We start from the raw sequence: 57,671 nt of genomic DNA, 5'->3' as shown, positions 1-57,671 counted from the left end.
GCGGCGATACGGGTGATCGACAGCGACGAGGTGTTGCTGGCCAGCACCGCGTCGTCCGCCACCCGCGCTTCCAGTTCGGCGAGCAGCGCCTGCTTGGCGCCGAGGTCTTCGACGATGGCTTCGATCAGCAGGTCGCAGCCGGCCAGCTCGTCGAGGCTGTGCGCCGCGTGCAGGCGCTGCAGGGTGGCGGCCAGGGCGTCGGCGCCGAGCTTGCCCTTGGCGGCGGCGCGTTCGAGCAGCTCGCGGTTGAAGTCCAGGGCCTGCTGGATGCTCTCGGCGCGGCTGTCGTAGAGCTGCACCGGCACCCCGGCGCTGGCGAACAGCTGGGCGATGCCGCGGCCCATGGCGCCGGCACCTATCACGCCGATGCGGCGGAACGCGGGAAGGTTGCTCTCGGGCATGGGCTTGGGGCCCCTGTCTGGCTGGCTTGTCTTCACCTTAGTCGCTGTCGTCACGTCGTGGGGTTCCGTCGTGCTTCCAGGTCGCGCAACTGGCGGCGGAGCATCTTGCCCACCGAGGTCTTGGGCAGCTCGTCGAGAATCTCGACGAAGCTCGGCACCTTGTAGCCGGTGAGGTGCTCGCGGCAGTGGGCGATGATCGCGGCGGCGTCCAGGGCCGGGTCGCGCAGGCTGACGAACAGCTTCACCGACTCGCCCTTGCGCGCGTCCGGCACGCCGATGGCGATGCACTCGCGGATGCCCGGGTGGCGCATCACCGCGTCCTCCACCTCGTTGGGGAAGACGTTGAAGCCGCTGACCAGGATCATGTCCTTCTTGCGGTCGACGATCTTCAGCAGGCCGTTGGCATCCTGCAGGGCGATGTCGCCGGTGCGCAGCCAGCCGTCGGCGTCCAGCACCTGGGCGGTTTCCTCCGGGCGGCCCCAGTAGCCGAGCATCACCTGCGGGCCGCGCAGGCACAGCTCGCCGGGGACTTCCTGCGGGCACGGGTTGCCTTCGTCATCGAGGATGCGCACCTGGGTGTCGATCAGCGGCTGGCCGACGAAGCCCTCGCGGTAGGGCGTCAGCCGGGTGTTGGTGCACACCACCGGCGATGCCTCGGTGAGGCCGAAGCCCTCCAGCACCGGGGCGCCGGTGAGCGCCTGCCAGCGCCGGCCGACTTCCAGGTTGAGCGGCGCGCCGCCGCTGGTCACCCACTTCAGGTGGCTGAAGTCCAGGCTGGCGAAGGCCGGGTGGTTCATCAGCCCGACGAACAGGCTGTTCAGCCCGCTGAGCAGGCTGAAGGGGTAGCGGCGCATGGCCTCGATGATCTCGTCGAGGTTGCGCCCGTCGCGGATCACCACCGTGTGCAGCCCCATGGCCACGGAACTGAGGCAGTTCGTGGAGAAGGCCATGATGTGGTACAGCGGCAGCGGCGCGATGCGCACGTCGCTGGCCGGGTCGAGCAGGCCCGGGCGCATGAACAGCTCCAGGGTCTGGATGACGTTGGCCAGCAGGTTGTAGTGGCTGAGCATGGCGCCCTTGGAAACCCCGGTGGTGCCGCCGGTGTACTGCAGCAGCGCCAGGCGTTCCAGGCCCGGCTCGGCGTCCAGCGGCGGGGCTTCGGTGCCCAGGCGCAGGGCCTGCATGAAGCGCGTGGCGTCGGCTTCGTCGCATGTGTACTGCGGTGTTTCCATGTCCTCGACCGAGGTCAGCAGCACCTGGCGCACCGCGCTGTCGCCCTGGACCTTGCGCAGCAGCGGCAGCAGGCGGTCGAGCAGCAGTATGGCCACGGCGCCGGAGTCGCGCAGCTGGTGGCTCAGCTCGCCGGCGGTGTACTGCGGGTTGGTGTTGACCAGCACCAGCCCGGCCTTGAGCGCGCCGAAGGCGGCGATGGGGTACTGCAGGGAGTTGGGCAGCATCAGCGCCAGGCGCTCGCCGGGTTGCAGCCCGGCGCAGTGGCGCAGGTAGCGGGCGAAGGCGTCGGCCTGGCGCTCCAGCTCGGCGAAGCTCAGGCAGCTGCCGGCGCAGGAGAAGGCGGGGCGCTCGGGGTGTTCGCGGCTGGCGTCGCGCAGCAGGTCGTGGACGTTGCGGTAACCGCGCGCGGTGAATTGCGCGGCGACATGGCTTTCGGCAGTGACGGGCATCGTCGCCCTCCATCAGTGAATTGTTATTCTGCTCTGCGAAACATGATGTCGAAATCGATGGTATGCGATAGCCTTTGCCTGTGCAACGGCCCGTCGCCCTGCTGTCCGCGGCATGCCGATCTGCTATCGTTCGCCCGCGCCGGACGCCGCTCCGGCCCTTATTTCCCCATAGCCGAGGCAGCATGAGCGACGATTTCGAAGACTCCAGCGCACCCAAGGACCGCAAGTTCGTCGAGGCCCTGGCCCGCGGCCTGGACGTGCTGCGCGCCTTCACCCACGGCTCGGTGGTGCTGGGCAACCAGGAGATCGCGCGGATCACCGGCCTGCCCAAGCCGACCGTGTCGCGCATGACGTATACGCTGACCAGGCTCGGCTACCTCAGCTATTCGCAACAGCACGAGAAGTACCAGTTGGATTCCGGCGTGCTCGCCCTGGGCTACGCCTACGTGTCGAACCTGCGCGTGCGCCAGCTGGCCAAGCCGTACATGGACGCCTTCGCCCGCCGCACCAACACCACCGTGGGCCTGACCTGCCGCGACTGGCTGTCGATGATCTACGTGGAGAACTGCCGGCCGCCGGAGGCCACCTCGCTGCGTATGGACGCTGGCGTGCGCTTGCCGTTGGCTACCACTGCAGCGGGTCGTGCCTACCTGGCGGCGACTCCGGAGCAGGAGCGGGAGCATTTGCTGCAGGCCCTCGAAGCCCGTCATGAAGGCGACTGGGCGGCCATGCGTGCGTCGCTGGAGCGTTCCTTCGAGGAGTATCGCGAGCATGGTTTCTGCCTGTCCCTCGGTGATTGGGACCGTAACGTGCGTGCGGCTGGTGTGCCGCTGCGGCTGGCCGATGGGGGGCTGATGGCGCTGACTTGTGGTGCGCCGTCGTTCCAGTTGAGTGAGGAAACGCTCAAGGGGTCGCTGGCCCATGAGCTGGAGATGCTGGCGCGGGATATCGAGAGCCTGGGGGCCTGAGGCGGGTTCGCGAGCAAGCTCGCTCCTACAAGGTGTGGGTCTGGTGGTGGTGGTGCTCGGGCTTTTCCCTCACCCCAGCCCTCTCCCAGAGGGAGAGGGAGCTGTCCGTGCCGGCTGGGAGTGGGGTTTCAGCTGGGTGGGGGCGGTGCTTGTCCTGAAGAGCGCCCTCTCCCTAACCCTCTCCCTGAAGGGAGAGGGGACCGTTGGGCAGAACTGGGGATTCTGGAGTCAGTCGGCAGCGCCGTTGGTTTCCGGCTGAAACCATTCCTCCTCTCGGCACAGACTAGCCCCCTCTCCCTTCAGGGAGAGGGCTGGGGAGAGGGGACAGAGTCAAGCTACCACTCCAGAGCTGGGAGGGGCCGCAGTGCCTGCCCTGCGCCACCCCATCAATCCCGCCTGGACCTTTGAGCCAGGAGCCAGCTCAGTTTCCCCGACTGACTCCAATCTTCCCGCACACACCGAACGGTCCCCTCTCCCTCCGGGAGAGGGTTAGGGTGAGGGGGCCGCAGGCCTGCCCTACGCCACCTCCATCAACCCTGCATAAGCCTTCAGGTGATGGTCGTCATCGCCCAACTGGTGACCCAGCATCACCAGCCGCTTGGCGTGGTGCGCCAGCACGTATTCCCAGGTCATGCCGATGCCGCCGTGCAGCTGGATCGCCTGCTCGGCGATGTAGCGCCCGGCGCGGGTGACGATGAACTTGGCCGCGGCCAGGGTGCGGCTGCGCTCGGCGCTGTCCGGCTGGTCCGCCACGCACGCGGCCAGGATGGCCATGCTGGTGGCCTGCTCCAGTTCGCTGCGCATGTCCACCATGCGGTGCTGCAGCACCTGGAACTTGCCGATGGGCACGCCGAACTGCTTGCGCGTCTTCAGGTAGTCGAGGGTCAGGGCGCAGGCTTCCTGCATGCTGCCCAGGGCTTCCGCGCACTGCGCGGCGATGGCGCGGCCCTGCTGATAGCGCAGCGCCGGCAATGCTTCGCCCGGCACGCCGACGGCCTCGGCCACGGCGCCGTCGAGGAACAGCTCGCAAGCCTTCTGCCCGTCGATGGTCGGGTAGGCGCGGCGCTGCACGCCGGGCTGTTGCGGATCGACCAGGAACAGGCCGATGCCCGCCTCGTCCCGCGCGTTGCCCGCTACCCGCGCCGAAACCAGGATCGCCGCGGCGCTCTGCCCGCCGATCACCACCGCCTTGCGGCCGCTGAGCTTCCAGGCGTCTCCGGCCTTCTCCGCGCGGGTCTGCACGTCGTGCAACTGGTAATGGCTCTGCGGCTCTTCCAGGGCCACCGCCAGCTGTGCCTCGGCGCTGGCGATGCGCGGCAGCCAGCTTTCCTTCTGCGCCTGGCTGCCCAGTTGGGCGAGCAGCCCGCCGGCGTGCACCACCGATTGCAGGTAGGGCTCTAGGCACAGGCCGCGGCCCAGTTCGGTGAGCACCAGCATGCTGTCCACGCCGCCGCCGAAGCCGCCGTAGGCTTCGGGTAGCGACACCGAGGTCAGCCCCAGTTCGCCCAGCTGGCGCCAGAAGCCGGCGCTATAGCCCAGCTCGCTCTTGCCGAAGCCCTCGCGCCTGTCGAAGGCGTATTCGTCGCGCACCAGGCGTGCCGCGGTGTCCTGCAGCATCTGCTGCTCTTCGCTGAGTTTGAAGTCCATGCTCACGCCCTCACAGCTCGAGAATCATCTTCGAGACGATGTTCTTCTGGATTTCGTTGGAGCCGCCGAAGATCGACAGCTTGCGCAGGTTGAAGTACTGGCTGGCCGGCGCGCTGGCGTAGTCGGCGTGCAGCGGCTCGGCGCCCAGCTCGAATTCCTCTTCGATGAAGGGCAGCGCGTAGGGGCCGATGACCTTGCGCAGCAGGTGGCTGATGGCCTGGCGGATCTCGGTGCCCTTGATCTTGAGGATCGAGCTTTCCGCCCCCGGCACGCCGCCTTCGCGGGCGGCGGCGAGGATGCGCAGGGTGCTCATCTCGATGGCCATCAGCTGCATCTCCACCTCGGCCACCTGGGCGCGGAACAGCGGGTCTTCCAGCATCGGCCTGCCGTCGCACAGCTCGCGGCTGGCCACGCGCTTGAGGTGCGCCAGCACCGCCTTGGACGCGCCTATGCCGGCCAGGCCGGTGCGCTCGTAGGTGAGCAGGTACTTGGCGCAGGTCCAGCCTTCGTTCTCGCGGCCGACCAGGTTCTGCAGCGGCACCTTCACGTTGTCGAAGAAGACTTCGTTGACCTCGTGCTCGCCGTCCAGGGTGATGATCGGCCGCACGGTGATGCCCGGCGACTTCATGTCGATCAGCAGAAAGCTGATGCCGCGCTGCTGCTGGGCCTCCGGGTCGGTGCGCACCAGGCAGAAGATCCAGTCGGCGTGCTGGCCCAGTGTCGTCCAGGTCTTCTGGCCGTTCACCACGTAATGGTCGCCCTCGCGCACTGCGCGGGTTTTCAGCGACGCCAGGTCGGAGCCGGCGCCCGGCTCGGAGTAGCCCTGGCACCACCAGTCGGTGCCGTCGAGGATGCGCGGCAGGTAGTGGGCCTGCTGCTCGGGCGTGCCGAACTTGATGATCACCGGGGCGACCATGTTCACGCCGAAGGGGATGGTGCGCGGCGCGCCGAAGGCGGCGCATTCCTCCTCGAAGATGTGCTTCTGCACGGCGTTCCAGCCGGTGCCGCCGAATTCCACCGGCCAGTGGCTGGCGTACCAGCCCTGCTCGCTGAGGGCGCGTTGCCAGCGCTGGTGGTCCTGTTTGTTCAGGTGCTTGCCCAGGCGCACCTTGCTGGCGATGTCGGCCGGCAGCTTGTCGCGCAGGAAAGCGCGGACTTGGTCGCGGAAGGCCAGTTCGTCGGGGGTGAAGTGGATGTCCATGGCGGTTCCTTAGAGGTCGGCGAAACGGCGGCCTTCGGCCACCAGGCGTTCGAGCAGCGGTGCCGGCTCCCACCAGGCGCCGAAGTGCTGGTGGAATTCGCGGATGCGTTGCAGTACGTGGTCCAGGCCCAGCCGGTCGGCGTGGAACAGCGGGCCGCCGCGCCAGGCGGGGAAGCCGTAGCCGTTGAGGAAGATCAGGTCGACGTCGCTGGCGCGCTGGGCGATGCCCTCGTCGAGGATGCGCGCGGCCTCGTTGACCAGGGCGAAGATGCAGCGCTCGACGATGTGCTCGTTAGTCACCGGCTGGCGAACGATGCCGCGGGTGGCCGCGGCCTGCTCCAGCATGGCCGGCAGCGCCGGGTTGTCCTGCGGGGTACGCGAGCCTTGCGGGTAGAGGTAGAAGCCGGTGCCGGTCTTCTGCCCGAGCATGCCGGCGGCGAACAGGTGGTCGAGCACCGTGGGCAGCGTCTGCCCGGGCTCGAGGCCGGGGCGCTGGCGCTCGCGGATGGCGTGGCTGATGTCTAGCCCGGAGAGGTCGCGCACTGCCAGCGGGCCCATGGCCATGCCGAAGTCGCGCAGGGCAGCGTCCACCTGGGCGGGGTTTGCGCCCTCCTCCAGGAGGAACTCGGCCTGGCGGCCGTACTGGAAGATCATGCGGTTGCCGACGAAGCCGTCGCACACGCCCACCGCCACCGCGACCTTCTTCAGGCGCTTGCCCAGTTGCATGGCGCTGGCCAGCACTTCGGCGGAAGTCTCGCGGCCGCGCACCACTTCCAGCAGGCGCATGACGTTGGCCGGGCTGAAGAAGTGCAGGCCGACCACGTCCTGCGGGCGGCGGGTGAAGGCGGCGATGGCATCGAGGTCCAGCGACGAGGTGTTGCTGGCGAGGATGGCGCCGGGCTTGCACACCGCGTCCAGGCGCTCGAAGACCTGGCGCTTGACCTCCAGGCTCTCGAACACGGCTTCGATCGCCAGGTCCACGTCGGCCAGCGCGGCGTAGTCGAGCACGCCCTGGATCAGGCCCAGGCGTTTTTCCATTGCGTCGCTGGTGAGGCTGCCGCGCTCGACGCTGGCCTGGTAGGTGGCGCGAGCGCGCTGCAGGGCGCGGTCGAGGGCGGCGCCGTCGACTTCCAGCAGCTTCACCGGGATGCCGACGTTGGCGAAGCACAGGGCGATGCCCACGCCCATGGTGCCGCCGCCGATCACCGCGGCCGTGCGCACTTCGCGCACCGGGGTGTCGGCGGGCAGGCCGGCGATCTTCGCCGCTTCGCGCTCGGCGAAGAAGGCGTGGATGAGGGCGGCGCGCTGCGGCGACTCCAGGCATTCCTGGAACAGCTCGCGCTCGCGCTTCAGGCCCTCGGCCAGGGGCAGGCGGCTGGCGGCTTCCACCGCGGCCACGCAGCGCAGCGGGGAGAACAGGCCGGGCATGCGCTTCTGCACCTCGGCGTGCTTGGCGGCGATCAGCGCGGCGTCGCCTTGCACCTGGCGCTCGCCGGTGCGGCGCGGGCCGCGGCCCTCGTCCAGCAGGCGGCGGGCGTAGGCCAGGCCGGCTTCGGCCAGGTCGCCGTCGACGAGTTCGTCGAGGATGCCGTATTCCACGGCCTGCGGCGCCTTCACCGGGTTGCCGGAGACGATCATCTCCAGCGCCCGTTCCACGCCGACCAGGCGCGGCAGGCGCTGGGTGCCGCCGGCGCCGGGAAGCAGGCCGATCTTCACTTCCGGCAGGCCGACCTGGGCGTCGGCCCGGGCGATGCGGTAATGGCAGGCCAGCGCCACTTCCAGCCCGCCGCCCAGGGCGGTGCCGTGGATGACCGCCACGCTGGGCTTGGCGGAGGCCTCGATGGCTTCCACCACCTCGGGCAGCGAGGGCGCCTGCGGCGGCTTGCCGAATTCCTTGATATCCGCCCCGGCCATGAAGGTGCGCCCGGCGCACACCAGCACCACCGCGCGCACCGCGGCATCCGCCTCGGCCTCGCGGAAGGCCCGCAGCAACCCGGCGCGCACCGCCAGGCCCAGGGCGTTGACCGGGGGATTGTCGACCTTGATCAGGGCCACGTCGGCGTGACGTTCGACCTGCACTACCTCGGACATGCTCAGCGTCTCCGTTGTAATTGTGGTTTTTAACGGAATCATGTTTCGCTGTGCAGAATATAAAGATCACTGGGGGTTGTCGAGGGGGTTGTGCTCTCGTAGGAGCGAGGGGGGCGCCTAGCCCTTGCTCGCGAACGGTGCCTCCCGGCTGCTTCGGTGTCGTGGCTTGACTCCGCCCCCTCTCCCTAACCCTCTCCCTGAAGGGAGAGGGGACCGTTCGGTGTGCTTGGGCATTCCTGAGTTAGCCGGCAGCGCCAGCGGTTTCCGGCTGAAACCATCACTTCTCTCGGCACAGACTGCCCCCTCTCCCTTCAGGGAGAGGGCTGGGGAGAGGGCGCTCTTCGGACAAACACCATAGGCCCGGCCGGAAATCCGTTCGCGAGCAAGCTCGCTCCTACGAGAGCGTAGAGTGTGGTGGTCAAATAATTTCGGAGAGCGCAAAGCGCAGGACGTTGGGGCGGCGGCCGAAACGCAGACAAAAAAAGACCGCTCTCCCCTGCCTGAATCTGGAAAAGCGGTCTGTTAAGCGAAAAGAAGTCGTGGAAAGGTCGTTATAGCCCCCCGCCGTTGCAGCTTGTTTACAGGCGAAAAAAAGCCGCGCCCTTGCGGGGCGCGGCTTCTTCAAAGGTGCGGTCGGCTATCAGAAGGCCGGAACCACGGCGCCCTTGTATTTCTCCAGGATGAACTGCTTCACCTCGGGGCTGTGCAGGGCGGCGGCCAGTTTCTGCATGGCGTCGCTGTCCTTGTTGTCCGGGCGGGCTACCAGGATGTTCACGTAGGGCGAGTCGGAACCCTCGATGGCCAGGGCGTCCTTGGTCGGGTTCAGCTTGGCTTCCAGGGCGTAGTTGGTGTTGATCAGCGCCAGGTCGACCTGGCCCAGCACGCGCGGCAGGGTCGCGGCTTCCAGTTCACGCACCTTGATGTTCTTCGGGTTGTCGGTGATGTCTTTCGGGGTGGCGGTGATGCTCTTCTCGTCCTTGAGCTTGATCAGGCCGGTCTTGGCCAGCAGCAGCAGGGCGCGGCCGCCGTTGGTGGCGTCGTTGGGGATCACCACGGTGGCGCCGGAGGGCAGTTCGTCGAGCTTCTTGTACTTGCTGGAGTAGGCGCCCAGCGGCTCGATGTGCACGCCGGTGACGGCCACCAGGCTGGTGCCCTTGGACTTGTTGAACTCGTCCAGGTACGGCTGGTGCTGGAAGAAGTTGGCGTCCAGGCGCTTCTCGGCGACCTGGGTGTTGGGCTGCACGTAGTCGGTGAATTCCTTGACCTTCAGCTCCACCCCTTCCTTGGCCAGGATGGGTTTGACGAAGTTGAGGATTTCCGCGTGCGGCACCGGGGTGGCGGCCACGCTGAGGGTTTCGGCCGCGTTGGCGCCGGTGATCGACAGCGCCGCGGTGGCGGCGAAGGCGGCAAGCAGTTTCTTCATGGAGCGCTCCTTTTGGGATTTTCCTGTGGCCCGCGGGGCCTTGTGGTTATTTGCGGGAGAAGTGGACCACCAGCTTGTCGCCGACGGTTTGCAGAACCTGTACCAGCACCAGCAGCATGATCACGGTGACCACCATGACGTCGGTCTGGAAGCGCTGGTAGCCGAAGCGGATGGCCAGGTCGCCGAGGCCGCCGGCGCCGACCACGCCGGCCATCGCGGTGTAGGACACCAGGGTGATGGCGGTGACGGTGATGGCGGCGATGATGCCCGGGCGGGCCTCCGGCAGCAGGGCGTTGCAGATGATCTGACGGGTGCTGGCGCCCATCGCCTGGGTGGCCTCGATGATGCCCTTGTCCACCTCGCGCAGGGCGGTTTCCACCAGGCGCGCGAAGAACGGCGTGGCGCCCACCACCAGCGGCGGGATGGCCCCGGCGACGCCCAGCGAGGTGCCGGTGATCAGCACGGTGAAGGGGATCATCACGATCAGCAGGATGATGAACGGCAGCGAGCGCAGCACGTTGACCACAAAGGACAGCAGGGCGTAGACCGCGCGGTTCTGGAACAGCTGCCTGGGCCCGGTGAGGAACAGCAGCACGCCCAGCGGCAGGCCGAGGATGACGGTGAACAGCAGCGAGCCGCCGAGCATCCAGAAGGTGTCGATGCTGGCCTGGAGGATTTCCGACCAGTCGATATTTATAAAGAAGTCGTTCATGCGCGCAGCACCTCTACATGCACCTCGGCCGCATTCAGCTGGGCCATGGCCGCCTCCATGTCACCGCCCACCAGGGCCAGGGTCAGCTGGCCGTAGGGCTGGTCCTTGATGCGGTCGATGCGCCCGGCGAGGATGCTGTAGTCCACCCCGGTCTGCCGCGCCACCGTGCCCAGCAGCGGGGCGTAGGTGGCCTCGCCGCGGAAGGTCAGGCGCAGGATGCGCCCGGGCACGTGGGCGAAGTCGTCGTGCTGCTCGTCCTCGTCGACGCGCTCGGCCTCGAAGACGAAGCGCCGGGTGGTTTCGTGCTGCGGGTGGAGGAAGACGTCGGCCACCTCGCCCTGCTCGACGATGCTGCCGGCGTCCATCACCGCCACGCGGTCGCAGACGCGGCGGATCACGTCCATCTCGTGGGTGATGAGGACGATGGTCAGCTTCAGCTCGCGGTTGATCTCCGCCAGCAGCTGCAGGACCTGGCCGGTGGTCTGCGGGTCCAGCGCGCTGGTGGCCTCGTCGCAGAGCAGCAGCTTGGGCCCGCAGGCCAGGGCGCGGGCGATGCCGACGCGCTGCTTCTGGCCGCCGGAAAGCTGCGCCGGGTATTTGCGGGCGTGGTCCTGCAGGCCCACGCGCTTGAGCAGTTCATCCACCCGCGCGGCGATCTGCGCGGCGCTGAAGCTGCCGGCCAGCTTCATCGGCATGGCGATGTTCTCGGCCACGGTCTTGGAGGCCAGCAGGTTGAAGTGCTGGAAGATCATCCCGACGCGCTGGCGGAAGCGCCGCAGGCCGTCGGCGTCGAGGGCGGTGACGTCCTCGCCGTCGATGACGATGCGCCCGCCGCTGGGCTCTTCCAGGCGGTTGATCAGGCGCAGCAGGGTGCTCTTGCCGGCGCCGGAGTGGCCGATCAGGCCGAACACCTGGCCGGCGCCGATGCTCAGGCGCGTCGGCTGCAGGGCCGGGATGTCGCGGCCGGCGACGCGGTAGGTCTTGTGGACGTCGTGGAATTCGATCACGTGGCGAACCTTGTGGGTACGGCGAAGTGTGGGAATGGCGCGCTCTGCCGGGGTGTCCTGGCAAACGAGCGTAGGCGCTCGGCAAAAACCGCGCATTTTACCCTGCTTTCCTATAGCCGATTAATCCTTGTTCGGATAAGGGCCGAGCAAAATGGAATAAGACGGGCGGACGCGGCTTTCAGGGCTCGCACTTGACCGGGGCGGCGGCCTTGGGCTGGCCGATGTCCTTGACGTCGGCGGCCAGCGCTGGGGCGCGCGGCATCAGCGAGCGGGCGCGGGCCAGGGCGTTGCTGGCGCCGTTGACGTCGCCGGCCTGCAGGGCCTCGCGGCTGCGTTGCAGGTAGGCGTCGGCCAGGCGCTGGCGGCGTTCGGCCAGCTGCGCGGCGTCCTCGTGCTCCTGGCCCAGCTGCAGTTGCGCGGCTTCCAGCTGGCCGGCGGCCAGGCGGGCCTCGAAGCCGGAGCCGCTCGGCGCCTGGCCGGACAGGCTCTGGCACGCGCCCAGCAGCAGGGCGAGGGAGAGGACGGAAAGCAGACGGAGGGCAAGGAACTTCATGCCAGTCATTCTCGATTGATCAAAAAATCGACAAATTCTACACCGTCCGCCGCGGCAGGACAAAACTCAGCAGGAACAGCGCTGCGGCACTGACCACGATGGACGGCCCGGCCGGGGTGTCCTTGAACCACGACAGCGTGAGCCCGGCGCACACCGCCACCAGGCCCACCAGGGTGGCGCCGAAGGCCATCTGCTCGGGGCTGCGGGCGTGGCGCTGGGCGGCGGCGGCGGGGATGATCAGCAGCGAGGTGATCAGCAGCACGCCGACGATCTTCATGGCCACGGCGATGACGATGGCGATCAGCAGCATCAGCGCCAGGCGGATGGCGGTGACCGGCAGGCCCTCGACCCGTGCCAGCTCCTCGTGCACGGTGATCGCCAGCAGCGGCCGCCACAGCCAGCAGATCAGCCCCAGCACCAGGGCGCTGCCGGCGACTATCCACATGAGGTCGGTCTGGCTCACCGCCAGCAGGTCGCCGAACAGGTAGGCCATCAGGTCCACCCGCACTTCCTTCATGAAGCTCAGGGTCACCAGGCCCAGGGACAGCGTGCTGTGGGCGAGGATGCCCAGCAGGGTGTCGGCCGCCAGCGGCTGGCGCTGCTGCAGGGTCACCAGCAGCACGGCCAGCAGCACGCAGCCGACGGTCACCGCGAGGGTCGGGCTGACGTCCAGCAGGAAGCCCAGGGCCACGCCGAGCAGCGCGGCGTGGGACAGGGTGTCGCCGAAATAGGCCATGCGCCGCCAGACCACGAAGGAGCCCAGGGGGCCGGCGACCAGCGCCAGGGACAGCCCGGCCAGCAGCGCGTAGAGAAGGAAATCAGCCATGGTTGCAGTCGGGGCCGTGCTTGTGGACCGGGGTCAGTTTGCCGTGGATCGCCAGGCCGGCGCCGCCCTGCGGCACCACTTCGCCGTGCAGGTCGTGGGCATGGTCGTGGTGGTGGTGGTAGACCGCCAGGCTGCGGGCGTCCTGGCCGAACAGCTCGACGAAGGCCGGGTCGCCGCTGACCTGCTCGGGGTGCCCGTGGCAGCACACGTGGCGGTTCAGGCAGACCACCTGGTCGGTGGTGCTCATCACCAGGTGCAGGTCGTGGGAGACCATCAGCACGCCGCAGCCCAGGCGGTCGCGCAGGCGGGTGATCAGGCGGTACAGCTCGGCCTGGCCGGCGACGTCGACGCCCTGCACGGGCTCGTCGAGCACCAGCAGCTGCGGCTTGCGCAGCAGCGCGCGGGCCAGCAGCACGCGCTGCAGTTCGCCGCCGGAGACGGTCTGCAACGGGCTGTCCAGCACCTGCGCGGCGCCCACTTCCTTGAGCGCGGCCAGGGCCTGCTCGCGGCCCACGCCGGGCACCAGGCGCAGGAAGCGCAGCACCGAGAGCGGCAGGGTCGGGTCGACGTGGAGCTTCTGCGGCATGTAGCCGATGGTCAGCTTCGGCTGGCGCCACACTGTGCCGCTGTCGGGCCTGAGCAGGCCGAGCACGCTGCGCACCAGGGTGGTCTTGCCGGCGCCGTTGGGGCCGATCAGGGTGACGATCTCGCCGGCGCCGATGCTCAGGCTGACGTTCTGCAGCACCGCCTGCCCGGCATAGCGCACGCCCACCCCTTCGAGGCGGACCAGGGGCTGGCTCATCAGGCCTCCCGCTGCTTGGGCGCGCAGGCGGCGCAGAGGCCGACCACTTCGACGGTCTGCGTCTCGACGCTGAAGCCGACGCCTTCGGCGCCGGCGACTATGGCCTGGCTGATGGCCGGCTGCTCCAGCTCGATGGCGGTGTGGCAGGCGCGGCAGATGAGGAACTGGCCCTCGTGGGCGTGCTCGGGGTTGTTGCAGCCGACGAAGGCGTTGAGCGAGGCGATGCGGTGCACCAGGCCGTTTTCCAGGAGGAAGTCCAGCGCCCGGTAGACGGTGGGCGGCGCGGCGCGGCGGCCGTCTTCTTCGCTGAGCACGGCGAGGATGTCGTAGGCGCCCAGCGGCCTGTGGCTCTGCCAGACCAGTTCCAGCACGCGCCGGCGCAGCTCGGTCAGGCGCACGCCCTGGCGCGCGCAGAGCGCGTCGGCCTCGGCCAGGGCGCCGGCCACGCAGGTGGCGTGGTCGTGCGGGCGGCAGGCCAGCGGGGTGTTGGGCATCAACTTGTACATTGCGGCGACGACGCTCGGGTACGGAGACGTTATTATATTACCCTTTACCTCCCTTCCCGTGTGAGTCCGCCGTGTCCCTGCGCCCATCCGCCCTGCTCCTCGCCTGTTGCACCCTGTTCCTGAGCCTTGGCGCCAGCGCCGAGGTCAAGGTGCTGACCAGCATCAAGCCGCTGCAACTGATCGCCGCCGCCGTCCAGGACGGCGAGGGCAGCCCCGACGTGCTGCTGCCGCCCGGCGCCTCGCCGCACAGCTACGCCCTGCGCCCCTCGGACGTGCGCCGCCTGCGCGAGGCCCAGTTGTTCTACTGGGTGGGCCCGGACATGGAAGTGTTCCTCGACAAGCCGCTGCAGGCCCGCCAGGCGCCCAGCGTGGCGGTGCAGGAGCTGCCGGGCATGCACCTGCGCAAGTTCGTCAACTTCGAGACCATGAGCCACGCCGACTACGAGGACCACGACCACGATCACCGCCCCGGCACCCTGGACGCGCACCTCTGGCTGCTGCCGGCCAACGCCCAGGCCATCGCCGCGCGCATGGCCGAGGACCTGGCCATCGCCGACCCGCTCAACGCCGGGCGCTACCAGGCCAACCTCAAGGCCTTCGACGAGCGCATGGAACAGCTCGACGCGCGCCTGAAGCAGCGCCTGGCGCCGCTGGTCGGCAAGCCCTACTTCGTCTTCCACGAGGCCTTCGACTATTTCGAGGAAGCCTACGGCCTGCGCCACGCCGGGGTCTTCGCCCTGTCCGCGGACGTGCAGCCGGGGGCGAAGCACGTCGCCGCGATGCGCGCGCAACTGCAGAAGGCCGGCCCGTCCTGCATCTTCAGCGAACCGCCGATCCGCCCGCGCCTGGCCGATACCCTCAGCGCCGGCCTGCCGGTGCAGCTGGCCGAGCTGGATGACCTCGGTATGGCGGTCAAGGTCGACGCCAATGGCTACGAGAAGCTGCTGGGTAACCTGGCCGACGAGTTCGCCGGGTGCCTGGAGAAGCTCTGAGGCGGCGCTCTCGTAGGATGGGTTGAGCGAAGCGATACCCATCGGGCCATGCCATGGTGATGGGTATCGCAAGCTCAACCCATCCTACGGTCTTTGGTGGGGTGAGAGGGAATGGTGCCTGCCGGGGGGCCATGGTGCTGGGATGGGTACCGCTCCCTCTCCCCAGCCCTCTCCCTGAAGGGAGAGGGGGCTAGTTCGTGCCGAGAATAGAACAGGCATCAGCCTGAAAATTTCGGCGTTGCCGGCTAACTCCTATATCTCCGACTCTGCCCAACGGTCCCCTCTCCCTTCAGGGAGAGGGTTAGGGAGAGGGCGCTCTTGCGCTCTTGGGCTCTTAGGCTCTTGCCCCCACCCCAACCCCTCCCTCCCGCCCCCGCTCACCTACACTTTCCCCCTGCGTCCCATCGCCTCATAGGCAAATACCTCTTCCGGGTACTAGAGTCTCCGGCTGGACTAAATACACAATATGTAGTTTCGTGTATTTACTGGATAACTAGATATTGCGGTCTGCCCCAAGCCGGCCGCGCACCAACGGGAGGATCTTCAGCGGATGGCCAAGACCGATGCTCGCCCGCAGGGCACAGACCAGGCGGCACTCGAACTGCAGCCGGCGTCCCAGGACATCTGGGACAGCAAGTACCGGCTCAAGCAGAAGGACGGCACGCCCATCGACGCCAGCGTCGACGAGACCTGGCAGCGGGTGGCCCGCGCCCTGGCCGACGTCGAGCCGGACGCGGCGACCCGCGAGCACTGGTACGAGCGCTTCCTCTGGGCCCTGCGCCATGGCGCCATCCCGGCCGGGCGGATCATCTCCAACGCCGGCGCCCAGGGGCACAAGCCGGCCACCTCGACCATCAACTGCACCGTCTCCGGGATCATCCACGACTCCATGGACGACATCCTGCAGAAGGTCCACGAGGCCGGCCTGACGCTCAAGGCCGGCTGCGGCATCGGCTACGAGTTCAGCACCCTGCGCCCGCGCGGCGCCTACGTGTCCGGCGCCGGCGCGCACACCAGCGGGCCGCTGTCGTTCATGGATATCTTCGACAAGATGTGCTTCACCGTCAGCTCCGCCGGCGGCCGCCGCGGCGCGCAGATGGGCACCTTCGACGTCGCCCACCCGGACGTGCGCGAGTTCATTCGCGCCAAGCGCGAGGACGGCCGGCTGCGCCAGTTCAACCTCAGCCTGCTGATCACCGACGACTTCATGCAGGCGGTGCAGGCCGACGCCGACTGGCCGCTGCTGTTCCCGGTGCACCACAAGGAGCGCGACGAGGTCGACCTGGACGACCCGGCCCAGGTGCTCTGGCGCGACTGGCCGATCCACGACGAATACCTGGTCGGCGAGGACGGCCGCGTCGCCTGCAAGGTCTACGGGCGCGTCAAGGCGCGGCACCTGTGGGACATGATCATGGTCTCCACCTACGACTACGCCGAGCCGGGCTTCATCCTCATCGACCGCGTCAACGAGCTGAACAACAACTGGTGGTGCGAGGCCATCCGCGCCACCAACCCCTGCGGCGAGCAGCCGCTGCCGCCCTATGGCTCCTGCCTGCTGGGCTCGGTGAACCTCACCGGCTTCGTCGTCGACCCCTTCGGCGAGGAGCCGCACTTCGACTGGGAGCGCTACCGCGAGGTGGTGCGGGTGTTCACCCGCATGCTCGACAACGTGGTGGAGGTCAACGGCCTGCCGCTGGCGCAGCAGCGCGAGGAAATCCTCGGCAAGCGCCGCCACGGCATGGGCTTCCTTGGCCTGGGCTCGACGCTGACCATGCTCAAGCTGCGCTACGGCAGCCCCGAGGCCTGCGTGTTCACCGAGGAAGTGGCGCGCGAAATGGCCCTGGTGGGCTGGGAAGTGGCCCTCGACCTGGCCCTGGAGAAAGGCCCGGCGCCGGTGCTGGCGCAGGACTACGAAGTGACCGCGGAAATGCTGCGCAAGCGCCCGGAAATGGCCGCCGACGGCCTGAAAGTGGGCGACCGCGTGCCCGGGCGCGTCCTCCACGCCAAGTATTCGCGCTACATGCAGCGCATCGCCGAGCACGCGCCGCAGCTGGTCGAGGCCCTGGCCCGCCACGGCGCGCGCTTCACCCACCACAGCTCCATCGCGCCCACCGGCACCATCAGCCTGAGCCTGGCCAACAACGCCTCCAACGGCATCGAGCCGAGCTTCGCCCACCACTACTCGCGCAACCTGATCCGCGCCGGGCGCAAGACCAAGGAGAAGATCTCGGTGTTCAGCTACGAACTGCTGGCCTACCGCGCCAAGGTCGACGCCAAGGCCGTGCCCGACGCCGAGGACGGCAAGCACCGCCTGCCGGAGTACTTCGTCACCGCCGACGACATCACCCCGCAGCAGCACGTGGACATCCAGGCGGCGGCGCAGCGCTGGATCGACTCGTCGATCTCCAAGACCGCCAACGTGCCCACCGACTACCCCTTCGAGGACTTCAAGGACATCTACCTCTATGCCTGGCGCCAGGGCCTGAAGGGCTGCACCACCTTCCGCTTCAACCCGGCCGCCTTCCAGGGCGTGCTGGTCAAGGACTCGGACCTGGAGAAGACCCTCTACCGCTTCGAGCTGGAAGACGGCAGCACGGTGGAACTCAAGGGCAACGAGGAAGTGGAGTACGACGGCGAGACCCACACCGCCGCCAACCTGTTCGATGCCTTGAAAGAAGGCTACTACGGCAAGTTCTGAAGCCGCGGAGGAATCCCATGCCAGTGAAAATCAACCAGAAGATCCGCAGCTTCGAAGTGGTCGACGTCGCCGAGGAAAAGGCCCGCGCCGAGGCTGCCGCGGCGGCGGCCGTGGTGAAGATGGACGAAACCCTGCAGCGCCCGGAGATCCTGGTGGGCGCCACCTACAAGATCAAGTCGCCGCTGTTCGAGCACGCGCTCTACGTGACCATCAACGACATGGTGCTCAACCCCGACACGCCCTACGAGCAGCGCCGGCCCTTCGAGATATTCATCAACTCGAAGAACATGGACCACTTCCAGTGGATAGTCGCCCTCACCCGCATCATGTCGGCAGTGTTCCGCAAGGGCGGCGACTGCACCTTCCTGGTGGAGGAAATGAAGGCGGTGTTCGACCCGCGCGGCGGCTATCTCAAGCGCGGCGGCATCTACATGCCCTCCATCGTCGCCGAGATAGGCGCGGTGGTGGAGCGCCACCTGGTAGCCATCGGCCTGATGCAGGGCCCGCAGATCGACGAGGAACAACGTCTGTACCTGGCGGAAAAACGCGCGGCCTACGAAGCGGCCCAGGGCACCAACAAGGCCGAACCCGGCGAAGGCTTCCCCGCCGGCGCCCAGCTGTGCGGCAAGTGCAGCACCATGGCGGTGGTGCAGATGGACGGCTGCGCGACCTGTCTGAATTGCGGGTATTCGAAATGTGGGTGAGCCGGCGCTACGCGACGCATGCGTCGCGCCGGCGAACGACCGGCCAAGGATGGCCGGGCCGGGGTTGAACTTGGGCAGAGGAGTATCGACAGGGATGTCTGCTCAAGATCGGATCTTCACTCCATAAGAGCATGCGTCGCGCCGGCGAACGACCGGCCAAGGATGGTCGGGCCGGGGCTGAACTTGGGCAGCGGAGCAACGACAGGGATGTCTGCTCAAGATTGGATCTTCACTCCATAAGAGCATGCGTCGCACCAGTACACCCCTGTAGGAGCGAGCTTGCTCGCGAACCAAGCCCTGCAGAGAAGCCATTCGCGAGCAAGCTCGCTCCTACGAAAAGCCGTGCCATCCTGCAGAACCGTGGGGCGTCATCCCGCGATCGCGCGCAGGGCGCGCTCCTACAAGTGGGCATCGAGGCCCCTGGGACGCACGGACGTAGGAGCGGACTCCGTCCGCGATAGCGTACATACGCCGACCCTGCCGGCGGAAATCGCGGATAAATCCGCTCCTACACAAAACCGTACCGTCCGGCGGCGGCCCTACAACGCAAACGGCAAATGAATGTCCACCTTCTGCCGCTTCGCCAGGCGCCGTTCGAACTCGCCCGGGTCGTGGATCAGCACGTCCTGCCCGGCGAAGGCCTCGGCGGCGATCAGGCGCGACAGCCAGAAGCGCACGCAGGCCACGCGCAGCATTTCCGGCCACAGCTCGGCTTCCAGGGCGGTGAATGGCCGGCGGCTGGCGTAGGCGGCCAGCAGCGCGCGGGCGCGGGGGCCGTCGAGTTCGCCGTCTTCGTGAGAGCACCAGTCGTTCAGGGTGATCGCCAGGTCGTAGAGCATCCAGCCCGAACAGGCGTTGTAGAAGTCGATCACCCCGGCCAGGTGCGGGCCGTCGAACAGCACGTTGTCGCGGAACAGGTCGGCGTGCAGGTTGGCGCGCGGCAGCTCGGGCTGTTCGGCGAGCAGTCGGGCGATTTCCTCCAGGGCGTTTTCCAGCAGTTCGCGCGGGGCCGGGGCCAGGTGCGAGGCGAGGTTCTCGCCCTGGTGCAGCATCCAGCTCAGGCCGCGGTCGCTGGGGCGTTCGATGATGCGCCCACGGGTGGCCAGGTGCAGGCGCGCCAGCAGGGCGCCGACCTCGCCGCAATGGTGGGCGTTGGGCTGGCGCTCGTGGCGGCCGGGCAGGCGCGGCTGCAGCAGCGCCGGCTTGCCCTCCAGCTGGCGCAGGGCCTCGCCGGTTTCGGTGCGCAGGGCGTAGGGCACCGGCAGGTCGGCCTCGTGGAGCACGTCGAGCAGTTCGACGAAGAACGGCAGGTCCTGCACCGGGCCGCGCTCGACCAGGGTCAGGACGAATTCGCCGCGCTCCAGGCTGACGAAGAAGTTGCTGTTCTCCGAGCCCTCGGGGATGCCGCGGAACTCGTGCAGGCGCCCCAGTCCGTAGGGAGCGAGGAAGCTTTCCAGGGTGGAACGCTCAAGAGGGGTGAATACCGACATGCTCAGGCCTCGTGAGCGCCATGGGGTTGAAGGTTTACCAGCTGAAGATCTGCCACTGCGGGATCAGCTTGTCCGGCTGGTCGGAACGGATGAAATTGCCATCGCTGCCGTCCTGGCGCACCAGGAAGTACGGCTTGCCATGCTTGGGCGTGACCTTGATGGCGTAGAGGAAGCCGTTGACCCGGTATTCCTGGATGGTCTTGTCGCCCTCCTGGCGGATGGTCACATCCGGTTCGGGCGTCGGCGCTTCCTCGTCCACCGCCATGGCGACCAGGGGGGATACGGCCAGCAGGGCGGCGAGCAACCAGCGTTTGCGACTGCGCATGATAACCTTGTTCCTTTGTCGATTCGGCTGGGGTCATTCTAGCCCCTGGCCTCCGGAAAAGGTTGATTCCACTCATGAGTCAAGCACCCCTCGTCCTCGTGGACGGCTCTTCCTACCTGTACCGCGCCTTCCATGCCCTGCCGCCGCTGACCACCTCCACCGGCATGCCCACGGGCGCGGTGAAGGGGGTGCTGAACATGCTCAAGAGCCTGCGCAAGCAGTACCCGGACAGCCCCTTCGCGGTGGTCTTCGACGCCAAGGGCCCGACCTTCCGCGACGAGCTGTTCGCCGAGTACAAGTCGCACCGTCCGCCGATGCCGGACGAGCTGCGGGTGCAGATCGAGCCGCTGCACGCGGCGGTGCGCGCGCTGGGCCTGCCGCTGCTGTGCGTGGAAGGGGTGGAGGCCGACGACGTGATCGGCACCCTGGCCCGCAGCAGCGCCGCGGCGCAGCGCCCGGTGGTGATCTCCACCGGCGACAAGGACATGGCCCAATTGGTCGACGGGCACATTACGCTGGTCAACACCATGACCGGTAGCACGCTGGACGTGGATGGCGTTAAAGAGAAATTCGGCGTCGGTCCTGAGCTGATCATCGACTACCTGGCGCTGATGGGCGACAAGGTCGACAACATCCCCGGCGTGCCCGGGGTCGGCGAGAAGACCGCGCTGGGCCTGCTCACCGGCGTCGGCGGCGGCCTCGACGTGCTCTACGCCAGCCTGAACAAGGTGCCCGAGCTGCCGATCCGCGGCGCCAAGGGCCTGCCGGCCAAGCTCGAGGAAAACCGCGAGCAGGCCTACCTGTCCTACCAGCTGGCCACCATCAAGACCGACGTGGCGCTGGACATCGAGCTGGACGCGCTGCATCCGGGCGAGCCGGACCGCGACGCGCTGATCGAGCTGTACCGCCAGCTGGAGTTCAAGAACTGGCTGGACGATCTGCTGCGCGAGGCCAAGGAAGCCGGCGAAAGCCCCGCCGAGAGCGCCCCGGCCCAGAACTCGCGCTACGAAACCGTGCTGGAGCAGGCCGCCTTCGATGCCTGGCTGCAGAAGCTGCAAGCCGCCGAGCTGATCGCCTTTGACACCGAGACCACCAGCATCGACGCCCAGCAGGCGCAGGTGGTGGGCGTGTCCTTCGCCGTCGAGCCGGGCGAGGCCGCCTACGTGCCCCTGGCCCACAGCTACATGGGCGTGCCCCAGCAGCTGGACCGCGACGCCGTGCTCAAGGCCCTCAAGCCGCTGCTGGAAGACCCGAACAAGGCCAAGGTCGGCCAGCACGCCAAGTACGACATCAACGTCCTGGCCAACGCCAGCACGCCCATCGAGGTGCGCGGCGTGGCCTTCGACACCATGCTCGAATCCTACGTGCTCAACTCCACCGCCACCCGCCACGACATGGACAGCCTGGCGCTGAAGTACCTGGGCCACAGCACCATCCGCTTCGAGGACATCGCCGGCAAGGGCGCCAAGCAGCTGACCTTCGACCAGATCGCCCTGGAGCAGGCCGGCCCCTACGCCGCCGAGGACGCCGACGTGACCCTGCGTCTGCACCAGGCCCTGTGGGAGAAGCTGCAGGCCATCCCGTCGCTGGCCAAGGTCCTCACCGACATCGAGATGCCGCTGGTGCCGGTGCTGGCGCGCATCGAGCGCAACGGCGCGCTGGTCGACGCCAACCTCCTGGGGCTGCAGAGCCGCGAACTGGGAGAGAAAATGGTCGAACTGGAGCGCAAGTCCTTCGAACTGGCCGGCCAGGAGTTCAACCTCGGCTCGCCCAAGCAGCTCGGCGCCATCCTCTACGAGAAGCTCGGCCTGCCGGTGCTCGCCAAGACCGCCACCGGCCAGCCGTCCACCGCCGAGAACGTCCTCGCCGACCTGGCCGAGCAGGACTACGAGCTGCCCAAGGTGATCATGCAGTACCGCTCCCTGAGCAAGCTCAAGAGCACCTACACCGACAAGCTGCCGGAGCAGATCAACCCGCGCACCGGGCGCATCCACACCAGCTACCACCAGGCGGTGGCGGCCACCGGGCGGCTCTCCTCCACCGACCCGAACCTGCAGAACATCCCGATCCGCACCGCCGAGGGCCGGCGCATCCGCCAGGCCTTCGTCGCCCCCGCGGGCTGCCGGCTGCTGTCGGCCGACTATTCGCAGATAGAACTGCGCATCATGGCCCACCTGGCCCAGGACGAAGGCCTGCTGGACGCCTTCCGCCACGACCGCGACGTGCACCGCGCCACCGCCGCCGAGGTCTTCGGCCTGCCGCTGGACGAGGTCACGCCCGAGCAGCGCCGCCGCGCCAAGGCCATCAACTTCGGGCTGATCTACGGCATGAGCGCCTTCGGCCTGGCCAAGCAGATCGGCGTCGAGCGCAAGGAGGCCCAGGCCTACATCGACCGCTACTTCGCCCGCTACCCCGGGGTGCTGGCCTACATGGAGCGCACCCGCGCCCAGGCCGCCGAGCAGGGCTACGTCGAGACGCTCTATGGCCGCCGCCTGTACCTGCCGGAAATCGGCTCGAAGAACGCCGCCATGCGCAAGGCCGCCGAGCGCACCGCGATCAACGCGCCCATGCAGGGCACCGCGGCGGACATCATGAAGCTCGCCATGGTCGCCGTGGACGACTGGCTGCAGGCCAGCGGCATCGACGCCCGGGTCATCCTCCAGGTACACGACGAACTGGTGCTGGAAGTGCGCGAGGACCTGGTCGAGGAGGTGTCGGCGAAACTGCGCGACCTGATGGGCAAGGCGGCGCAGCTGGCGGTACCGCTCATCGTCGAAACCGGCAGCGGTTCGAACTGGGACGAAGCCCACTGACGAACGGTCGCAGGGCCCGGGTGACGGGCTCTGCGGGGCGCCTCAGGAAACCCTGAAAAGGGCCTCGGGAAAATTTTTTCAGCCACCACTGAACTTTCCCGCCGCAGCCCGGGTCAGAACTCGTGAATGGCTGGAGAAGCCCTTCGATGCTCCTTTGCAGTGTTTAGTGTTGGCAGAATCCTGGACCCCGCCCTAGCGGTCCGGACTTAAACCCCGAACTTCCCCCTCCCCATACGAAGCTCGGGGTTTTTTTTTGCCCGCGAAAAAGTGCCGGCGGCCGGCCGGCACCCTCTACGCCAGGCCTTCAGGCCTGTTCGGCCTCCTCCCCGTCCTCTTCCAGCAGGCCCAGCCAGGCCGCCAGGACCTGTTGCGCCTCCTCCACTCCCTCGCGCTTGGGCGCCGAGAACAATTGCACGCTGGCGACGTCGCCCCAGCCCTGCTGGATTTCGCGGCGCACCTTGAGCAACGCGTTCTTCGCCGCGCCGAAGGCCAGCTTGTCGGCCTTGGTCAGCAGCACGTGGATCGGCAGCCGGCTGGCCTGGGCCCAGTCGAGCATCAGGCGGTCGAATTCGGTCAGTGGGTGGCGGATGTCCATCATCAGCACCACCCCGGCCAGCGACTCGCGGCTGCTCAGGTAGGCTTCCAGGTGCTGCTGCCAGTGCAGCTTCAGCGGGATCGGCACCTTGGCGTAGCCGTAGCCGGGCAGGTCGACCAGGCGGCGCTCGTCGTCCAGGCGGAAGAAGTTCAGCAACTGGGTGCGCCCGGGGGTTTTCGAGGTGCGCGCCAGATTGGCATGGGTGAGTGCATTTAGCGCGCTAGACTTACCAGCGTTGGAACGGCCGGCGAAGGCGACTTCGCGGCCGCTGTCTTCCGGGCACTGCTCGACCTTGGCCGCGCTGATGAGGAAGGTTGCCTGCTGGCAAAGGCTGAGGATGGGGTTCTTGGCAGGGCTCTTGGGGGGCATGGGGGCTTCCGCGGCGGGGTGCGACTCGGTGTCGCGGGGGCCGGTCTCGTTTTCGAACAGGCAGGCGAAGTATATAATGCCGCGGATTTTGTGTGCGCTTTATCCCCCAGGGTCGGGCGCCACGGGAACGCGATAATCAACCGGCCGCGCAATAGAACGCGGACGTTCCCTCCCGATGAGGACGATCATGAAGAAACTGCTGTTCGCAGCCGTAGCCGCCGCGATGGCTAGCAGCGTGCAGGCCGCCCAGGACCCGGAAGCGGTATTCAACCGGGCCTGTGGCGCCTGTCATGCTGGCCAGTTGCCGATGGCCCCGAAGAAGGGCGACGCCGCAGCCTGGAAACCGCGCCTGGACAAAGGCATGGATACGCTGGTGCAGCACGTCACCAACGGTTTCAACGCCATGCCCCCGCGTGGCCTGTGCACCGACTGCAACACCGAGGACTACAAGGCAATCATCCAGTGGATGTCCAAGTAACCCGGGCTTTTCTCTTTCACCTATTAGCCGTAATGGATTAGCTGATGAACAAAATAATCGTGAGTCTGCTCTTGACCCTGGGACTGACCGCCATGGCCCACGCCGAAGTCGGCGATGCCAAGGCCGGCCAGGCGAAGGCCGCCGTGTGCGGCGCCTGCCATGGTGCCGATGGCAACAGCATGGCGCCGAACTTCCCGAAACTGGCGGGCCAGGGCGACAAATACCTGCTCAAGCAGATGCATGACATCAAGGACGGCAAGCGCACCGTTCTGGAGATGACCGGCCTGCTGACCAACCTCAGCGACCAGGACCTGGCCGACATCGCCGCCTACTTCTCCAGCCAGAAGATGAGCGTCGGCGCCGCCGATCCCAAGCTGGTCTCCGCCGGCGAGGCCCTGTACCGCGGCGGCAAGCTCGCCGAGGGCATGCCCGCCTGCACCGGCTGCCACTCGCCCGACGGCGTGGGTAACGAGCCGGCCGCCTTCCCGCACCTGGGTGGCCAGCACGCGGCCTACGTGGCCAAGCAGCTGACCGCCTTCCGCGAAGGCGAGCGCACCAACGACGGCGACAGCATGATCATGCGCAGCATCGCCGCCAAGCTGTCCAACAAGGACATCGCCGCCGTCTCCAGCTACATCGAAGGCCTGCACTGAGGCCTTCGCCCCGCGGCACGGCTTGAAAAAAAAGGGTGGCTTCGGCCACCCTTTTTCGTATCCGCCGCCACTACAATGCCTGGAACCGCCGCCGGCCTCCCCAGTCCAATCACCGCCGCGCCGCGGCGCCCCCGATCCAGCCAAGGAGTGAACCATGCGTAACCTGATTTTCACCGCCGTACTGGCCTTCGCCGGCCTGTTCGGTCTCAGCGCGCAAGCCGCCGAGTTCGAATCCGGCAAGCAGTACACCGAGCTGAGCACCCCTGTTCCGGTGTCCCAGCCCGGCAAGATCGAGGTGGTGGAGCTGTTCTGGTACGGCTGCCCGCATTGCTACGCCTTCGAACCGACCATCAACCCGTGGATCGGGAAACTGCCGGCCGACGTGCATTTCGTCCGCATCCCGGCCATGTTCGGCGGCATCTGGAACGTCCACGGCCAGCTGTTCCTGACCCTGGAAGCCATGGGCGTGGAGCACAAGGTGCACACCGCCGTGTTCGAGGCCATCCACAAGGAAGGCAAGAAACTGGCCACCCCGGAAGAGATGGCCGACTTCCTCGCCCCGCTGGGCGTGGACAAGGACAAGTTCCTCAGCACCTTCGACTCGTTCGCCATCAAGGGCCAGATCGAGAAGGACAAGAAACTGGCCATGGCCTACCAGATCAGCGGCGTACCGACCATGGTGGTCAACGGCAAGTACCGCTTCGACATCGGCTCGGCCGGTGGCCCGGAGAAGGCCCTGGAGCTGGCCGACTTCCTGATCGCCAAGGAACGCGACGCCGCCAAGGCCGCCCAGTGAGGTAACCCAGCCATGCTGAGCAGGCTCCGCCAGCAGCGGGTGGTCGCATCCCGCCCCGCGCAGGTCAACCCGCAGGCCGCGGAATCCGGCTATCCCGCCGATGGCCGCCTGCGCCTGCTCAGCTTCAACATCCAGGTGGGCATCAGCACCGAACGCTACCGCCACTACCTGACCCGCGGCTGGCAGCACCTGCTGCCCGCCGCCGGGCGCGCCGGCAACCTGCAGCGCATCGGCGACCTGCTGTCCGGTTATGACCTGGTGGCCCTGCAGGAGGCCGACGGCGGCAGCTTGCGCTCCGGCTACGTCAACCAGGTCGAGCACCTGGCCCAGCTCGGCGCCTTCCCCTACTGGTACCAGCAGCTCAACCGCAACCTCGGGCGCATCGCCCAGCACAGCAACGGCCTGCTCAGCCGCCTGCGCCCGACCCTGCTGGAAGACCACCCGCTCCCCGGCCCGCCCGGCCGCGGGGCGATCCTCATGCGCTTCGGCGAGGGCGACAACGCCCTGGCCGTGGTGATGATGCACCTGGCCCTGGGCCCGCGCACCCGCACCCGCCAGCTCGCCTACATCCGCGAGCTGCTGCAGAACTACCGCCACCAGGTGCTGATGGGCGACATGAACACCCACGCCAGCGACCTGCTGGAGACTTCGCCGCTGCGCGATCTCGGGCTGATCGCCCCGCAGGTCCAGGCGACCTTTCCCAGCTGGCGCCCGCAGCGCTGCCTGGACCACATCCTGCTCAGCCCCGGGCTGACCCTGGAGCGGGTCAGCGTGCTGCCGGAGCCGATCTCCGACCACCTGCCGGTGTCCGTGGAGATCCGCCTGCCCGACGGCTGCCGACAAGATTCCGCGCTTTCTCTCAAGGACGCTCGATGAGCCGCGACGACAACCAGCGCTGGAAGGAAAAGTACCTCGCCAACATCGACCAGCAGGAGCGCCTGGAGCGCCGCTGGGAGGTGCGCGTCGACCTGCTGCGCCGCGGCCTGGTGCGCAGCAGCCTGGCTGCCGAGGGCAGCGACAAGGCGGTCGACCAGTGCATGCAGGAGCTGCGCGAGCTGCTGCGCCGCAACGATATTGACGCGGGCCTGGCGCGGCTGATCCCGCGCCTGGAAAAGACCGTGCTGGACTCCGAACAGCGCCGCCAGCAGCGTATCCGCCAGAACATCACGGCGCTGCAGCAGATCGCCCAGCAGCTGCTGAACCTCGACCTGCCGCGGGACGTGCGCCTGCCGCTGAAACTGTTCGCCCGCGACCTGGAGGCGCGCGCCAGCCAGTCCCGCGAGCTGCCGGTGCTGCTCGGCGAGCTGGGCAACCTGCAGCGGCGCGTGCTGGAACAGCTTTCCGACGCCGAGGCGCCGCGTCCCGGCCTGCTGCAGCGCCTGTTCGGCGGCCGCGAAGACGGCGAGGACGGCCCCGCCCAGCCCGCGCCCGCCAGCAACGGCGCGCCGGCCAGCGAGACGCCGGCGGCGCCGGCCAGGGCCGAGGCCGCCGCGGTCGCCGAGGCTGGCGTAGCCGTCGCGGACGAAGAACCCCCGGCCATCCCGCAGCAGGCCGCCGCCGTGGCGGTGCAAGCCGATCCCGAACCGCTGCCGTCACCCGCGCCGTCCGCCGCCCTGCTGGACAGCCTGCCGCTGCCCGCCGACCTCATCCCCAGCGCGCCGCGCCCGGTGCTGCTGGACGGCGAGGGCGAGCAGCACTACGCCCTGCCGCCGATGCCCGAGCCCGGCTACAGCGCGGTGGCGCCGCACATCGAAGCCAGCCTGCTGAACCTGCTCGACCAACTGCAGCTGCCGGCTACCTACCGCCCACAGGCCCAGGCCCTGCGCGAGCGCATCAACGGCAGCCTGAACTGGTACGAACTGGTGCCGGTGCTGGACGACCTGGCGGTGCTGGTGCTGGCCCTCAACGACAGCGGCCAGGCGGCCTTCGAAGGCTACCTGCACCAGCTCAACGACCGCCTGAGCACCTTCCTCGACAGCCTCGGCGCGGTGCAGCAGGGCCAGGACGCCGTGTCCGACAGCGCGCGGCGCCTGGACGATGAACTGCGCGACCAGGTCAGCGGCCTGCAGAACAGTGTGCAGCAGGCCACCGACCTGGACAGCCTCCGGCGCTCGGTGGATGAGCGCCTGGAAGGCCTGCTCGGCAGCATCGAGCGGCACCGACAGGAACGCGAGGCCCGCGAGCGCGAGGCCGGGGAGCGCCTGCAGGCGCTGGTGGCGCGGGTTTCCTCGATGGAGGAAGAGGCGCGCAGCTTCCAGGCCAGCATCGAGGACCAGCGGCAGAAGGCCCTGACCGACCCCCTCACCGGCCTGCCCAACCGCGCCGCCCTGAGCGAGCGCCTGGAACTGGAAGTGGCGCGGGTGCAGCGCTTCGGCGGCGAACTGCTGCTGGCGGTGCTGGACGTCGACCACTTCAAGCGCATCAACGACGACTACGGCCACCTGGCCGGCGACAAGGTGCTGAAGATCATCGCCGGCGAGCTGGCCAAGCGCCTGCGCAAGACCGACTTCATCGCCCGCTTCGGCGGCGAGGAATTCGTCGTGCTGCTGCCCTCCACGCCCCTGGACGGCGGGCAGCAACTGCTGGAAGCCCTGCGCACGTCGGTGGAACGCATCCCCTTCCACTTCAAGGGCGAACCGCTGGTCATCACCTGCTCCGCGGGCCTCACCCAGTTCCGCGCCGGCGAGCGCAACGAAGCGGCCTTCGAGCGCGCCGACCAGGCCCTGTACCGCGCCAAGCGCGGCGGCCGCAACCGCCTGGAGATGGGTTGAGGCGCTGCCCGTGGGCGCTCCTGCACCCGCCGGCAAACACACCCCCCGTAGGATGGCGTTGAGCGAAGCGATACCCATCGCCACGGCGGCATGGGTTTCGCAGGCTCAACCCATCCTACGAAAAGCGCCCCGGTGCGGTGGGCAGTCGCTCCTGCGTCGCCCCAACCTCCCATCACCCGAACTTGACGAATGAAAGCTCTTGGGTTTTGATTCGAACCTGTAAATTTCGAATCGAAACATAAGCCTTCATGTCGAAACGCAACACGCCCCAGCGCCGCCACGAGATCCTCGCCCTGCTCAACCAGCAGGGCGAGGTCAGCGTCGACGACCTCGCCCGGCGTTTCGCCACTTCCGAGGTGACCATCCGCAAGGACCTGGCCGCCCTGGAGAGCAACGGCCTGCTGCTGCGCCGCTACGGCGGCGCGGTGCCCATGCCGCAGGAGCTGCTGGCCGAGCCGAGCCCGCCGCTGTCGCCCTACAAGCAGGCCATCGCCCGCGCCGCGGCGGCCTGCATCCGCGAGCACGCGCGGATCATCATCGACAGCGGCAGCACCACCGCCGCGCTGATCCCCGAGCTCGGGCACAAGCCCGGCCTGGTGGTGATGACCAACTCGCTGAACGTCGCCAACGCCCTGCGCGAGCTGGAGCGCGAGCCGGTGCTGCTGATGACCGGCGGCACCTGGGACCCGCACTCGGAGTCGTTCCAGGGCCAGGTGGCCGAGCAGGTGCTGCGCTCCTACGATTTCGACCAGCTGTTCATCGGCGCCGCCGGCCTCGACCCCGCGCGCGGCACCACCACCTTCAACGAACTGCTCGGGCTGAGCCGGGTGATGGCCGAGGTCGCCCGCGAGGTGATCGTCATGGCCGAGGCCGACAAGCTCGGGCGGCGCATGCCCAACCTGGAACTGCCGTGGAGCAGCATCCAGACCCTGATCACCGACGAGCGCCTCAGCGACGAGGCCTGTGCCCAGATCGAGGCGCGCGGCGTGAAAGTCATACGCGCGCGCTGCACGAACTAAGGAGAACGCCCCATGTGTGGAATCGTTGGCGCCATTGCCGAACGTAACGTCACCCCGATCCTGATCGAGGGCCTCAAGCGCCTCGAATACCGCGGCTACGACAGCGCCGGCCTGGCCCTGGTGGACGCCGCCGGCGAACTGCAGCGCCGCCGCCGCGTCGGCAAGGTGGCGAGCCTGGAGCAGGCCCTGGCCGAACAGCCACTGGCCGGCCTCCTGGGCATCGCCCATACCCGCTGGGCCACCCACGGCGCGCCCAGCGAGGCCAACGCCCACCCGCACTTCTCCCACGACCGCCTGGCAGTGGTGCACAACGGCATCATCGAGAACCACGAGGAGCTGCGCGAATACCTCAAGGGCGAGGGCTACGTGTTCAGCTCGCAGACCGACACCGAGGTCATCGTCCACCTGCTGCACCTGCGCCTGCGCGAGCTGGGCGACCTGAGCACCGCGCTCAAGGCCACGGTCCGGGAGCTGCACGGCGCCTACGGCCTGGCGGCGATCAGCCTGGACCAGCCGGACCGCATCGTCGCCGCCCGCAGCGGCAGCCCGCTGGTGGTCGGCCTGGGCCTGGGCGAGAACTTCCTCGCCTCCGACCAGTTGGCCCTGCGCCAGGTCACCGACCGCTTCATCTACCTGGAAGAAGGCGACATCGTCGAGCTGCGCCGCGATAGCGTGCAGCTGTGGGATGCCGAAGGCCGCCCGGTGAAGCGCGAGGCGGTGCAGTACCACGAGGGCGCCGAGGCCGCCGACAAGGGCGAGTACCGCCACTTCATGCTCAAGGAGATCCACGAGCAGCCCAAGGTGGTGCAGCGCACCCTGGAAGGCCGCCTGGGCTCCGGCCAGGTGCTGGTGGAGAGCTTCGGGCCGAACGCCGCCGAGCTGTTCGCCAAGGTGCGCAACGTGCAGATCGTCGCCTGCGGCACCAGCTACCACGCCGGCCTGGTGGCGCGTTACTGGCTGGAAGAGCTGACCGGCATCCCCTGTCAGGTCGAGGTGGCCAGCGAGTTCCGCTACCGCAAGGTGGCGGTGCAGCCCGACGCCCTGTTCGTCACCATCTCGCAGTCCGGCGAGACCGCCGACACCCTGGCCGCGCTGCGCAACGCCAAGCAGCTGGGCTTCCTCTCCAGCCTGGCGATCTGCAACGTCGCCACCAGCTCGCTGGTGCGCGAGTCGGACATGACCCTGCTGACCCTGGCCGGCCCGGAGATCGGCGTGGCCTCGACCAAGGCCTTCACCACCCAGCTGGTGGCCCTGCTGCTGCTGACCCTGGCCATCGGCCGGGTGCAGAACCGCCTGGGCGAGGGTGTCGAGGCCGAGCTGGTGGAAGCCCTGCGCCGCCTGCCGACGCGCCTGGAAGAGGCCCTGGCGATGGACAAGGTGGTGGAGAAGGTCGGCGAACTGTTCGCCGAGAAGCATCACACCCTGTTCCTCGGCCGCGGCGCGCAGTACCCGGTGGCCATGGAGGGCGCGCTGAAGCTCAAGGAAATCTCCTACATCCACGCCGAGGCCTACCCGGCCGGCGAGCTCAAGCACGGCCCGCTGGCCCTGGTGGACGCCGACATGCCGGTGGTCACGGTGGCGCCGAACAACGAGCTGCTGGAGAAGCTCAAGTCCAACCTGCAGGAAGTCCGCGCCCGCGGCGGCGAGCTGATCGTCTTCGCCGAGGCCAACAGCGGCCTCGGCAACGGCCCGGGCACCCACGTGGTGAGCATGCCGCCGATCCACGACTGCCTGGCGCCGATCCTCTACACCGTGCCGCTGCAGCTGCTGTCCTACCACGTGGCCGTGCTCAAGGGCACCGACGTCGACCAGCCGCGCAACCTGGCCAAGTCGGTTACGGTGGAATAAGCCGCGCGGTTGGAATGTGGGGCGGTGTGGGATGCAAATAAAGGTTCATCCGTATAAATAAAGTATCATCCGTATAAATAAAGTTTCATCCGTATAAATAAAGTTTCATTCTGAGCCTGCATCCGCTATGTTGAGGTCATCGACACAGCGGGGGCAGGCTTTCTCATGTCTGGAACATTCAAGGGGCTGACCCAGGCCCAGATCGATAGAAGGCTCAAGGACGGGCGTGGCCAAGGCCAGGGATCAGACTACAAGCCGTTCATCTACACCAGGGACGTGTCCTCGCTGGGTCGCTCCCACCGCCTGCCTGGCAGCAAGACCCGGCGTTTACACCATCTTCTATCCGATCTTGAACTGGCCATCTTCCTGACCTTGGATCGGTCTCCCCATGTCACCGATATCCGTGAACAGTTTCCGATGCGGGTCGAAGATACGGTGCGCATCGCCGAGGAGCTTGGCCTGCCCCACGGTTGTTACAAGGGTACCCCGCAGGTACTGACCAGCGACTTTCTGGTGGATTTCGAAGATCCTCAGCGCCCGAGCATCGCGATTCAGGCCAAGTACAGTACCGACCTGCAGAAGCCTGAAGTTATCGAGAGGCTTGAGCTTGAAAGGCGCTACTGGCAGGAAAAAGGTATTCCCTGGGTCATCGTCACGGAGCGCGAGGTATCCAAGGTGGCATTTGCCAATATCCAATGGCTCTATCCTGCCCATGCTGAAGGCGACATCGCTCAGGACGATCTCGCCCATTACCAGCAGCTGTTTCTGCTCGAGTTTCAGCGTCACCCAGACCGGAAGCTGACCGCTATTGCCCAAGGACTGGATACCTCCGGCCAGCTGGAGGCCGGTCAGGCGCTCTATTGGCTACGCCAGTTGCTGGCCCGGCACTGTTTCCTTTTCGATCTTGACACTCCTTACCGGGAGCTGAAGCCGAAAGACCTGGTTGCCAACTCTCATCAAATGCATCAGGAGCTGAGCAGTGTTGCCCGTTAATCAGGTGTTCCGGATGGGGGAACTGCGAAAGCGCCTGCTTTGGTCCGGTACCGAGCAGGCAATCTGGATCGATATCGATTCGGACACGGCGTTGCCCGAACCGATATCGATTGTAGAGCTGGAGCGTCTGATCATGGAGCGGGAGATGGAGAGCATTGCCGATCCCTTCGAGGAAACAGTCCTACGGGAGGTTGAGGAAGGTTCCCTTGATCAGCAGAAGCGTGATGAAGCTTGGGGAATGCTGGCGGATTTTGTGCACGACCCCCAGCTTTTCGTGCGGCGCCCCAGAGGGCTCATTGTCAGAGGCATCATGGAGCGCCATGGTGTCACCAATCAGACGGTGTATAGGTTACTGAGGCGCTACTGGCAGCGAGGCATGTGCAGGAATGCCCTCTTGCCGGACTATGTCAACTCGGGCGCCCGTGGCAAGCGCAGAAAGCCGAACCAGGCCAAGCTGGGCAGGCCCAGAGTGGTGATGGAGGGGAAAGGGAGCAATGTCACGCCGGACATCGAGCGCATTTTTCGCCGGGTCATCGAGGAACGTTTGCTCAAGGAAAAACATCCGTCCATTCCTGATGCCTACGCCGCCGGGCTGAATCTGCTCCGTGCTGTTCTGACGGAGCTGCCGACCTCCGAACTGCCTACATTGGGGCAGTTCCGTTACTTCTATGGGCGCGAATATCACTTCACCGACACCTTGCCATGCAGGGTGTCCGCAGTGGATTTTGCCAAGGACTTCCGACCGCTCAGCAGTACATCGACGACCGAGGCACTGGGGCCCGGATACCGCTACCAGATCGATGCCACCATCGCCGATATCTATCTGGTTTCAGAACATGATCGCAGCCTTATCGTCGGCAGGCCTGTCGTTTACATGGTGATCGACGTGTTCAGCCGCATGGTCGTTGGTATGTACGTCGGATTCGAGGGACCTTCCTGGGTCAGTGCCATGGTGGCATTGGCCAACACGGTCGCCGACAAGGTTGAGTATTGCCGCCAGTATAGCGTGGAGATCGATGCCAGCGACTGGCCGGTCAAAGGCTTGCCGGATGTGGTGCTGGCCGATAAGGGCGAACTAAATGGCACCAAGGTGGAAGCATTTTCCCAAGCCTTCGGCGTTCGCATCGAGAATGCACCGGCCAGGCGAGGAGATGCCAAGGGGATCGTCGAGCGTTATTTCCGGACGGTGCAGGAGCGTTTCAAGCCCTATGCCAGCGGTGTGGTCGAGGACACCACCAGCCGGAAGCGGGGTGGCCACGACTACAGACTTGATGCCAGTCTGACCTTGCCCGAGTTCACCCAGATCATCATTGCCGGCATCCTCTACCACAACAACTTTCATACCTTGAGCAAATACGACAGAACCTCTGGTATGCCGGGCGATCTGCCAGCCATCCCGGTCATGCTGTGGAACTGGGGCTTGGCCAACTTGACCGGCCGGTTACGTACTGCGCCCGAGGAGCTGGTGCGGATAAATCTCTTGCCCCATGAGTCGGCCACGGTTTCGGAGCTGGGAATCAGGCTGTTCGGCTGCTTCTACACCTGCCAGGAAGCAATCAGGGAGGGTTGGTTTCACCGAGGCCAGGGGCGCCGGCCGACAGGGGTAACGGTCGCATACGATCCGCGTAGCGCCGACCACATCTACCTGCGGCCGTCCAATAGTCTCAAGGACTACTGGGTTTGCGATCTTGCCGACCGCAGTCGACGCTTCAGGGGGATGACCTTCTGGGATGTCTGGCTGCTGTCCAGAGAGGAACGGCGTAGCGATACCAACGCGGCGGCGGAAGCTTTGGTAGAGAGAGGCAATCTTCTGAAGCAGATCGAGTCCATCGTTGCCCAGGCAGAGGATGCCAGTCCGGTCAAAACGGGTATGACCACGAAGGATCTGGGAACCCAGATCCGCGAGAACAAGCAGCAGGAAAAGCGCCAGGAACGCCAGAAAACAGCATTCAAACCGGATAAAGCACAGCAGGAAAAGCCAGCCGAGGTGATCCCACTGCGGGGCGAGAAGCAGGAAGATTATGCCTTCCCAGATCTCAGTGACCTGATATTCAAGGAGGAAGAGGATGACTGAAGAATTCCAGCGCGGAGTCATTCCCCTGGCGCGTTACCAGGAGCAGCAGCTTCCCGAGTATCAGGACAATCCGCTCATCAGCGCATTGCCTCCGATTCCTGATCTGCAGGAGGTGGTCGATCTATTGCAGCAGCTTCCCGGTTTCGAGCCGCAGGAGGCGCTTCTGGATGGTCGGCTCAGGGCACATGCGATTGCCCGCCTGTTGCACGGCTTCTTCCAGCCGCTGAGCCATCACTTGGAGCTGGAGAGCAAGATCAGCCTGATGATCCGTCAAGGGTACATCGGTCGGAATCCGGCCAGCGGTGCCTGGTATGCGCACCTGCAGAATGGCTATCGCCGTGTCGAGGAGGAGGATCTGGATGCGGCGGTGTACCAGAGTGTCTCCTCTACGGCCAACAGCCTGTCGCTGTTCGGCTGCTCCGGTTGCGGCAAGACGCGCACGCTGGAGCGGATTCTGGGCATGTACCCCCAAGCTCTCCATCACCCTGATTACAACATCACCCAACTGGTCTACCTGAAGATCGACTGCCCAATTGACGGTGACTTGGATGAGCTGTGCCTGAGCTTCTTCAACGAAGTAGACAAGATCCTGGGTACCCACTACAGCCGTAGCCACGGACGCAAGAAGCTGGGTACCAAACGTCTGCTGGCATCCATGTGCCAGGTGGCCAATCTGCACACGCTCGGAGTGCTGATCATCGACGAGGTTCAGAACCTCAACGAGGCACGCTCCGGTGGTGCCGAAAAAATGCACAATTTCTTCGTGTCGCTGGTGAACACCATCGGTATTCCGATCATTCAGGTCGGCACCCACCGGGCCAGCAAGTTCTTCCAGCGCACGTTCCGGGCTGCTCGGCGGGTCTCCGGGTTGGGCAGCATCCGCTGGGATAGGTTGCCTCGGGACGAGCATTGGAAGCGTCTGTTGAAGCGGCTTTGGAAGTATCAGTGGCTGCGAAATGCGGCGCCGCTGGATGATGAACTGGAGGCTACGATGTACGACCTCACCCAAGGGGTCATGGACATCGTCATCAAGCTGTTCGCGCTGGCGCAGATCCGGGCGATAGTGACAGGTGTCGAGTGCATTAAGCCGCTGTTGCTGCGCAGGGTTTTCGAGGACGAGTTCAAACCGGTCCATCCGATGCTGGCGGCCTTGCGGAGCGGTAGGCCCGAGCTGATCGCCAAATATGACGACCTGCTGATGCCAGAGATCGAGGGACGGTTGCTGACCCTGACTCGCTCTCTGGATAGCGTCCCCCAACCTAAACCACCGGCCCCTCCGGCTGATGACAAGGCAAAGCGGTTGGCCGCCCTGCTCGAAGGTATGGAAATCCCGAGGGACATCGCCATTCCCATGGCCGATGAATTGTTGGCGGAGAATCCGGACATCCCGCTGGCGGCCCTGATTCACAAGGCCACGGCCTACCTCGCGCAGGACGCTCCCAAGAGGCCCGGCATTTCCAGAGTTAAGCGGACGGAGTGGGGGTGCCTATCCGAGGAGGATCTGCGCCGACGTTATGCCGATGGGCCTGAAAGCGAGGCCTATGACAGATTCAAGCAGGCTGGCTTGATCCTCGATCTGCGGCCTCTGCTGAGAGCGAGCTGACATGTACTTCCCCAGGCTCTACCCGGACGAACTGCTTTATAGCGGTATTGCCCGGTGCCGGGTACATCTGGGGATAGGCAGCCACAAGACCTTGCTGCACATGCTTTTCGGTGACAGCAAGGTTGCCGCGATCACCGATCTGCCCACACACCTGACTGCGTTGGCGAACAACACGGGCTTGGATGCGGAAGGCATGATCCTGAATCACACGCTGTTCCCGCTCTATGCCCCTTTCATTCCGCCGGAGCGCCGTACCGATCTTTTTCAGGCCATGCTTGCTCCCGACCGGCCGACGATTGGTCTGTCTGGGGCCTCGACGGCCTTGGTCAAGTGGCCCGATTGGCTGCGTTACTGCCCGATCTGCTTTGAAGATATGGCTGCGCGCTACGGTGAACCCTACTGGCGGCGTAGCTGGCAGATTCAAGGGATAGATGCCTGTCCCGAGCATGGCTGTCAGCTCCTGAACTCACCTATCCCGTTCCGTCGAGCGCAGCGGCACGAGTTTCATACAGCCTCTCCACTGTTTCTGCCCCGTGATCTTCGCGTGAGTCCCGTGGGCGAAGAGGCTATCAGGCTCGCCAAGGCTGCTATGCAGCTGCTGGCGCTCGAAGAGGTGCAATCGCCTGGCTACGGACGCTGGACCAACCTGTACCGGTACCTGGCTACAGAGTGCGGCGCCAGGCGAGGCCGGCAGGTCAGGGCTGAAGTCATCTGGGAGAAGATCCTGGCATCCCATCAAAGGGATTGGCTTGCTGCGAACGGTCTGCTGACATCCGGAGAGCCTCCACCTTGGCTGTTGGCGATGTTCAGGAAGCATCGCAAGGGATTCAGTGCGCTGCAGCATCTGATCGTCTGGACCAGCCTGCGCCCTGGCCAGCATGCTGGCGAGCTGATCAGCGAGGCGAAGACTCGCCAGGTCGACCTTGCCTCCGAGCGGTCAGTGCAGCTGCTCCCTGCTGAGTTTGAGCAAAAGCAGCAGTACCGAGCCATTTGGCTGCAAGCACTGGCTAATCACGGTGGAGCCAAGGCAGCCAGGCAAGACGGAGCAGGGGCATGTTACGCCTGGCTCTATCGTCATGACCGACACTGGCTGATGGTTGCGAACCAGGTCAGGCAGCGCCGACAGGGCAACAACAGCCACATCGACTGGCGAGCGCGTGACATAAGGTTGGTGCGCCTGCTGATCCGGATTGGTAGAGGTAGCGAAGAAGACCTGGGCCTTCCGCGCAGGAGTCGCAACTGGTTCCTGCAGCAGCTACCCCATCGGGCATCAGTCGAGCACCGTCTCGATCAATTGCCTCTTTGCTGCACCTTCCTGGATCGCTATGCCGAGTCCGTCGGCGAGTATCAGATCCGTCGCCTGACTGCAGCGATGCTGAAGGATGTACAGACAGGCATAACGTCTAGGCGCTGGGAGCTGGAAAAGCGTTGTGGATTGGAAAAAAGCAGGGTGGCACCACTGACCACTGCGTTCATTCGATTGATAGGAAGATGGATTGAATAGGACAGTATTTCGTCAGATCCCGAACGGATCCAGGTTGCTGGCCGTTGGAAATTTTTTCAGGGCCAAGACTCCGGCGGCCCAGTGGCAGTTGGCGGCTCTCTTTGAGCGTAACGGTCAGCTGCAGCTGCAGCGGTTCGCACAGGAGATGTCGTGTGTCTTGGCCGTTGGTCGCGAGTTTCTTGGCGAAGAAGGGGCTCCTTATCGTCCCAGTGGTTTCAAGAAGACGGTGGTGCTTCCTGCAATAGATACCTGGCGGGAAAGGCAGTTGGGTGAGTGCCCACGTCTGGCCAGAAGGCTTGCTGCAAATCCTGAGATATCTGGACAGCGATGCTTTGTGTTCGAGGTCGATGGTCTGACCGTCTGGCTGCCGAAATTCGAGCTGGCACGAAAAATGTTCTTCCACGCAGCCTTCATCGTTCGTGCAGCCTTCGCACCGAATGGCTTGGACATGGCCTTCACGATCTACAGAGAGGGCGATGTTGTTCATATCCATACGCCCCCGAAGACGGGTGCCCCAAGTCAGCTTCTCAAAATCAAGGGATACAGAGACCATTTCAGTTGGCTGCTGCTGAATCAGGATGTGAGGCGATCCTTCGAGTCAATCTGGCAAAGCCTCAATCAAAGGCAAGAGCGGGTACTGCAAGAGTCGGCGTATGCCAGGTGGCAGTTCGACTTTCAGGCACCCACTTCCCTCGCGGGTACCACCATGGATGTGCGAGGCCCCTTTGATCCGGAAAGCAACGAATTGCTGGTCTGGGAGATCGAAAAGCTTCAGGGGCTCCGGTTTAGCCATCGCGGTGATATTTTTTTCCATCACCCTGCTCTCAAGTTACCCGTCAGGGGAGAGAACACAGGCTGTGTATCCGTGCCATCGGGAGCGAAAGAGTTGGAGGTGGATGCTGACGAAGAGCCGAATGCTGCCAAGGAGCAGAGGTTGATTCATCTGCCCGTTGAGGGAGTCACGTTTGATGCTCAGCTGCGCACCAAGATCGCCTACAACGGGGAGCGTGCCAACGGTCATGGCAAGAAGGTCGACGACGAGCAATGCCCGAGCAGAGAAAGCCAACTCTTCGGCGTGGCTGATCCTGTGAGCGAGGGCAGCATAGCGTCAGGAGAATTCCAACAATTGGGTGAGGGAGAGGGTGATGGGGACGAGCATGAACGGCTTGCAGATCGCTTCTCGCTGCTCCGAGAGATTCTTGAACAAATCACCCAAGAGTCTGGAGTTGCGCTGGTAGCACTGGAAGTGAGGCCTCTGCCGCCCGTTCCACGTTGCAGCTACCACATGATTGATCACGAAAAATCACGCTGCTATCTGCTGGCAAGGTTCAAGCTGCAAAACGGCGATCAACGCTACCTTCTAGAAATAGATACCTCAGACAACCGGAAGACCATGTCAACGCGGATCATGGGCTTCAAAGCAGGTGTTGAGGCAGGAAAATGCATAGACAGGATCTTGAGGGAGACAGTGAAAGGCTCGTTGCGTTGGCCAGGCACCATGGCGAAGTACTGTGAGCCTTTGCACTCTGTGCATCACCCGAAAGAAAGCTCATCTGGGGCCAACCATGCCCGGGTGTTCGACTGGAAGCAGCGGATACGCGCGGCCCTAGGCTGATTGCAGAATACACCGCAGTTCGGCTGCGATACATCTTGTCGCGCACTGCGTGCAGCCTCCCCGAAACTGCCCGGAGCCGTGCCAAGGCGATATAGGCCCCTTGGGAGTCGGCAAGACGCATCTGGCCATCGCACTGCGCTATCGGGCGGCGCAGTGCGGCATCAAGACCCGCTTCATCACTGCGGCCGACCTTGGTGCTGCAACTGGGCGCGGACCAGCGTAACCGTCCGGGCATCCCGGCTGGCTTGACCCCGCCAAGCTAAGAGATGGTGGCAGTTCGTGGATGCCGTTTCCCGGGTGCACGCGATCCGAGACCACGCGATCAAGCAGGAAAACGAGCACCTGGGCTTGCCTGACTGACCGCAGGCCGGCGACGACAAGGTGGAAAAGTTCGGCGTGTGGCTCTGGCGGCAACGATCCCGCGAAGGGCGGACGGTGCTTGAGCTGTTGAACGTAAGCGTGCGGGCAAACCGTCTTGCGCGACTATGCCGGATGCCACCTATGCGGCAGCAGCTCTGCAATCTCACTCGCCCGCTGCGTCGGCAACCGTGTCAGCACATCCTTGAGATAGGCATACGGATCGTGCCCATTATTACGGGCCGACTGGATCAAACTCATGATCGCAGCAGCGCACTTGAGCATGCGATCCCGCGCCGAGCATTTGAGAAGGCAACGGGATGAACGCTGGCTGGATAGCCGTGGTTTTCTGGGTATGCAGCCGAATCCATTTGTGGACGAGGTTGGCATTGAGGCTGTAGCCCAAGGCGATGTTTGCGATGGAGGCACCGGGTTCAGAACACTCCTGAATGACCTGGGCCTTGAAAGATTTGCTGTAGGTACGGCGCTGAGGGGGCATGGAAAATCCGCTTGATGGGCCATGGCCTTCGGCGGCGGTGTCGGGAAGGTGTGTTGGCCGGACGGATACTGTTGAACTACGTTGTCTGGGGCAACGGAAGTGTTTCGGCCCGACTCTGGAACGCGATCCGCAGCGACGACTGGGCAATTCCGCACATTGGCCTGAGCAGCCTCGGGGAAATCGTCGGCTGGGCGCGCCCAGACGAGTTTCCGCCAAGGAACATGCGCACGAGCAAGGGGCTGCGGGCGCTCGGTTACAACGTGAGGATCGGTGTTTGATCGAGGCGCCTGTGGCACACGCAGGCTGCCAAGCTAGGCTCTGTCCATGGCCGGATCGGGCCGCCCCGCTGCGCCTTGCCTGAGCATTTGACCTGCATCAATGGGGCGGCAGAACGCTGTGCATTGACCCTTGAGTTTTTCCTGAAAGGCGCAATGTCTTGCAAGAATTTCCTTGGCCGGAACCGCAAAGCGGCGCGGTTGGAGAGGGTGAAATGAAAGCGCACCTGCAGGTGATTTTCACGCTCGATGAATTGGCAGCGTACTTGAAAGTCGGCAAGCGGACGCTTTATCGGCTCGCGCGCACGGGGAAATTCCGGCTTTCAAGGCGGGCGGGACGTGGCGGTTTCGTCAAAGCGAAATCGATCAGTGGATCAATGATCAGACCCAAGCCGGGGCAAAGAAGGAGGTGGTGCGCAGAGATGAGCAGCAGTCATCGGAACATCCCGTATCGCCTGGGCGCGCTGTCCGTCGCAGTAGGCGAAAGGATTGAGTGATTCTTCATTTTTCTTTTTTCTGGAGGTGTGACATGGATATTGATTTCAAGAAGTTGGCTCCCTGGAACTGGTTCAAAAAAGAGCAGGAGGAGCAGCAAACCGTCTCTTCACTGCCAGTGCAACGCAATGACCTACCGGCGGCGAGCGGGCCAGTCAGCCCGATCCTGCAACTGCATCGCGAGATCGACCGGCTGTTCGATGATGCGTTCCGGGGCTTCGGCTTTCCGGCGCTGGCCATGCCGCGTCTGCCAGCCGATTGGCCGGGCGTGCTCAAGCCGGCCCTGGATATCCAGGAAACCGACAAGCAGTACAAGATTGCCCTGGAAGTGCCGGGTGTCGAGGAAAAGGACATCCAGATCACCCTCGACGACGATGTGTTGGTGGTGCGTGGCGAGAAGCGCCAGGAGCAGGAGAAGAAGGACGGTGGCTTCCACCGTGTGGAGCGCTCCTACGGCAGCTTTCAGCGCGCTCTGAACCTGCCGGCCGATGCCAACCAGGACACGATCAAGGCCGCTTTCAAGAACGGCGTGCTCACGATAACGATGGACAAGCGCGAGGCCAGTACGCCCAAGCAGGGGCGCTCGATCCCGATCAATGGCTGACGCCCACCGGCTAGTCCTTTGCAAAAAACCAAGTGAAGGGCGAGGCGCCTTGAGCTGCGGTGCCTCGCCCAGTTAACCCTCTCAGGAGCATCAGCATGGCCAGAAAACAATGCCAAGTCTGCGGCCAACCCGCCACGGTGCGGGTGGAAGCCAATCTCAATGGTCGCCACAGCACCATGCTGTTGTGTGACGATCACTATCGCCAACTGGTGCGCCAGCAAAAGCGCACCGTCTCGCCGCTGGAGGCTCTGTTTGGCTCGCGCAGCGGTTTGTTCGAAGACTTCCTCGGCAGCGACTTCTTCCGCATCGGTGACGATGCACCGTCCGTGGCGGCTGATGCCGACGAAGTGGTCGATGCGTCTTTCGGCGAATCCGCTCCCGCAACGGCGGGCACGGCGCGCCGCCGCGGCAGTGGGCTGGCCAGCCGTATCAGCGAACAGTCTGAGGCCCTGTTGCAGGAAGCCGCCAAACATGCTGCCGAGTTCGGCCGGCCCGAAGTCGATACCGAACACCTGCTGCTGGCGCTGACCGACAGCGACGTGGTCAAGACCATCTTAGGGCAGTTCAAGATCAAGGTCGATGACCTCAAGCGGCAGATCGAATCCGAAGCCAAGCGTGGCGACAAGCCGTTCGAAGGCGAGATCGGCGTGTCGCCACGTGTCAAGGATGCGCTCAGCCGTGCCTTCGTGGCCTCCAACGAGTTGAGTCATTCCTATGTGGGGCCAGAGCACTTTCTGATCGGCCTGGCCGAAGAAGGCGAAGGCTTGGCAGCCAACCTGCTGCGCCGTTACGGCCTCACGCCGCAGGCGCTGCGCCAGCAGGTAAGCAAGGTGGTCGGCAAAGGGGCCGAGGATGGCCGCGCCGAGACGCCGACCAACACGCCCGAGCTGGATAAATACTCGCGCGACCTCACCAAGATGGCGCGCGAGGGCAAGCTCGATCCGGTCATCGGCCGCGCGCAGGAGATCGAGACGACCATCGAAGTGCTGGCCCGGCGCAAGAAGAACAACCCGGTGCTGATCGGCGAGCCCGGCGTCGGCAAGACCGCCATCGTCGAAGGGCTGGCGCAGCGCATGGTCGCAGGCGAAGTGCCCGAAACGCTGCGTGACAAGCGCCTGGTCGAACTCAACATCAATGCCATGGTGGCCGGCGCCAAGTACCGCGGCGAGTTCGAGGAGCGCGTGCAGAAGGTGCTCAAGGAAGTGACCGAGCACCAGGGGGAGCTGATTCTCTTCATCGACGAGGTGCACACTATCGTCGGTGCCGGTCAGGGTGGCGGCGAAGGTGGCCTCGACGTGGCCAATGTGTTCAAGCCGATGATGGCGCGCGGCGAGCTGAACCTGATCGGCGCCACGACGCTCAACGAGTATCAGAAGTACATCGAAAAGGATGCCGCGCTGGAGCGTCGCTTCCAGCCGGTGATGGTGCCCGAGCCGACGGTAGCGCAGACCATGATGATTTTGCGCGGCCTGCGCGACACCTTCGAGGCGCACCACAAGGTCAGCATCACCGAGGATGCGATCATCGCCGCCGCCGAGTTGTCCGACCGTTACATCACCGCGCGCTTTTTGCCCGACAAGGCCATCGACCTGCTCGACCAGGCAGCCGCACGCGTGAAGCTGTCGGCCACGGCGCGCCCGGTGGCGGTGCAAGAGCTGGAGTCCGAACTGCATCAGTTGCGGCGTGAGCAGGACTATGTGGCTTCGCGCAAGCAGTACGACAAGGCCGCCGAGCTCGGCAAGCGCATCGAGGCCAAAGAGGCCGAACTAAAGAAGCTCGTCGAGGATTGGGAGCGCGAGCGCGCCTCGGGCAGCGCCGAGGTCAAGGCAGAGCACGTGGCGCAGATCGTCTCGCGGCTGACCGGCATCCCGGTCAACGAGCTGACGGTGGAAGAACGCGAGAAGCTGCTGCATCTGGAACAGCGGCTGCATGAGCGCCTGGTGGGACAGGACGAAGCAGTACGTGCCGTGGCCGATGCCGTGCGGCTGTCGCGCGCGGGCCTGCGCGAAGGCAGCAAGCCGGTGGCGACGTTCCTGTTCCTCGGGCCGACGGGTGTGGGCAAGACCGAACTCGCCAAGGCGCTGGCTGAGTCCATCTATGGCGATGAGGGCGCGCTGCTGCGCATCGACATGTCCGAATACGGCGAACGCCACACCGTGGCACGCCTGGTGGGCGCGCCCCCGGGCTATGTGGGCTACGACGAAGGCGGCCAGCTCACCGAGAAGGTGCGGCGCAAGCCCTACAGCGTGCTGCTGCTCGACGAGATCGAGAAGGCGCACCCCGACGTCTACAACATCCTGCTGCAGGTGTTCGACGACGGCCGGCTCACCGACGGCAAAGGCCGGGTAGTGGATTTCACCAATACCATCATCATCGCCACGTCCAACCTGGGCTCGGACATCATCCAGCGGCGGCTGAAGGCGCGCGGGGCGGCCGGTGAGGAGTACGAAAAGACCAAGGCCGAGGTGATGGACGTGCTGCGCGGCCACTTCCGTCCCGAGTTCATCAACCGCATCGACGAGATCATCGTCTTCCATGCGCTGGGCAAGGAGGAGATTCGCCACATCGTCGGCCTGCAGCTCGATCGCGTGGCACGCAGCGCCGCCAGCCAGGGCGTGACGCTCACCTTCGATCAGACGCTGATCGATCATTTCGCGGAAGAAGGCTACAAGCCCGAGTTCGGTGCGCGTGAACTCAAGCGCCTGATCCGCAGCGAGCTGGAAACCGCGCTGGCACGCGAGATGCTCGGCGGCGGAATCGGCAAGGGCGATCACGCCAGCGCACGCTGGGACGACAAGGCCGAACGCGTGGTGTTCGAACGCCATGAGTCACCGCAGACTCCGGCCGAGCCAGAGCAGCCGGATGCCGCGAAGGCGGCCGAGGCGCCGCATGGCGACGCGGGTAAGGGCTCTCGCAAGAAGAAGTCGGCGAGCGACGCGTCTTAATGTTGGGAGAGGCTGCCGTGTCCGATCCCATCGGCCTGGCATGGGCAGCCTCCCTGGCCTCGATCGCGGTGGCGGTCGTGGCCGCGGGTCACGCGGTCGTCTACAAGCGTGATCCGAGGTCGGCCACGCCGTGGGGGCTGCTCATCAGCGGCGGCACTGCCCTCCCGCTCGCTGGCCATCCGTTTGCGTGACGGCGCGGCCCGTCTGTTCACCTGATCCTCTGGCGACTCGACTTTCGAGGAACACGGCCCATGGAAAAAAAGAATCAATGGAACACCGGCTACTGGATCGTCGCCGTATTGCTGCTGCTGACGCTGCAGAACTACTGGCAAACGGCAAAGACCGTCGAGCCCGTGCCCTACAGCGAGTTCGAGAAGGCGCTGGCCGAGGGTCGAGTGGCGGAAGTGCTGGTGTCGGATCGCAGCGTGACCGGGCGTCTGAAGTCGCCGGACAGCCGGGGCAAGACGACGATCGTGGCGACCCGGGTCGAACCCGATCTTGCCGATCGCCTGTCGAAGTACGACGTGCCCTATGCCCGCGTGGTGGAGAGCACCTGGCTGCGCGATGTGTTGTCGTGGATCCTGCCGGCGGTGGCTTTCTTCGGCGTCTGGTTCTTCCTGTTCCGCCGCTTCGCCGAGAAGCAGGGCATGGGCGGGTTCCTCAGCATCGGCAAGAGCCGCGCCAAGGTGTTCATGGAGAAAAACACCGGTGTGACCTTTGCCGACGTGGCCGGCGTCGATGAGGCCAAGGCGGAGCTGGTCGAAATCGTCGATTTCCTGAAGAACCCGCAGGACTATGGTCGTCTTGGGGCGCGCATTCCGAAGGGCGTGCTGCTGGTCGGTCCGCCCGGCACCGGCAAGACTTTGTTGGCCAAGGCTGTGGCGGGTGAAGCGGGCGTACCGTTTTTCTCCATTTCGGGTTCGGAATTTGTCGAGATGTTCGTCGGGGTGGGCGCGGCGCGCGTGCGCGACCTGTTCGAGCAGGCACGCGGCCAGGCGCCGGCGATCATCTTCATCGACGAACTGGATGCGCTGGGCCGGGCACGGGGTGTCGGAGGCCCCATCGGCAGCCATGACGAGCGCGAGCAGACGCTCAACCAGTTGTTGACCGAGTTGGACGGCTTCGATGCCTCCGTGGGGCTCATCATTCTGGCCGCGACCAACCGCCCTGAAATCCTCGATCAGGCGCTCTTGCGCGCCGGCCGCTTCGATCGCCAGGTGCTGGTGGACCGACCCGACAAGAAGGGCCGGCTCGACATCCTGAAGGTGCATGTCAAGAAAGTCACGCTGGCACCCGAGGTCGACCTCGAACAGGTGGCCGCGCTGACCACCGGCTTCTCGGGCGCGGATCTGGCCAATCTGGTCAACGAGGCGGCGCTGGCCGCAACCCGCCGCCGCGCGCAGGCCGTGGAGCTGCAGGACTTCACTGCCGCCATCGAGCGCATCGTGGCCGGCCTGGAAAAGAAAAACCGCGTGCTCAACCCCAAAGAGCGCGAGACCGTGGCCTATCACGAGATGGGCCATGCGCTGGTGGCGCTGGCGCTGCCAGGCACTGACCCGGTGCACAAGATTTCCATCATCCCGCGTGGCATCGGCGCCTTGGGTTACACCCTGCAGCGTCCGACCGAAGACCGTTTCCTGATGACGCGCAGGGATCTGGAACACAAGATCGCCGTGCTTCTGGGCGGACGCGCCGCCGAGAAGCTGGTGTTTGGCGAACTCTCCACGGGGGCGGCCGACGACCTGTCGCGGGCCACCGACATCGCCCGCGACATGATCACTCGCTTCGGCATGGACGAAGGCTTGGGTTACATCGCCTTCGAAGCGCAGCGACCGCGCTTCCTCGACACGCCCGAGTTGGCCAGCGGTGGCTGCCGGGTGGCGGAATCGACCCAGGCGCGCATCGATCAGGCCATCCGCGACATCGTGATGGGCGTGTTCGAGCGCGCCTACGGGATTCTCGACGCCAACCGCGCGGTGCTGGAGCGCTGTGCCCGCGAGCTCCTGGCGCGGGAAACCCTGGATGAAGCCGATATCCGCCGCCTGACCGAGGGGCTCCAGCGCGCCACCCCGGCCACGGCGGCCGAGGCGGCGCTCCCCTCATCCTCAACACCTTCAGGAGCCTCGACATGAGCGACAGCCTGCACATCGTTTGCCCGCATTGCCAATCCGTCAACCGCGTACCGGCGGGCAAACTCGCCGACCAGCCTAACTGCGGCCGTTGCCAGCAGCCGTTGTTCACGGGCGCGCCCATCGAGCTGACCACGGCGACATTCACGCGCCACGTGGAGCGCAGCGACATTCCTCTGCTGGTCGATTTCTGGGCCCCCTGGTGCGGCCCCTGCAAGATGATGGCGCCGCAGTTCCAGCAGGCCGCGCGCCTGCTGGAACCCAAGGTACGGCTGGCCAAGGTCGACACCGAGGCAGAGCCTCAATTGGCCACCCGCTTCGGCATCCGCAGCATTCCGACCCTGGCGCTGTTCCGGGGCGGGCGGGAGATCGCGCGTCAGGCCGGCGCCATGGGGGCACAGGACATCGTGCGCTGGGCATCCTCGGCTGTGGTGAGTTGAGGGCCGATGCAGGACTTGCTCGGTACGACGCTGATTCTGCTGGTCGCCTGCAGTCTGGCGGCTGCGTTGACGGCCAGGCTGAATATCCCGACCTTGCTGGGTTATCTGCTGGTCGGTGTCTTGCTGGGCCCTCCGGCCACGGCCTGGATCATGCCGGGACCGGCGCTGAATTTCCTGTCCGAGCTGGGGGTGGCGCTGCTGCTGTTCATGGTCGGGCTGGAGTTCTCGCTCGGTCATTTCTGGCTCACCCGCAAGACCGTGCTGGTGGCCGGGACACTGCAGCTGGCGATGGTCGCCGCACCGGTGGCGTTGGCTTTGCTGTGGCTGGGGCTGCCGCTCGACAGCGCCGCACTGCTGGGCGCGGCGGCGGCCATGTCGTCGACAGCGCTGGTCAGCCGGCAGCTGGCCGATCAGGGCGAGTTGACCACACGCCACGGCCGCGGCGCCATTGCCGTGCTGGTGTTCCAGGATCTGGCCAGTGTGCCCTTGCTGGCGCTGCTGGCGATCTGGGCGCGCGGCGATGCTCCCGGGCTTGGCCGTGTGCTTGGGGAGGTGGCGGGCGTGCTGTTGCTGTTTGCCGTCTCGGCGGTTGCGTCGCGCCGCCTGTTGCATGGCTTGCTGGGCTGGGTGGCGCGGCAGGGGCACGAAGAGTCCTTCGTGCTGGTCTCGCTGAGTCTGGTGGTGGCGGCTGCGGCAGCGGCCCATGCACTGGGTGTGTCGGCTGCGCTCGGTGCCTTTCTTGCCGGCATGGTGCTGGGGGAGAGCGATTTCCGGCACCACATGGAAAACCACCTCAAGCCCTTTCGTGATGTGCTGTCGGGCCTGTTCTTCGTGACCATTGGCCTGCAGCTGGACACCGCGCAGATCGTGGCCGCACCGCTGGCGGTACTGGGTTGGCTGTTGGCCTTGGTGCCTCTCAAGATGGGGCTGAACTTTCTGGCGCTGCGCGCAACCCGCCTGTCGGCGCTCGACGCCTGGCGCGCAGGCATCGTGCTGGGTCATGGCGGCGAGTTTGCGCTGCTGCTCCTGGGCATGGTCATGCAGCAGCACCTGATCGCCGCCACCATGGTGCAACCGATGCTGGTGGCGCTGGTGTTGAGCATGGGGTTGGCACCGCTCCTGATCCGACACCATGACCGATGGGCGCGGGCTTTCAGCCGCTCGGGCGCACTCGGTCAGCCACCGCAGGCCGAAGAAGGCGAAGTCGCCGAGCGGGCGCGGTCGTTGCGCGACCATGTGATCATCTGTGGGGCGGATGACGTCGGGCTGCTGCTGAGCCGAACGCTGCGCCTGGCAGGCATACCGCATTTGCTGCTGGAATCGGACCGCCAACGGGTCGAAGCGGGGCGTGCGATGGGGGCGCCGGTGTCGTATGGCGATGCCAGTCGGCTCGACACCCTGGCCGCCGCCGGATTGGCCCATGCCCGCCTGGTGGTGCTGACGTTTGCCCGTCCGCAGACGGCCCTGCGTATCGCTCAGGCGGTTCTCGACCGCCGCCTGAGCTTGTCCGTGGTGGTGGCCACTGAGCGCGTAACGGATGCCCAGCTTTTGCGTAATCTGCCCAATGTCAGGCTGTACCCGTTGTACCTGGCTGCGGGACTGGGACTGGCCGAGCAGGTACTGTTGATGTTGGGCATCAACGCCGACCAAGTCGACCACCGGATCGAGGAATTACGGCAGACACTCAGTGAGTCAGGTGGGGATAGACCATGAACGGGCCGACCATTTGGCTGATGGTGTCGCTACTTGCCAATATTGGCATGGCGGTTGCGCTATGGCGTTTTGTTCGTACCAATCGCCAGAGGCGTGACGAGCTGAAGCATCGCCAACAAGCGCAAATCGATGACAAGGAACGGATCGCCATCGCCCTGGAGGGCGCAGGGCTGGGATTCTGGGAGTGGGATATCGCTACCGACAGCTTCAGGCTTTCTGCCCGCAGTCTGGCGATGTTCGGCTTGACCTCCGACGAGGAGGTTGGCGCCACCCATGCCGCATGGCAAGCGCGTATTCACCCGGAGGATTTGCCGGTCGTTCTGGCAAAGGTGCGCGCTTACCAAGAAAACCCGACGGAGCGATTGGAGTGCGAGTACCGCGTTCGTCATCGATCTGGCGTTTGGATTTGGGTGCTGGATCGCGGCCGTTGGCTGGGTGACGCGGGCAGCCAACTGATAGTCGGCACTCTGCTCGACATCTCTTCTCGCAAGGAAATGGAGCAGCAGTTGCTGCGTATGGCGATCACCGACCCCTTGACCGGCTTGTCGAACCGGCGGGCTTTTAACGAACGATTACAGCTGGAATGGGAGCGCCTCAAACGCAGCCCCGAGATACAAGCAGCACTTGTGCTCTGCGACATCGATCACTTCAAGCGTATCAATGACACCTATGGACACGGATGCAGCGATGAGGTGCTCAAGCACTTTGCTTCACGGTTGAGGGAACATGTTCGCGCAACCGACATGGCTGCCCGGATTGGGGGGGAGGAATTCGCTGTGTTGTTGGAAGCGGCATCGATAGAAGACGCCCAAGTATGGGCGGAGCGATTTCGTCAGGACACTGCGGCGACAGCGGTGGTGTGTGGAGAGGTGTCGATCAGCTATAGCGCCAGCATGGGGGTGGCTCTCCTTGACCCCCGTTTGCACTCTGTCGAGCAGGTGATGCAGCAGGCGGACAGCGCGCTCTACCAGGCAAAAAGACAAGGGCGCAACCAAGTTGTGGGTGCACAAGTATTTCAGAATTGAGAGGAGTGGCGATGAAGGAAAAGCAAGCAGACCCGATCAAAACATTTCGCGCCCAATGGGCAGTGATGACGTTCTACGAGCGCTTCGAACAGGTGATCGCGCTCGCGCTGTCCGCAATCATTGCCGTGATCATCGTGGTCTCGCTGCTGCAGCTGATCTCGATCGTCTTCAGCCTGCTGATCATTGATGCGTTCAATCCGCTCGATCACAAGGTCTTCCAGACCGTGTTCGGCATGATCATGACGCTGCTCATCGCCATGGAGTTCAAGCATTCCATCGTGCGGGTGGCCTTGCGGCGCGACAGCATCATCCAGGTCAAGACGGTGATCCTGATCGGGCTGATCGCCCTGGCGCGTAAATTCGTGATCCTCGACCCGGAGACCGGCCCCGCCAAGGTCGCGGCGCTCGCAGGCGCGACACTGGCCCTCGGGGCGACTTACTGGCTGCTGCGCGAGCGCGATGACCGGACAGCCGGGGAAAGCTCAGATGATCAGTCGTGATCTGCGCCACGCGCAGAATGTCGGCGCGCGGCATCGCTGGCTCAATCGCCTGCAAACCGCGCTGTTGGTGCTGACCCTGCTCGGGATTGCCGCCGTCGCTGGCAGCCTGCTGTTGGGTGACGGCGGGCTTTGGCTGGCGCTTGCGGCCGCGGGGTTCACCCTGCTGCTCGAACCGGCGGCCGCCTCCGGGCTGACCTTGCGGCTGTATGGCGCACGCCCCCTGCACCCGGATGAAGCGCCCGATCTTTGGGCTGTGTTGCGCGAACTGGCGGCGCGGGCCGGGCTGCCTGCCGTGCCGGTACCGCACTACGTGCCCAGCGGGGTCGTCAACGCCTTCGCCACCGGTTCGAAGCATCACGCGGCCATCGCGCTGACCGACGGCCTGCTGCGTAGCCTCACGCCCCGCGAGTTGACCGGCGTGCTCGGCCACGAAATCGCGCATATTGCGAACGAGGATTTGCGTGTCATGGGCTTGGCCGATTCCATCAGCCGGCTCACCCATCTTCTGGCCTTGTTGGGGCAGCTTGCGATCGTGCTCAGCTTGCCAGCGCTATTGCTTGGAGTCACGGAAGTCAATTGGCCCGCGTTGCTTCTACTGGCGGTCGCGCCACAGCTGGCCTTGCTGGCTCAGTTGGGCTTGTCCAGGGTGCGCGAATTCGACGCCGACCGGCTCGCTGCCGAATTGACCGGCGACCCGCACGGGCTGGCCTCGGCGCTCGCCAAGATCGAGCGGGTGAGCCGCTCCTGGCGCGCCTGGCTGCTGCCCGGATGGGGCAATCCGGAACCCTCCTGGCTGCGCACGCATCCGGCGACGGCTGAACGCATTGAGCGCTTGCTGGAACTTGCTCCGCCGCCCGCGATGCCGCCGTTTCCATCGGCCCGTTTCGTCCCCGAGGTGACCGTATCACCACGTCCGCCACGCTGGCGCACCGGCGGCCTTTGGCGCTGATTTCAACATGGAGAATGACGTGACCTACCCCGACCCCTACAGCCGCCCGGCGCCGGATCGATTCATCCGGCGCTGGCTCGTCATCACTGGCTGCATCGCCGCACTCATGCTGCTGTGGCAGTTCCTGCCCGCCATCGAAGCCTGGTTCAGTCCCCACGAAACGCAGGAGCGCACGGTGACGCCGCGCGGCGACCTGGCCGCCGACGAAAAAACCACCATCGAGCTGTTCGAGAAATCGCGCGGGTCGGTGGTTTACATCACCACGGCACAACTAGTGCGTGACGTCTGGTCGCGCAATGTCTTTTCCGTGCCGCGCGGCACCGGCTCCGGCTTCATCTGGGACGATGCCGGCCACGTGGTGACCAACTTCCACGTGATCCAGGGGGCATCGTCTGCCACGGTCAAACTGGCCGACGGTCGCGATTATCAGGCTGCGCTCGTTGGCGCCAGTCCTGCGCACGACATCGCGGTACTCAAGATTGGCGTCGGCTTCAAGCGCCCGCCGGCGGTGCCGGTGGGCACCAGTGCCGATCTCAAGGTGGGGCAAAAGGTCTTTGCCATTGGCAATCCCTTCGGGCTCGACTGGACGCTCACCACCGGCATCGTCTCGGCGCTTGACCGCACCCTTTCCGGCGACGCCAGTGGCCCGGCCATTGACCACCTGATCCAGACCGACGCCGCTATCAACCCCGGCAATTCCGGTGGCCCGCTGCTCGATTCGGCTGGGCGGCTGATCGGCATCAATACCGCCATCTACAGTCCGTCTGGCGCCTCGGCCGGCATCGGCTTTGCGGTGCCGGTCGATACCGTCATGCGCGTGGTGCCGCAACTCATAAAGACCGGCAAGTACATCCGTCCGGCGCTGGGCATCGAGGTGGATGAGCAGCTCAACGCGCGTCTGCAGGCGCTGACCGGCAGTAAGGGCGTATTCGTATTGCGCGTGACGCCGGGCTCGGCGGCGCACAGGGCCGGGCTCGTCGGCGTCGAGGTCACCGCAGGCGGCATCGTGCCCGGCGATCGCGTTATCAGCATCGACGGTATCGCCGTCGACGACGTCACCACATTACAGGCCCGGCTAGACGACAAGAACGTTGGAGATGTTGTGGTCTTGTTAGTGGAGCGGGCCGGCAAGACTCGCGAGATGCTTGTGGAACTACAACCGGGAGTTTGATGGAAAGTGGGTCATGGATCTGCACAGCGAAGCAGCCAAGCGACTTCAGCCTTGCGCCGAACTACGAGCCCTAGCTAGTGCAGTGGGGGGAAGGCTGTTTAGGTTAAATGGATATAAGGGAGTCATTTTTGATTGTGTTTTTAAAAGAAGGTGTTGATTTTTTTGGGTAAGCATTTAGGGCGTCCAAGGGTTGGAGCAGTTGGCACGGATGAGAGAGCTCAATGCTCGCTAGGGATTGGATCTATGTGTTTTTTCTGACTGACTGCTTACGTGTTGGAACGGGCAACATCGGAAAAGGATGAATCTTTATTCTCACCATTTACCGTATTTTTCGAGCCTGGGCGAAAATTAGGATGATACTTTAGCGCCCTTAATCATTCTCCCATGAAAGGCAAAACGATCCAGTCTCGGGTGTAAGTGCTCACAACATACTGATATAAAAGGGATTTTTTATGAATAGGAGAGCGCGCGACGTTTCTCTCTGTTTTTAGGGTTAGGATGAAACTTTATTTGCATACCACAGGCGGATAAGCATTTGTGGTTGTCCGCCGTTGGCCGTGCTTCCGAGGTATCCGGCGTGGCCGGTGAATCCAATCGCGGACGGAGTCCGCTCCTACGCCCGTGCTTCCTGGAACTGTAGGAGCGGACTCTGTCCGCGATTCGGCGGATGACGCCGTAGGCGTTATGCGCCCTACGCATTGTGGTTCAGGGAGCTTTGTGATTGCGCTTCACGCCGAACGGTCCCCTCTCCCGCTTGCGGGGGAGGGTTAGGGAGGGGGAGCGGAGTACAGGGTTGGCAATGGAGTGTCGGCGAAGTCCATAACCCTCTCCCCAGCCCTCGGCTGCGCGCCCCGCCCTGAAGGGAGAGGGGGCTGTCCTGAGCGGTGTGTCGGTCAGGCGTTATCCTTCTACGCCTAACCCCACCTCGTCATTCCCGCGAACGCGGGAACCCAGGTGCCTCGGCTTGGGTGTTTCTGCGCCGCTCCGAGTTTGCGGATATCTCTTGTTTCGCCCCCTCGGGCGAGTCCCTTTTGTCAAACGCCACAAAAGGAACCAAAAAGGCTTGCCCCGACATACGGGCCCGACAGAGTCGGGCTACCCTCGCGAATTCCCCCGCCACGGAGGCCCGCCCCGAGGGTACGTCCCTGTAGCCCGCGGGGCTCTTGCGACATCCATGTCGCATGACCTCCTGAGCGCGGGTTTCGCTCGGCCTTCTGAAGGGGCGTTCCGGTGCGCGCGGATGTTTCTCTGGAAGTCCAAAAGCCAGAGCGAACGCGCTTTTGCTTTTCGTAGGAGCGAGCTTGCTCGCGAACCGCCCGTCACTGGGTTCCCGTGTTCGCGGGAATGACGGGGTGGGCTTAGGCGTATCAGGCTGACTCCGAATTCCCCACCCCCTCGCCACCACCAACGGATAACCGAATCGTCATGCACGCCTCAGGCTCCCGTTAGGCCCCGCTGCTTAAGGTGAAGGCAGTTTCCACCACCACCGATGAGGTGACTGCCATGAACCTGTTCCGCCCTCTCCTGCTCGCCGGCCTGCTCGGCGTTTCGTCCCTGGCCCTGGCCGAGAGCGGGGGCGACCGTACCTTCGCGCGCATGGAGCAGAACCGCCTGGCGGCCATGGCCGCCGCGAACCCGCCGGCGCAGGCCGATGATTTCCGCCGCTATGAGTACGGCATGCGCCTGGACATCGCCCAGGTGCTGGAAGTGACGCCGGCCCGGGGCTGCGGCGTGGTGCCGGTGCGCATGCGCTACCTGGACTCCGACGGCGCCGAGCAGCGCCTGGAATACCGCGCCGAGCGCGTCAGCTGCAACCGCGGCAAGTGATCAGGCGGCCGCGTTGGGAAAGCGCAGGTGGAAGCGCGTCGGGCCTTCCGCAGCGCTGTCCACCGCGACGCTGCCGTTGTGCAGGCTCATGATCGAGCGGACGATGGCCAGGCCCAGGCCGGTGCCGCCCTCCTGGCGCGAGCGGCCGCCATCGGCGCGGTAGAAGCGCTCGAACAGGTGCGGTAGGTGCTGCGGCTCGATGCCGGGCCCGGGGTTGCTGACGCAGAGCGCCACGCCCTCCGCGCCGCTCTTGATGTCGATGTCGACCTGGCTGCCGGCCGGCGCGTGGCGGATGGCGTTGGACAGCAGGTTGGAGATCGCTCGCTGCACCATCAGGCGGTTGCCGTGGACCCAGGCATCGCCGGACAGCTCGATGTCCACCCCCTTCTCCTCGGCGGCATACAGGAACAGCTCCGCCACGCGGCAGGCCTCGGCCCCCAGCGAGAGGCGCTCGAAAGGCACCTGCGCCTGGTTGACCTGGGCCAGGAACAGCATGTCGCTGACGATGCGCGACAGCCGCTCCAGCTCCTCGACGCCCGAGGCCAGCACTGCCTGGTATTCCTCCAGCGGCCGCTCGCGGGACAGGGTGACCTGCGCCTTGCCCAGCAGGTTGCCGATGGGCGAGCGCAGCTCGTGGGCGAGGTCGTCTGAGAACTGCGTCAGCTGCTGCACGCCCTGGTCCAGGCGATGCAGCATGACGTTCAGCGCCTGGGCCGCCTCGCCCAGTTCCAGCGGCAGCTTCTCCACCGGGATGCGGTGGCTGAGGTCCTCGGTGGAAATGCGCGCGGCCACCTTGCGGAAGCGCTGCAGCGGCGACAGCCCGCGGTGCACCGCGTACCAGGCGCCCAGGCCCACCAGCAGCAGAAGGAAGGGCACGCCGGCCAGCACCGACTGGCGGAAGGCGCCGAGCAGCGCATCGTCGTTGCCGCGTTCGAGGGTCAGCAGGGCGCGCACGCTGGCGCCGTTGGCCATCGGCACCCGGCTGCCGATGCTGAGCAGGCGCCGGCCGGCGTCGTCGGTCCAGGCGTGGTACTGCGCTTCGCTGCCCGGTTGCAGGCTGTCCAGGGTGGCCAGCCGCTGTGGCTTGCCGGTGTCGAGCAGCGGTGCCTGGCCCTGGTCCGGGGCCAGCAGCGTCAGCTCCAGGTTGTCGTGGCCGGCCACCACGTCCAGCAGTTCGTGCGGCCCGCGCGCCAGGGCGCGGTCGTCCAGGCCGGCATCCAGGGCGTGGCGGACCTGGCCGAGCTTGTCGGCCAGCTCGTTGCGCGCGCGGCTCTGCAACTCGTGGTCGAGGGCCGTGTAGGCGAGCAGGGCGAACACCACCACCAGGCCGGCGCAGAGCAGGCCGATGCCCAGGGCCAGGCGGGTGGACAGGCTGGCCGGCTTCATTCGCGCGCCTCCAGCACGTAGCCGACGCCGCGCAGGGTGTGGATCAGCTTGCTGTCGAAGGGGTCGTCGACCTTCAGCCGCAGGCGGCGGATGGTGACTTCCACCACGTTGGTGTCGCAGTCGAAGTTCATGTCCCACACCAGGGAGATGATCTGGGTGCGCGTCAGCACCTCGCCGCTGCGGCTCATCAGCAGGTGCAGCAGGGCGAATTCCTTGGTGGTCAGGTCGATGCGCCGGCCGTCGCGGTAGGCGCGGTGGCGCGCCGGGTCCAGCTCCAGGCCGGCGATGCGCAGCACCGGCGGCGCGCTCACCCGCTCGCTGCGGCGCAGCAGGGTGCGCACCCGGGCGAGCAGCTCGGGGAACTCGAAGGGCTTCACCAGGTAGTCGTCGGCGCCCAGCTCCAGGCCGCGCACGCGCTCGGCCAGGCGGCCGCGGGCGGTGAGCAGCATGACCCGCGTGTCGCTCTCGCGGCGCAGTTGCTGCAGCACTTCCCAGCCATCCATCTGCGGCATGTTCACGTCGAGGATGACCAGGTCGTAGGTGCCCTGGCGGGCCAGGTGCAGGCCGTCCACGCCGTTGTCGGCGCGGTCCACCACGAAGCCGCTTTCGCTCAGGCCCTGGTGCAGGTAGTCGGCGGTCTTGGCTTCGTCCTCTACAACTAGGATTCGCATATGGGGAATGACCTTACTTATGAAGTCTGAAAATTCTGTACTTATCGAGCGTGCGAATTCCGGCTATGTAAGCAGGGAACTTTCCGATATTTAACTGGCCGGCGAGGCTAAGGGTTGTAGCCGCTTCAGGGTCAATGCCGCTGGCTCCCAAAGGATGTTTCCGGATATTGCCATTGCGGCGCATTAGTTGTTCCAAATCCTTGATAAGGCGGCTTTATCGGTGGTTTTCAGGGCCTGGTTCGGAGCGCCCTGGATAGCCGGATAAAGCCGATGCTAACGCAGGAAAATATGAACTTCGGTTGAATGACATATTTGTAATTGACGGGTCACCTTGCCGATAAAAGCAGGAAATTAACGTTGCGGCAGTGGGTGGAACTTCCCTGGAAGTTGCCGCCTGTCCATGGGGCGAAAACGCCGTCCCGGGCCGTTTCCTGAGGTGTGCCGTGTCCTACTTTCGTGGCCTGTTCCGCTGGCCGGCTGCGGGCCTGTGTCCGTGGCCGGCATCGTTGTCGCTGTTCCTGCTTCTGCTCGGCCTGCCGGGCGTGCCGGCCGAGGCCCGCGCCCTGGGCTTCGACGAGGCCCTGCGCACCGCGCTGGCGGCCAACCCCGAGCTGGCCGCCGTCGCCCGCGGCCGGGGCATCGCCGCGGGCGAGCGGCGCCAGGCGGCGCTGCTGCCGAACCCGAGCCTGTCCTGGGAGACCGAGGACACCCGCCGCGAGCGTTCCACCACCACCCTCGCCCTGACCCAGCCCCTGGAGCTGGGCGGCAAGCGCGGCGCGCGGGTGGCCGTGGCCGAACGCGGCGAGGCGATCGCCGAAATGGAGCTGGAAGTGCGCCGCAACACGCTGCGCGCCGAGGTGCTGGAGGCCTTCCAGGCTGCCTTGCAGGCCCAGGAACGCCTGCGCCTGGGCGAGGAGTCGGCAACCCTGGCCCGGCGGGCCCTGCGCGCCGCCGAGACACGGGTGCGCGCCGGCAAGTCGGCGCCGCTGGAGGCGACGCGGGCACAGGTGCAGCTGACCGAGGTGGAGCTGGAACTGCAGCGCGCGCGCATCGACCGTGACCAGGCCTACCGCGCCCTGGCCGGGCTCATGGGCGAGGCCGAGCCGGGCTTCGCCGAGGTGGCCGGCAACGCCGAGCTGCCGGCGCCGCCCCAGGCCGCGCAGTTGCTGCGGCGCCTGGAGCAGACCGCCGAGCTGCGCCTGGCGCTGCTCCAGGTCGACCAGCGCGAGGCCGCCATACAGCTGGCGCGGGCCGAGCGCGTGCCCAACCTCGACGTCACCCTGGGCAGCCAGTACGACCACGAGGCCCGCGAGCGGGTGAACCTGGTCGGGCTGTCCATGCCGCTGCCGCTGTTCGATCGCAACCAGGGCCGCCTGCTGGCCGAGGCGCGCAGGGCGGACCAGGCCCGCGACCTGCGCAACGCCACCGAGCTGCGCCTGCGCCGCGAGACGCAGCAGGCGCTGGACCTGTGGAGCACCGCGCAGCACGAGGCGCAAACCCTGCGCGACAGCCTGCTGCCGGCCGCG

The 57,671-nt window shown here is 65.6% G+C and carries 48 protein-coding genes and 3 pseudogenes (2 of these 51 only partly in view); 32 read left to right on the top strand and 19 right to left on the bottom strand.

Going from position 1 to position 57,671, the window contains the following annotated elements; genetic code table 11:
• Positions 1-401: the 5' end (the start) of a 3-hydroxyacyl-CoA dehydrogenase gene (locus RN02_RS00540; RefSeq protein ID WP_043312561.1), read on the bottom strand. The gene continues 1,135 nt to the left of window position 1, outside the view; the window shows 401 of its 1,536 coding nt (coding positions 1-401); it begins with the start codon at positions 399-401; its stop codon lies beyond the left edge, outside the window.
• Positions 402-451: 50 nt separating this feature from the next.
• Entirely contained in the window at positions 452-2,083 is a 1,632-nt protein-coding gene (locus RN02_RS00535) for an AMP-binding protein (protein WP_043312560.1), read from the bottom strand.
• Between the two features lie 182 nt (positions 2,084-2,265).
• On the opposite strand from RN02_RS00535, the gene RN02_RS00530 reads away from it, so the two are divergent.
• Positions 2,266-3,051, top strand: a complete 786-nt coding sequence (locus RN02_RS00530; protein WP_009614533.1) for an IclR family transcriptional regulator — start codon at positions 2,266-2,268, stop codon at positions 3,049-3,051.
• A gap of 516 nt (positions 3,052-3,567) precedes the next feature.
• Here the strand turns inward: RN02_RS00530 and RN02_RS00525 are convergent.
• From RN02_RS00525 to zur, 10 genes are all read right to left on the bottom strand, one after another.
• Complete coding sequence (locus tag RN02_RS00525) at positions 3,568-4,698, bottom strand: acyl-CoA dehydrogenase family protein (protein ID WP_043312559.1); 1,131 nt, start codon at positions 4,696-4,698, stop codon at positions 3,568-3,570.
• A 10-nt stretch (positions 4,699-4,708) separates the two neighbouring features.
• Positions 4,709-5,899, bottom strand: coding sequence for an acyl-CoA dehydrogenase family protein (locus tag RN02_RS00520; RefSeq protein ID WP_043312558.1), 1,191 nt, complete (start codon positions 5,897-5,899; stop codon positions 4,709-4,711).
• 9 nt (positions 5,900-5,908) lie between these two features.
• Entirely contained in the window at positions 5,909-7,990 is a 2,082-nt protein-coding gene (locus tag RN02_RS00515) for a 3-hydroxyacyl-CoA dehydrogenase NAD-binding domain-containing protein (RefSeq protein WP_043312557.1), read from the bottom strand.
• Between the two features lie 640 nt (positions 7,991-8,630).
• Complete coding sequence (locus tag RN02_RS00510; RefSeq protein WP_043312555.1) at positions 8,631-9,413, bottom strand: MetQ/NlpA family ABC transporter substrate-binding protein; 783 nt, start codon at positions 9,411-9,413, stop codon at positions 8,631-8,633.
• A 46-nt stretch (positions 9,414-9,459) separates the two neighbouring features.
• A complete protein-coding gene (locus tag RN02_RS00505) occupies positions 9,460-10,125 on the bottom strand; it encodes a methionine ABC transporter permease (protein ID WP_043270075.1) in 666 nt (221 codons plus the stop codon).
• Positions 10,122-11,132 carry a methionine ABC transporter ATP-binding protein gene (locus RN02_RS00500; protein WP_043312552.1) on the bottom strand — a complete coding sequence of 337 codons (1,011 nt, stop codon included), beginning with the start codon at positions 11,130-11,132 and terminating at the stop codon, positions 10,122-10,124. The genes RN02_RS00505 and RN02_RS00500 overlap by 4 nt, the downstream gene beginning before the upstream one ends.
• A 178-nt stretch (positions 11,133-11,310) precedes the next feature.
• Positions 11,311-11,685: a hypothetical protein gene (locus RN02_RS00495; protein ID WP_043312550.1), complete on the bottom strand. Its 375-nt coding sequence runs from the start codon at positions 11,683-11,685 to the stop codon at positions 11,311-11,313.
• 37 nt (positions 11,686-11,722) lie between these two features.
• Positions 11,723-12,511 (bottom strand): zinc ABC transporter permease subunit ZnuB, encoded by a 789-nt coding sequence (znuB, locus tag RN02_RS00490; protein WP_043312548.1) that lies wholly within the window; start codon positions 12,509-12,511, stop codon positions 11,723-11,725.
• Complete coding sequence (gene znuC / locus RN02_RS00485) at positions 12,504-13,313, bottom strand: zinc ABC transporter ATP-binding protein ZnuC (protein WP_043270072.1); 810 nt, start codon at positions 13,311-13,313, stop codon at positions 12,504-12,506. The genes znuB and znuC overlap by 8 nt, the downstream gene beginning before the upstream one ends.
• Positions 13,313-13,819: a zinc uptake transcriptional repressor Zur gene (zur, locus tag RN02_RS00480; protein WP_009614552.1), complete on the bottom strand. Its 507-nt coding sequence runs from the start codon at positions 13,817-13,819 to the stop codon at positions 13,313-13,315. Before zur ends, znuC begins: the two co-directional genes overlap by 1 nt.
• Before the next feature lie 71 nt (positions 13,820-13,890).
• Between zur and RN02_RS00475 the strand changes: the two genes are divergently transcribed.
• From RN02_RS00475 to RN02_RS00465, 3 genes are all read left to right on the top strand, one after another.
• A complete protein-coding gene (locus RN02_RS00475) occupies positions 13,891-14,811 on the top strand; it encodes a zinc ABC transporter substrate-binding protein ZnuA (protein ID WP_043312545.1) in 921 nt (306 codons plus the stop codon).
• 550 nt (positions 14,812-15,361) lie between these two features.
• Entirely contained in the window at positions 15,362-17,509 is a 2,148-nt protein-coding gene (locus RN02_RS00470) for an adenosylcobalamin-dependent ribonucleoside-diphosphate reductase (RefSeq protein ID WP_009614554.1), read from the top strand.
• 17 nt (positions 17,510-17,526) lie between these two features.
• Positions 17,527-18,213 (top strand): TSCPD domain-containing protein, encoded by a 687-nt coding sequence (locus tag RN02_RS00465; RefSeq protein ID WP_009614556.1) that lies wholly within the window; start codon positions 17,527-17,529, stop codon positions 18,211-18,213.
• 539 nt (positions 18,214-18,752) lie between these two features.
• Here the strand turns inward: RN02_RS00465 and RN02_RS00460 are convergent.
• Positions 18,753-19,703, bottom strand: coding sequence for a homoserine kinase (locus RN02_RS00460; RefSeq protein ID WP_043312543.1), 951 nt, complete (start codon positions 19,701-19,703; stop codon positions 18,753-18,755).
• Between the two features lie 34 nt (positions 19,704-19,737).
• Positions 19,738-20,028, bottom strand: a complete 291-nt coding sequence (locus RN02_RS00455) for a DUF2782 domain-containing protein (protein WP_009614560.1) — start codon at positions 20,026-20,028, stop codon at positions 19,738-19,740.
• Positions 20,029-20,102: 74 nt separating this feature from the next.
• Between RN02_RS00455 and polA the strand changes: the two genes are divergently transcribed.
• Complete coding sequence (polA, locus tag RN02_RS00450; RefSeq protein ID WP_043312542.1) at positions 20,103-22,841, top strand: DNA polymerase I; 2,739 nt, start codon at positions 20,103-20,105, stop codon at positions 22,839-22,841.
• Positions 22,842-23,145: 304 nt separating this feature from the next.
• Here the strand turns inward: polA and yihA are convergent, their stop codons facing one another.
• Positions 23,146-23,805 (bottom strand): ribosome biogenesis GTP-binding protein YihA/YsxC, encoded by a 660-nt coding sequence (gene yihA, locus RN02_RS00445; RefSeq protein WP_043270061.1) that lies wholly within the window; start codon positions 23,803-23,805, stop codon positions 23,146-23,148.
• 187 nt (positions 23,806-23,992) lie between these two features.
• Here yihA and RN02_RS00440 point away from each other — a divergent pair, with 187 nt between their 5' ends.
• From RN02_RS00440 to RN02_RS31825, 13 genes and pseudogenes are all read left to right on the top strand, one after another.
• Positions 23,993-24,283 carry a c-type cytochrome gene (locus RN02_RS00440; protein WP_043312541.1) on the top strand — a complete coding sequence of 97 codons (291 nt, stop codon included), beginning with the start codon at positions 23,993-23,995 and terminating at the stop codon, positions 24,281-24,283.
• A gap of 44 nt (positions 24,284-24,327) precedes the next feature.
• Positions 24,328-24,936 (top strand): c-type cytochrome, encoded by a 609-nt coding sequence (locus tag RN02_RS00435; RefSeq protein WP_009614564.1) that lies wholly within the window; start codon positions 24,328-24,330, stop codon positions 24,934-24,936.
• 154 nt (positions 24,937-25,090) lie between these two features.
• A complete protein-coding gene (gene dsbA / locus RN02_RS00430; protein ID WP_009614565.1) occupies positions 25,091-25,732 on the top strand; it encodes a thiol:disulfide interchange protein DsbA in 642 nt (213 codons plus the stop codon).
• Positions 25,733-25,744: 12 nt separating this feature from the next.
• Entirely contained in the window at positions 25,745-26,608 is an 864-nt protein-coding gene (locus RN02_RS00425; protein ID WP_009614566.1) for an endonuclease/exonuclease/phosphatase family protein, read from the top strand.
• Positions 26,605-28,503 (top strand): GGDEF domain-containing protein, encoded by a 1,899-nt coding sequence (locus RN02_RS00420; RefSeq protein ID WP_043312540.1) that lies wholly within the window; start codon positions 26,605-26,607, stop codon positions 28,501-28,503. Before RN02_RS00425 ends, RN02_RS00420 begins: the two co-directional genes overlap by 4 nt.
• Before the next feature lie 248 nt (positions 28,504-28,751).
• Positions 28,752-29,522: a DeoR/GlpR family DNA-binding transcription regulator gene (locus tag RN02_RS00415; protein WP_009614568.1), complete on the top strand. Its 771-nt coding sequence runs from the start codon at positions 28,752-28,754 to the stop codon at positions 29,520-29,522.
• Positions 29,523-29,534: 12 nt separating this feature from the next.
• Positions 29,535-31,370, top strand: coding sequence for a glutamine--fructose-6-phosphate transaminase (isomerizing) (gene glmS / locus RN02_RS00410; protein WP_043312539.1), 1,836 nt, complete (start codon positions 29,535-29,537; stop codon positions 31,368-31,370).
• A 165-nt stretch (positions 31,371-31,535) separates the two neighbouring features.
• A complete protein-coding gene (locus RN02_RS00405; RefSeq protein WP_000017067.1) occupies positions 31,536-32,363 on the top strand; it encodes a heteromeric transposase endonuclease subunit TnsA in 828 nt (275 codons plus the stop codon).
• 13 nt (positions 32,364-32,376) lie between these two features.
• On the top strand, positions 32,377-34,437 hold the full coding sequence (locus tag RN02_RS00400) for a Mu transposase C-terminal domain-containing protein (protein ID WP_043312573.1): 2,061 nt from the start codon (positions 32,377-32,379) through the stop codon (positions 34,435-34,437).
• On the top strand, positions 34,430-36,040 hold the full coding sequence (locus RN02_RS00395) for an ATP-binding protein (protein WP_043312538.1): 1,611 nt from the start codon (positions 34,430-34,432) through the stop codon (positions 36,038-36,040). The genes RN02_RS00400 and RN02_RS00395 overlap by 8 nt, the downstream gene beginning before the upstream one ends.
• A 1-nt stretch (position 36,041) precedes the next feature.
• Positions 36,042-37,544 carry a TnsD family Tn7-like transposition protein gene (locus RN02_RS00390; RefSeq protein WP_000273849.1) on the top strand — a complete coding sequence of 501 codons (1,503 nt, stop codon included), beginning with the start codon at positions 36,042-36,044 and terminating at the stop codon, positions 37,542-37,544.
• On the top strand, positions 37,537-39,159 hold the full coding sequence (locus RN02_RS00385; protein ID WP_043312536.1) for a Tn7-like element transposition protein TnsE: 1,623 nt from the start codon (positions 37,537-37,539) through the stop codon (positions 39,157-39,159). Before RN02_RS00390 ends, RN02_RS00385 begins: the two co-directional genes overlap by 8 nt.
• A 91-nt stretch (positions 39,160-39,250) precedes the next feature.
• Positions 39,251-39,352, top strand: a pseudogene (locus RN02_RS31825) (ATP-binding protein); the annotation flags it as partial.
• A gap of 290 nt (positions 39,353-39,642) precedes the next feature.
• Here RN02_RS31825 and RN02_RS32990 read toward each other — a convergent pair.
• Both RN02_RS32990 and RN02_RS32985 read right to left on the bottom strand, forming a co-directional pair.
• A pseudogene (locus RN02_RS32990) lies at positions 39,643-39,795 on the bottom strand (transposase domain-containing protein); the annotation flags it as partial.
• Positions 39,752-40,015, bottom strand: a complete 264-nt coding sequence (locus RN02_RS32985) for a transposase (protein ID WP_001446199.1) — start codon at positions 40,013-40,015, stop codon at positions 39,752-39,754. The gene RN02_RS32985 and the pseudogene RN02_RS32990, both read right to left, overlap by 44 nt.
• Positions 40,016-40,086: 71 nt before the next feature.
• Between RN02_RS32985 and RN02_RS32980 the strand changes: the two genes are divergently transcribed.
• From RN02_RS32980 to RN02_RS00325, 13 genes and pseudogenes are all read left to right on the top strand, one after another.
• Entirely contained in the window at positions 40,087-40,293 is a 207-nt protein-coding gene (locus tag RN02_RS32980) for a hypothetical protein (RefSeq protein ID WP_150982226.1), read from the top strand.
• 212 nt (positions 40,294-40,505) lie between these two features.
• Positions 40,506-40,787 carry a helix-turn-helix transcriptional regulator gene (locus RN02_RS31815; RefSeq protein ID WP_425595015.1) on the top strand — a complete coding sequence of 94 codons (282 nt, stop codon included), beginning with the start codon at positions 40,506-40,508 and terminating at the stop codon, positions 40,785-40,787.
• A gap of 32 nt (positions 40,788-40,819) precedes the next feature.
• The gene (locus RN02_RS00375) at positions 40,820-41,389 is read left to right on the top strand and encodes an Hsp20/alpha crystallin family protein (protein ID WP_043312533.1); all 570 of its coding nucleotides are present in this window, start codon (positions 40,820-40,822) and stop codon (positions 41,387-41,389) included.
• A gap of 95 nt (positions 41,390-41,484) precedes the next feature.
• Positions 41,485-44,334, top strand: a complete 2,850-nt coding sequence (gene clpK, locus RN02_RS00370; RefSeq protein WP_043312531.1) for a heat shock survival AAA family ATPase ClpK — start codon at positions 41,485-41,487, stop codon at positions 44,332-44,334.
• 17 nt (positions 44,335-44,351) lie between these two features.
• Positions 44,352-44,510 (top strand): annotated as a pseudogene (locus RN02_RS00365) (cardiolipin synthase); the annotation flags it as partial.
• 75 nt (positions 44,511-44,585) lie between these two features.
• On the top strand, positions 44,586-46,466 hold the full coding sequence (gene ftsH / locus RN02_RS00360; protein ID WP_043312530.1) for an ATP-dependent zinc metalloprotease FtsH: 1,881 nt from the start codon (positions 44,586-44,588) through the stop codon (positions 46,464-46,466).
• Positions 46,463-46,903 (top strand): thioredoxin TrxC, encoded by a 441-nt coding sequence (trxC, locus tag RN02_RS00355; protein ID WP_041110300.1) that lies wholly within the window; start codon positions 46,463-46,465, stop codon positions 46,901-46,903. The genes ftsH and trxC overlap by 4 nt, the downstream gene beginning before the upstream one ends.
• Before the next feature lie 6 nt (positions 46,904-46,909).
• Positions 46,910-48,616, top strand: a complete 1,707-nt coding sequence (locus tag RN02_RS00350) for a cation:proton antiporter domain-containing protein (RefSeq protein WP_043312528.1) — start codon at positions 46,910-46,912, stop codon at positions 48,614-48,616.
• Entirely contained in the window at positions 48,613-49,641 is a 1,029-nt protein-coding gene (locus RN02_RS00345; protein ID WP_223656241.1) for a GGDEF domain-containing protein, read from the top strand. Before RN02_RS00350 ends, RN02_RS00345 begins: the two co-directional genes overlap by 4 nt.
• A gap of 11 nt (positions 49,642-49,652) precedes the next feature.
• The gene (locus tag RN02_RS00340) at positions 49,653-50,141 is read left to right on the top strand and encodes a phosphate-starvation-inducible PsiE family protein (RefSeq protein WP_004152114.1); all 489 of its coding nucleotides are present in this window, start codon (positions 49,653-49,655) and stop codon (positions 50,139-50,141) included.
• Entirely contained in the window at positions 50,128-51,090 is a 963-nt protein-coding gene (locus RN02_RS00335; RefSeq protein WP_013984524.1) for a zinc metalloprotease HtpX, read from the top strand. The genes RN02_RS00340 and RN02_RS00335 overlap by 14 nt, the downstream gene beginning before the upstream one ends.
• Positions 51,091-51,109: 19 nt before the next feature.
• Complete coding sequence (locus RN02_RS00330; protein ID WP_003116645.1) at positions 51,110-52,261, top strand: S1C family serine protease; 1,152 nt, start codon at positions 51,110-51,112, stop codon at positions 52,259-52,261.
• Positions 52,262-53,764: 1,503 nt separating this feature from the next.
• Positions 53,765-54,088: a co-regulatory protein PtrA N-terminal domain-containing protein gene (locus RN02_RS00325; protein ID WP_009614585.1), complete on the top strand. Its 324-nt coding sequence runs from the start codon at positions 53,765-53,767 to the stop codon at positions 54,086-54,088.
• On the opposite strand, the gene RN02_RS00320 is transcribed toward RN02_RS00325, so the two are convergent.
• Positions 54,089-55,474, bottom strand: a complete 1,386-nt coding sequence (locus RN02_RS00320) for a heavy metal sensor histidine kinase (protein WP_043312525.1) — start codon at positions 55,472-55,474, stop codon at positions 54,089-54,091. It lies immediately after the preceding gene.
• Positions 55,471-56,145, bottom strand: coding sequence for a heavy metal response regulator transcription factor (locus tag RN02_RS00315; RefSeq protein WP_043270052.1), 675 nt, complete (start codon positions 56,143-56,145; stop codon positions 55,471-55,473). Before RN02_RS00315 ends, RN02_RS00320 begins: the two co-directional genes overlap by 4 nt.
• Positions 56,146-56,630: 485 nt before the next feature.
• On the opposite strand from RN02_RS00315, the gene RN02_RS00310 reads away from it, so the two are divergent.
• Positions 56,631-57,671: the 5' portion of a TolC family protein gene (locus RN02_RS00310; protein WP_043312568.1), read on the top strand. Its footprint extends 180 nt past the window's final position; only the first 1,041 of its 1,221 coding nucleotides appear in the window; the start codon lies at positions 56,631-56,633; its stop codon lies beyond the right edge, outside the window.

Source organism: Pseudomonas sp. PI1 (assembly GCF_000812405.1).
Lineage (GTDB): Bacteria > Pseudomonadota > Gammaproteobacteria > Pseudomonadales > Pseudomonadaceae > Pseudomonas > Pseudomonas citronellolis.
The sequence above is the reverse complement of the archived record's forward strand: the minus strand, read 5'-3'. Positions and strand labels throughout refer to the sequence as shown.

Coding starts and splice junctions, on each gene's coding strand:
- RN02_RS00535 (WP_043312560.1), bottom strand. CDS start 2,083: ATGCCCGTCACTGCCGAAAGCCATGTCGCCGCGCAATTCACCGCGCGC.
- RN02_RS00530 (WP_009614533.1), top strand. CDS start 2,266: ATGAGCGACGATTTCGAAGACTCCAGCGCACCCAAGGACCGCAAGTTC.
- RN02_RS00525 (WP_043312559.1), bottom strand. CDS start 4,698: ATGGACTTCAAACTCAGCGAAGAGCAGCAGATGCTGCAGGACACCGCG.
- RN02_RS00520 (WP_043312558.1), bottom strand. CDS start 5,899: ATGGACATCCACTTCACCCCCGACGAACTGGCCTTCCGCGACCAAGTC.
- RN02_RS00515 (WP_043312557.1), bottom strand. CDS start 7,990: ATGTCCGAGGTAGTGCAGGTCGAACGTCACGCCGACGTGGCCCTGATC.
- RN02_RS00510 (WP_043312555.1), bottom strand. CDS start 9,413: ATGAAGAAACTGCTTGCCGCCTTCGCCGCCACCGCGGCGCTGTCGATC.
- RN02_RS00505 (WP_043270075.1), bottom strand. CDS start 10,125: ATGAACGACTTCTTTATAAATATCGACTGGTCGGAAATCCTCCAGGCC.
- RN02_RS00495 (WP_043312550.1), bottom strand. CDS start 11,685: ATGAAGTTCCTTGCCCTCCGTCTGCTTTCCGTCCTCTCCCTCGCCCTG.
- znuB (WP_043312548.1), bottom strand. CDS start 12,511: ATGGCTGATTTCCTTCTCTACGCGCTGCTGGCCGGGCTGTCCCTGGCG.
- znuC (WP_043270072.1), bottom strand. CDS start 13,313: ATGAGCCAGCCCCTGGTCCGCCTCGAAGGGGTGGGCGTGCGCTATGCC.
- zur (WP_009614552.1), bottom strand. CDS start 13,819: ATGTACAAGTTGATGCCCAACACCCCGCTGGCCTGCCGCCCGCACGAC.
- RN02_RS00470 (WP_009614554.1), top strand. CDS start 15,362: ATGGCCAAGACCGATGCTCGCCCGCAGGGCACAGACCAGGCGGCACTC.
- RN02_RS00465 (WP_009614556.1), top strand. CDS start 17,527: ATGCCAGTGAAAATCAACCAGAAGATCCGCAGCTTCGAAGTGGTCGAC.
- RN02_RS00460 (WP_043312543.1), bottom strand. CDS start 19,703: ATGTCGGTATTCACCCCTCTTGAGCGTTCCACCCTGGAAAGCTTCCTC.
- RN02_RS00455 (WP_009614560.1), bottom strand. CDS start 20,028: ATGCGCAGTCGCAAACGCTGGTTGCTCGCCGCCCTGCTGGCCGTATCC.
- polA (WP_043312542.1), top strand. CDS start 20,103: ATGAGTCAAGCACCCCTCGTCCTCGTGGACGGCTCTTCCTACCTGTAC.
- yihA (WP_043270061.1), bottom strand. CDS start 23,805: ATGCCCCCCAAGAGCCCTGCCAAGAACCCCATCCTCAGCCTTTGCCAG.
- RN02_RS00440 (WP_043312541.1), top strand. CDS start 23,993: ATGAAGAAACTGCTGTTCGCAGCCGTAGCCGCCGCGATGGCTAGCAGC.
- RN02_RS00435 (WP_009614564.1), top strand. CDS start 24,328: ATGAACAAAATAATCGTGAGTCTGCTCTTGACCCTGGGACTGACCGCC.
- dsbA (WP_009614565.1), top strand. CDS start 25,091: ATGCGTAACCTGATTTTCACCGCCGTACTGGCCTTCGCCGGCCTGTTC.
- RN02_RS00425 (WP_009614566.1), top strand. CDS start 25,745: ATGCTGAGCAGGCTCCGCCAGCAGCGGGTGGTCGCATCCCGCCCCGCG.
- RN02_RS00420 (WP_043312540.1), top strand. CDS start 26,605: ATGAGCCGCGACGACAACCAGCGCTGGAAGGAAAAGTACCTCGCCAAC.
- RN02_RS00415 (WP_009614568.1), top strand. CDS start 28,752: ATGTCGAAACGCAACACGCCCCAGCGCCGCCACGAGATCCTCGCCCTG.
- glmS (WP_043312539.1), top strand. CDS start 29,535: ATGTGTGGAATCGTTGGCGCCATTGCCGAACGTAACGTCACCCCGATC.
- RN02_RS00405 (WP_000017067.1), top strand. CDS start 31,536: ATGTCTGGAACATTCAAGGGGCTGACCCAGGCCCAGATCGATAGAAGG.
- RN02_RS00400 (WP_043312573.1), top strand. CDS start 32,377: ATGGGGGAACTGCGAAAGCGCCTGCTTTGGTCCGGTACCGAGCAGGCA.
- RN02_RS00395 (WP_043312538.1), top strand. CDS start 34,430: ATGACTGAAGAATTCCAGCGCGGAGTCATTCCCCTGGCGCGTTACCAG.
- RN02_RS00390 (WP_000273849.1), top strand. CDS start 36,042: ATGTACTTCCCCAGGCTCTACCCGGACGAACTGCTTTATAGCGGTATT.
- RN02_RS32985 (WP_001446199.1), bottom strand. CDS start 40,015: ATGCCCCCTCAGCGCCGTACCTACAGCAAATCTTTCAAGGCCCAGGTC.
- RN02_RS31815 (WP_425595015.1), top strand. CDS start 40,506: ATGAAAGCGCACCTGCAGGTGATTTTCACGCTCGATGAATTGGCAGCG.
- RN02_RS00375 (WP_043312533.1), top strand. CDS start 40,820: ATGGATATTGATTTCAAGAAGTTGGCTCCCTGGAACTGGTTCAAAAAA.
- clpK (WP_043312531.1), top strand. CDS start 41,485: ATGGCCAGAAAACAATGCCAAGTCTGCGGCCAACCCGCCACGGTGCGG.
- ftsH (WP_043312530.1), top strand. CDS start 44,586: ATGGAAAAAAAGAATCAATGGAACACCGGCTACTGGATCGTCGCCGTA.
- trxC (WP_041110300.1), top strand. CDS start 46,463: ATGAGCGACAGCCTGCACATCGTTTGCCCGCATTGCCAATCCGTCAAC.
- RN02_RS00350 (WP_043312528.1), top strand. CDS start 46,910: ATGCAGGACTTGCTCGGTACGACGCTGATTCTGCTGGTCGCCTGCAGT.
- RN02_RS00345 (WP_223656241.1), top strand. CDS start 48,613: ATGAACGGGCCGACCATTTGGCTGATGGTGTCGCTACTTGCCAATATT.
- RN02_RS00340 (WP_004152114.1), top strand. CDS start 49,653: ATGAAGGAAAAGCAAGCAGACCCGATCAAAACATTTCGCGCCCAATGG.
- RN02_RS00335 (WP_013984524.1), top strand. CDS start 50,128: ATGATCAGTCGTGATCTGCGCCACGCGCAGAATGTCGGCGCGCGGCAT.
- RN02_RS00325 (WP_009614585.1), top strand. CDS start 53,765: ATGAACCTGTTCCGCCCTCTCCTGCTCGCCGGCCTGCTCGGCGTTTCG.
- RN02_RS00320 (WP_043312525.1), bottom strand. CDS start 55,474: ATGAAGCCGGCCAGCCTGTCCACCCGCCTGGCCCTGGGCATCGGCCTG.
- RN02_RS00315 (WP_043270052.1), bottom strand. CDS start 56,145: ATGCGAATCCTAGTTGTAGAGGACGAAGCCAAGACCGCCGACTACCTG.